Consider the following 57,671-nt stretch of genomic DNA (forward strand, 5'->3'; position numbering starts at 1 on the left):
CGAAAAGAGTGAGAACCAGTAACGGAACGAGCGAAATGAACGCTTGGTAGGCGATACTACCAGCCATGAACGTCACGTTCTCTTCACGTATCCGCCGCCAGACAACTCGAACAAACATGATAGATTCTCGAAAACGGTCCATTACGGCCAGTTACGGTCTGGAAATCGTTAGGAATTTGGATCGCGTTGGACCACGGTACCGCCAACGAGCATATGCGAAACCGTTTTTGTTCATGATCAAGCGCATGCTCGGCACTGCCGTGCGTGTACGGATCTGGTGGCTGGAGTTCCGTGAAATGATCCTCAAGGCCACCGTCCACAACCTCTGCCGGAGCGTCCGGGAGCCCGAACCTGAGACAGGAGATATCGGGCCCTCGCTCCGTGAATCCGCTCGTACCGGCGAGCGATATGATGAAATTCTTGATACCAAGGGGAATAGCCCCACTAGATGAATGGTCTCGAACTAACGCTCCGCCTACTCAGCGGTGTTTTACTCATCCTCGCGAACGGATTCTTCGTCGCAATCGAGTTCGCGCTCACTCGCGTGCGACAGTATCCCAAATCCGAGTTCGACGTCCCGGGACTCGAGCGAGCCTGGGAGATGACACAGGACCTCGAAATATATCTCACGAGCTGTCAGGTCGGCATCTCTGCGACGAGTATCGCCGTCGGCATCGTCGCGGAACCTGCCTTGGCTTCGTTGATCGATCCAGTGTTCGAGAATACGCTGCTCACGTCGATTGGAGCGGGTGGCATCCTCGCGTTCGTCATCATCAATCTGGTCCACCTGACCCACGGTGAACAGACACCCACGTATCTCGGGGTCGAGCGGACGAAGTTCGTCGCTCGGTACGGCGCGACACCGCTTTACTGGTTTGCCAAACTGCTCTACCCGGTCATCGTGCTCGGAGACAGCGTCGCCAAATGGACACTCGGGTTGTTCGGTGTCGAAATGACCGGTGCCTGGCTAGAAACCGAAACCGACCGGGTCGAATCGCGGGCGGACCTCCGTCACCGCCTCGGGACCTTGCTCGACCGAGGGAACCTTTCTGAGGAACGGCAAGAAGAAATCCTGAACGCCTTCACTGTCGGCGAACGGCCCGTCAGCGACATCATGACCGATCGTGAGGACAGTATTTTTCTCTCGACAGCCGTCTCCGCCCAGGAAAATTTCGATCGAATCGGAACAAGTCCGCATACGCGATTTCCCTTGATTGGTGACGATCCAGCAGATTATCGAGGGGTTGTCTACGTCCCTGCAGTTGTCGATCAGATCGACGAACTCCGGCGTGGCGAGGTCACGTTCGAGGATATCGCCGCTCCACCGATGACGCTTCGAGCAGACACGCTCATCAGCGATGCCGTCGACCAGTTTCAGGACGAACACCAGGAACTCGCGCTCGTGTATGATGAGGACGAGGAGAACGTCGTGGGACTGATCACCGCAACGGACGCTCTCGAAGCAGTGATGGGTGAGATCGAAGACCCGCTCGACATCAAACTCCAGGAACGAAAGAGCGTCCCCCAGTGAACTGGCCGTACGAGTCCAATGTCGGCGGAATCTCCACGACCTCCTCTTCGGGGTGTCAGAGAACTAGTCACAAATGGTCCGTCAACCGTCGATTGATGAGTTTGGTGGGCTGTTCGGCTCACGCATAGTACCCGAAAGAACTGCTATCTATCAATAACGCCGTGATGGATACAACGCGCGTATTTACCACTGAACTCGATTTAGACAGAAACTGAACTGAGTGGGACAGATAGTGGTAGGACTGGTCATCATCCCGTTAGCCGACGGTTCCCGAGTCACGTCCGTCCATCGTCCTCAGTCGCCGCCACTCACCGAGCGACGATGACGGGAACGGGCGAGTTACTGAACACTTTCTGGGCGACGTTCCCGATGACCAGTCGATCGACCAACGAGCCGCCGTGGCTTCCGATTACGACCGCATCGAAGTCGTCGGCTCTATTCACGATCGCCCGAGCCGGATGTCCCAGCTGAACCTCGGTGGTGATTTCGACATCATACTTGGCGGCGAGGTCCTGAGCGTCATTGAACACCTCCTTGGCGCGCTCCTCGGCGGCCTCTTCAATGTCCTCCTCAAGAGCAAGTGACGTGGCTTCGCTCCCCCACGGTGACGGTCCGCCCACGACGTGCAAGACAGTAATGTCCGCGCCGGGATGATTCTCAAGGACGTACTCAAGCGCTCGCTGGGCCATCTCCGAGTCATCCATCGGAACGAGAATCCGTGAGATCATACAGTAACTACCGTCAGGGCGTGCATAAAATGGTGGTTCGCTCGTCCCAGGATAAGCGACGTATTACCACCAGCTGCTGAACGCACGCTCTACATCTTGCACGCGGGGAGTGACCTGTCAGTGGTCCATAAGTTGAAACCGCCAGATTCTGAACTTATCAGTCCACGGTTGACGGATCACTAGGAGTTGCTTTGGACCCGTGGGCCGGCAACAGAACAGCGTACACCTGACGAAGACGGTGCTGTATCTCAGTGTAGCTTCAACCCTCTCCTTGCGAGTGCTTCCCCTCATCAATCGGGCGGTAGTACCAACCTCTGACAGAAACAGGATGCAAGACTTAGAGCGTGAGGGCGCGTTAAAAATATTGATTCCGAATTGAGGTATGAGAATTAAATCCTCTGCCGCCGAATATCAGGGGTAAATCTCCCTCTCACCCCTTCTTATAGTGTCCTCAGAGAGTGAGTTCAGCAGTTGTTCAACAGGGCAGTCTCGGTGAGGAGATATACGGGACTGATTCGATACTCACAACAGTCAGCTCGCTTTGAAGTCGTTTTAAATAATTTTAGTAGATGGAACGAGAGGGCCCCATATGGACACACGACAATTGATCAACCCTAGCTCCCATCTCCACCGATGGTAAATGTCGCGCTCTCGCTGGCGCAAGTCGTCCTTGCGCTGGCTCTGGTGGTGTTGAACGGCTTTTTTGTCGCTGCAGAGTTCGCCTTCGTACGGATACGAGGGACATCGGTCGAACAACTTGCTGAGGAGGGGCGCCCCGGTGCGGGGACACTCCAAGAAGTGATGGTGAGCCTTGACGATTATCTCGCGACGACGCAACTCGGCATCACCATCGCCTCACTGGGGCTGGGGTGGGTCGGCGAACCAGCCGTAGCGGCGCTCATCGAACCCGTACTGGAACCGATTCTCCCGGGGGGTCTCATCCATCTCGTCGCTTTCGCAATCGGCTTCAGTATCATCACGTTCCTCCACGTCGTCTTCGGTGAACTCGCGCCGAAGACGCTCGCAATCGCCCAGACCGAGCGACTCTCCCTGTTCCTCGCCCCGCCGATGAAAGTCTTCTATTACATCCTCTATCCGGGAATTGTCGTCTTCAACGGGGCTGCCAACGCATTTACGCGAGCACTCGGCGTGCCCCCCGCTTCCGAAACGGACGAGACGCTCGGCGAGCGGGAGCTCCTTCGGGTACTGACTCGATCCGGTGAGGAAGGAGACATCGACGTTGCAGAGGTGAAGATGATCGAGCGGGTCTTCGACCTCGACGACGTCGTGGTGCGGGAGGTCATGGTTCCACGACCGGACGTGGTGAGCGTTCCCGCCGATGCCGCGCTCTCGGACCTCCAGTCGATCATCCTCGAGGCTGGTCATACCCGCTATCCAGTTCTTGGTGCCGACGACGACCAGGTGATCGGATTCGTGGACGTCAAGGACGTGTTACGAGCTGAGGTGGAGGGCGGTGACGCCGAGATAGTCGGCGACATCGCCCGCGAAATCGTCATCGCTCCCGAGACGATGGCGCTGAGCGATCTCCTGAGACAGTTCAGGGAAGATCAACAGCAAATGGTCGCAGTTATCGACGAGTGGGGGGCATTCGAGGGGATTGCAACGGTTGAAGACGTTGTCGAGGCGCTCGTTGGAGACCTCCGGGACGAGTTTGATATGGACGAGCGTGAACCTTCGATTCGCCGGCGTGACGATGAGGGGTACGACATTGACGGGGGCGTCCCGCTATCGAAAATCAACGACATGATCGAGGGGGATTTCACAAGTGAAGAGGTCGAAACGATCGGTGGACTGGTACTCGAGCAACTCAACCGTGCGCCGGAACGTGGCGATCGCGTTGAGGTCGCCGGGCACGTCGTTGAGGTGACGAGCGTTGAGGGGACCCGAATTTCGACGGTCCGGGTCCACAAACGTGAAGAGGATGATTCAGTGGTAGACTGATCTGGATTATGGTAGCCGGTCGGAGGTCCAGAGACCCTCGATCGGCAGAGATCTGAGATTCGCACGAAAGCGAATCGATGGACGACTGCGATACCAGACACGCGCGTTGTATCATTCAGCGGCTTCAGGAAGATGATCTGAATTTGTTATTTTGATTGCTGGGTGATTTACTCGCAAGTCAACGGTTAAAGCTACACTTATCCCTGCTTTACTCCTCGCTCGTTGGCGCGCACTGCGGTGCTCTGTGAGCACGAGGGCTCACGCCTTAGTTTAGCGATATATGTACAGGAGTTCGATAGTCATGAGCTATTTCCCAGAACCGCTACTCCCCGCGTCCAACCGTGATGACGGGAACTGGTGCAGAGCGGACAGTCTTCTCGGCGACGCTCCCGAGCAGTATTCGATCAGTCCCGCGTCTCCCCGTCGTTCCCATCGCGACGACGTCGATGTCGTTCGATTCCACACAGTCGAGGATTTCTTCGACAGGTTCTCCGTGTTCGATGTGCCGTACGGTATTGGACACGCCGTGTGTCTCTGCCTCCGAGAGAAGATCATCGACGGCATCGATTGCAGCTTGTTCATTTTCCCCTTCCGATGCGGCCGATCGAACGTCCAGACCGAGGGCGGTGTCGTCCACGACGGACAGACCGTGAACGGTTGCATCGAGAGCCGCCGCAAGCGAGAGGCCGTGATCTGCAGCAGTAGTCGCTCCGGCACTACCATCTGTTGGAATGAGGATGTTCTCGTAGGGAAAAACCAGTTGCTCGTCCGGTTGCATCCGGGCCGTGAGAACCGGAACGGAAGATAGGCGAACGACCTTCTCGGAGACACTCCCGACGAAATATCGGGAGACGCCCGTCCTCCCTTGGGATGGCATCACGATCAGGTCGTGGTCGTACCGCTCGGCGTACTCGGCGATCGTCGGCGCCGGATTCCCCTGGATGACGTCAGCATCGTGGGTTACATCAAGCGTGCGCAGTGTTTTCTTAGCATCCTCAACGATGTCCTCGCCCCGTTCGACGAGTGCGTCGACCACCTGGTTTTCGACGACGGTGACACTGTCACGTGTGGTATCAGCGACGAAGAGGACGTGGATAGTGGCGTCGGCCCAGTGCGCGATTTCGGCAGCGTGATGAAGTACTGCCGCAGCTCCATCACTCCCATCGAACGGAAGAAGGATGTCTTCGTACATACTATGAACAGGTACGAGAACCACTCCCAAATGGTTTGCCGCCCGGTTCCACGAGGTGTCGAGAATAGATGAGTGCCCTGCCACGTCGGCGTCTTCTCAAGAGTGCCGGCGTCGGTCTTGGGAGCTTTCTGCTGTTTGGAATAGTGACGGGGTTGATCCCGAATCCCATATACGTTCGAATGGTCTCCCGAACACCGGCCGATTACCTATTTCTCGTTGCGACGTCGGTATTTGCTGCGGTATTCGTCTACCAGCGGTCGTTAGCTGACGAGCCACTCGGAGACCGACTCGCGGCTGGTGGTGTTGTCGGGGGATTCCTGGCCTTCGGCTGCCCCATCTGTAATGCAGTCTTACTGGTACTATTCAGTTCTTCAGCACTGATGACCTATTTCGATCCGTTGCGTCCGCTACTGGGACTGGTGATGCTCCTGGTTTTTGTCGGACTTCTCTACTACCAACGACGACGCTGTGAGGTTTGTTGATCCGCTTCACAATACGTACCACTCACGATAGTACCCGATTGGCGCGGGCGCGTTCACGCGCTCTCCGTCGCCGACGGCTCTGTGCTGTGGTCCCACCACGTAGATGCTGATGCCGGTGGCCGAACCTTCACAGAGCCGGCCGCTGTCTACGACGAGACGCTCTATCTCGGGTCACAGTCGGGCAATACCGGCGTGGTTGCACTGGACGCCACGACGGGTGACACACGCTGGACCAAATCCACGCCTGCCGTGACCGCCGGCCCAGTGGCACATCCAGAGGGAGTCGTTGTACAGAGTCACCAACTCGTTACGGCGTTCGGTCTCGACGGCACGCGTCGGTGGTCGTTCAGCGTCCGTGAAGAGACTGCCAGACCGATCGCAGTCGATGATTGATACGCATCTACCGACACCGGCAGGAGTTGGCAATCAAACACCTAGTTAGGGTGATTCTGCATTCGGTTCGCGATCTTCTTCGGCAAGCAACTTCTCGCGGGCCGAATTGACGTTCGAGCGGACGGCGTCCTCGGTGACGCCTCTAATATCGGCCCACTGGGCGACGGTGTAGCGCTCGGCCTCCTCGACGACAGTCCAGTCGACAGCCTCGTGAAGCGAGCAATCGCCGGCGACCAGCTCGGCGATCCGCTCGAGGAAGTCCTTCTCCTCCCAGGCAAGGGCGACTTCGTCGAATCGATGGTTATCCCGATTGTAGACCCCGAACATCTGGACGGCACCGTCGCGCTCCAGGTCGGCCCGAACGTGAGCCGGGAGGGACTCCAGCGCTTCCTGTGGTAGGGGATACGCGGAGACATCGTGGAGTGAGGCGACATCGAACGGGGTCAGGCCACGGTGTGAGACATCACCGAATTTCATCAAGTACCCCGTCTCCGAGGCGAGCTGCGTCCGTCCTTCAAGCAGGTGCTCGGCCAACGCTGGATAGTCGTCTCGGTCGACCGAGCCGGTCTTGAAGATCGTCACGAAGTCACGGTCGCCGCCACTGGGGGGATGTGCTGCCATCAGTCGTCAGCCTCCGTTGTACGACCCAGATTCGTCTTCACGGATTATGAGTCTGCCTCCGGGGCACCGTGTCCTCAGCGTCTGTGTCCCGGAGCGTTGCGGCGCGGTCGGCGAGCATCCGGAGTACCCAGAGCCGGCGCTGATGCTGGTTCTCGTAGCCCACGTACTCTCGGACCGTCTCGACGTCGTGCATACAGGCAACGCCGCCCCGGATGAGCCGTTGGTTGCCCGTCTCGAGGAGCGTCGCAGGAGGGAGCGCCTCCAGGATCGATTGGGAGGGACGTTCGGACATGCGTGGCTACTGGTCCGTTGCTTCGAAGTGGTTACCCCACAGGTGGAATCCGAATACAGAATGTGGGGTAACCCGATCGACTTGAGCTGCCGTGGATCGGAATCCCATCGATACTCACTCCTCGACAGTATCCGACGCCCGACTGTCGGACCGGTCACCGAACCGTGGAACCGTCGACGCGTCGCGACCGTTGAGCGTCTGCTGGCCGGGGGTCGAGGAAGCGAATAGCGGCTCCTGTTCACCGGCGTCCACACTGCCGGCGCTCGTTTGCGGCCGGTCGTCGACGAAGCTCCCGCTCGTGGGGACATCGATTCGGGTCGATCGCTGATGGCCGACCTCGATGCCGTGATCGGTGAGCGCGGTTTTGACTGCACCCGTCTCGACCCCCAATCCCTCCGTCCCGAAGACTGCCTGGCGGTGGACCGAAAGACCGAGGCGTGAATGGTCGTCTGTTGGTTCGTGATCTGACTGTTGCGAATCGTCGGTGGGCATGAGGTGCTGAGGGAACTGGCGGTACAGAATCGCCAGCTTCCCCGCCCCATTTGAGGTGTTAAATTTCGTCTGTCAGTAGTGATCTTGTGGAGTCGTTCTCCCATTTCGACTCGTCTCAGTCCAACGGTCACAAGTCGGCCCTCGCGAACGCGCCTCCCCGCGGACCGTCCCCCTCGATGTACTGCCCCTCAAGGTGAACCTCCAGCGCGTCCGGTCGTCCACCGACGAAGCGCCCGGTCACGGTGAACGGGGTGACCCACGGTCCCCGCCCGTCGTCGTTGTCACTGGTTCGGCACGCATCGTTGGGAGCGGCTTCGACGTACACCTCGGCCGTGCGGTCGTCGACGAGGACGTGAGCGAGCGCGAATCCGTCACAGTCCCACTCGAGGTGGCCTCGTCCGTCGACGGTGAATCGGTCGTCGTCGACGCTAATCGAGAGCTCGTCGGGCACTGTCCCGAGGAAATCCCGAGTTCGGTCCGTACCAATCGAGAGAGTCACCTCCGTCAATCCCAGCCCATCGACAGGATCGTCGACCCAGGGGTGATCGTTGGTCGGAGGGCTGTCGACGGGACCATCGATAACCTCGTCGCTGCGTTCTGACGGCTCTCGGCTGGTCTCATCCTGCTCCGCATCACCGGAGGTCGTCGCTGGCTCTGCCGTGTCGGTCGTGCGTCCCGAATTCGAGTCATCGGCATCGCTCCCCTCCCTGTCACCAGCGCTGACAGCCGGGGCATCGCCGTCCGGATCTGGCTGCCCGAGAATACTGGCACAGCCCGCCAGCGATACCGCCGCGGCTGACGAAACCGCCGCAAGAACGCCTCGCCGCTGCCATCCTCGTCGCTCGGAACGACTCAGGTGCTGGTTCGGGTGGTTTGGACGGAGCCGACGACGTGAGGACATATATCGTCTATTTCCTCTTCAGAGTCGCTCTACTAAGTAATTTCAGAGGGTGCGCGAACCGCAACTGTGCGCGCCACGTTGGCGAATCACGGCCATTCATCGTCCGGGAGTTGCGGCGTGTGGGTGCTCGCTACGGTTGGGCTGACGAACCGGCGAGCACGATACGGGATATCGAGGCCGTCGGTCACCGGCAGAAAGATCGACTCCTGAGCACCGAGGACGATCGACGCGAGCAGCTCGTGTTTACACATCACCCGCCACGGAGCGCCGGTCTTGAACGGGCACGAACAGACCAACCCATCGGACCATGGAAGCAACGGATATCGGCTTCCACTCGCGTACTCACCGACGAGCAACGGAGCCGGCAGGTCGAGCCCGTACTCGCTCGAAAGCGCTCCTTCCTCGGCTTTCCCACTGGAGAGATCCTGCTCGCGAACGACATATCGGGACGGGAGGTTTCGCTCTCGGGCGTATGTCTCGGGATCGTGATCGTGATCAAGGACGATCACCCCGACGAATCCGTTGTACTCGAGGAGATCGTGGTCCTCTGGCATCTCGCCGGAACCGTCGTCGATGAGCGTGCCGTATGAGGAACGCTTCAGCACCGAACAGAGGTTGAGGCGGGGAATCAATGTCCGGTACCACGTCTCCCGGCGGTCGCGCTCCGACCGGAGAGCAGCCTCCGGATCCGCAGCTGAGCGAGCTTGCCGAAGGCGATGGGCGAGAAACGCCGGAGCATCGACGAGTACATCCTCGTCGTCATAGCTCTCGTAGTACCGCACCTCTTCGGTGAGACGGCGCTGGCAGGTTCCCTCGGCATACTGCATCCCGAGTGGCTTCGCTCGCCCTGCACGATGCCAGGGGTCGGACTCAGCCGCGTCGCACTCTCGAGAATCGGAGTTCGTCAGGAGCTGATCGTACCGAATTGCCCCACCTGCCATGAAATCGAGGCGAATACGATGTTCGACCGGCTCGATGGCCGGCGGGTCTGTTTCGACATTGTAGTCGTAGGCTGCATCGATATCGGCTAGCGATCCCGGCGACAGTCCCAGCGACGGTAGCATCGACGAGGAGGCGTGGATGTGTCTTCGTGGCATCTGAATCAATCACTGTTTCTGGATTCTGTCCACATCCTGTTCGGACTGATAAAGCTGTGAGAGGCTCAGATATGTACTCAGAATCCGACGAGGAGACTGGCGAACTGATCGAGCCGGTCGTCGAGTCGCTCTCCGTCGTACACCGTGGTCTCGCGCTCATAATAGTCGGCGAGTTCCGAAGCGTCGGTCGAGAGACGTCCCGGCTGGGTATCGGTGGCGATGGTGAGCGAGCAGACGGGGGCATGGGCGGCTCGAATCTGATCGATGACGTCGTCGACGCTACTCGGCTCGCCGTCGGTCACGGCAACGATGAGGGGATCGTCGCGGTGACCCTCGACGAGTTGGCGTGCAAGTCCGAGAGCGTCCGCCAGCGGCGTTCCCCCACCGCAGTCCGTGTCGAGTAGTCCCGCTTGGACGTGGCGGGTCTCGACAGAGAAGGGTTTCACGAGCCGAGCGTGACCGTCGACGAAATCGACGATCGCCACCTCGATCCCGAGCCCCTCTGCGGCGACGGCGAACCGCGCCACCGCCTTCGTCGCGACCTCGATCTTCGGGGGCTCGCCGTTTCGCATCGAGCCCGAGCGGTCGAGAACCAGCACCAGTGCGTAGCGTTTCTCGCGGCCCGGTGTGTCGACCTTGCAGACCCGAGGGTCGCCGATCAGAAGTCGGTGGCCCGCGGTGGTGTCGTATCCACCGGCAGTCAATCCCCGCCGGATCCCACGATGCCGGTCGAGCCGGAGCTGTTTCTCAAGCGTGCCAGCAACTCGGGCAGCGCCGTCTTCTATGTCGGCCCACATCCCCGGTGGTGCATTGTCATCAGCGATGGGAACGAGCTCTAGTTCGTCGAGCTGGCCCGGGCCTCCAGAGCTCCCGCCGGCCGCCTGGTCGTCGTCTGAACTACCCCGATCGAGCCGGTGACTGAGGTCCTCCAGCTCACGCTCCAGCGCGTCGGTGTCGATGCCCTCCCGGTCTGCCTCGTCGTGAGCCGCAGTCCGGTCTGCGGTGAGTGCTTCCTCGTAGGTGTCTGTCTCGTCAGCAGGATCTCGATCGAGGACCTCAGCGTGTGCCGGCTCGGGAACGGCTGTGGGTTCCGATCCGTCCTCAGAGGGGGTACTCGGAGTTGGGGCCCCGCCTTCGGCTTGCTCGTGGCCGTAGTCGCGCTCATCGTGAGAGTCAGTCGCCCCTCCAGATGAGCGGTCGTTACGAGGAGTGCCGCCGGCGTCGAAGTCCCCGATGGTCGACTGTTGTGCGGTATCAGAGCTGTCATCCACCTCGTCACCGCTGGAGGGACGTTCACCGTACGAGGACTCGGGTTCTGTGTCCGGGCACTCGATGGAGCGAGCGAGTGCCCGAGCTCTGGGGTCGAGAGGCTTCGAGGTCTGCGACGGCTGGTCTCCATCGCTGCCCACCGATTGGGATGAACCATCAGAGTCTGAGCCGGGGGGATCGCCAGTATGGGTGTTCGGATCTTCAAGGCCAGGTGTCTCGTCGAGGTTTTCGTCGAGCGGATCCGGCGTGATTGTAGGCTGATCAAGGACATCCTGGAACGGATCGTCCGTTGCGCTCCGTTCGAACTGCGGGCGCTCGTCGCCCTCTCCGTCAGTCCCCTCGTCGCTCGAAGGGTCGGGTTCGGTCTCAGGACCAGCTGCTTCCGAGCTGCCTGAGTCCGGCGATGAGACGGAGTCCGCAGCGGTCTCTTGAGTATCGCCCTCCATTGGCGACTCGGCGGATGCTTCGGAACGGTCCTCGAGGAGCGGGAGGATCGCCGACTGCCAGGTCTCGACGACGAGCCGAGCTCGCCGTACAGATGCGGTCTTATCGTGGCTGTGGGTGACGTCGTCGCGTTCGGCGCTCCGGATCGCGAGGGCATCCCGCGCTAACCGCTGGAGTGCCTCCCGAACAGCATCGAAGCCCGTGGCATCCGCCTCCGACGCGAAGACGATCCGCTCGTCGTTCTCATCAAGGAGTACCTCCGTGATGCCCGTCGGATAGATCGCCCATTCGTAGAGCGCGCTCGTCACTGCGTCCCAGAAGGAGAACCGAACCTGCTCACCGTCGGGAATATCGTCGGGTACTTGCGAATGTATTCGACGGGTGAGTTCGAGTCGAATCTCGGCGTTGTCACTGAAGTTCGCCCCTTCAACGGCCTCCTGTTCGATGGCCCCATCCTCAATGATGTTGACGAGATCGTGGACCTGCTGGCGATAGTCGGGATCGATCTCGGTTTCGAGGAGTTCTGCGATGGGTCCGATAGCCGTCTTGAGGATATGGAGCAGTTCGTGAAAGGCGAGCCCGAACTGGTGGGCGTGATCGGCGGTCAGTTGATCGTTCACCGGGATTCGGTCTGGCGGTGCTGGTTTTGTCGTAACGAGGACGAGGAACTCGGCCTCCACGATGTCGAGCAACTGTGCGGCCTGCTGTCGTTCAAACTTGGTCGCGTCGCTGCTCACGAGCGCGTCGATGTCCGCTGGGAGGACCGCCGCGGTCTCGACAGCTGGAGTAAGAACGACTTCGATCTCGACACCGGAAGGTAAATGCGCACAAACGAACGCTCGAAGCCGATCGGTCCGGCTAGCCGAGGTGCGAACATGGGGGGGCGATATCGGGGATGAACCGCTCTACTTGATGTATTGTATTGGCCGGATGAGTCTCAGACATACGAATGCACGAGGGACCGTAGTCCCTCGATCACTTCGGGGGGATAAAATCTCTCGGAGATTAGTCACATCTCGTAGCGGTGAGGAAACCCAAAAGCAAGGGAATGATCTACATGCATCGCAGAATTCAAGTATTACACTCTATACGGAGTAGATTCCAAAAATTCAATTACAACGATTTGTTCTGGCTGGACTTACCAACGTCCGTTATGAGACGGATGCAGATTCTCGCGATATTATCGAGTACCTACGTTGTATCTACGCATGAATTGACCTCTGTTGCCCGGGAAAGCGAAGTCAAGTACCACTGCGTCAATCAATTGTGCTCCCGGGGTGAATCTCAAGCTTTGCATTCTCGTCCGCCAGCCACTCATAGCAAACGCAGAGGAGTATCCCGATATTTCTCCCTCCGCCGCTATGGTCTGTCATATCAATATCGAGATCCAAGCCTGGGTGGACAATCGAGACAGTGTGTTCCCACTGATTCGGTTGAAACTCCGAATCGAGCCTGTCAAACTTATCTTCACCCGATATGAAGTGCTGGTTTGTACTTCCGCCATTTCTCGTCTCAATGCGGTCAAGAAGTTCAGTTGTACGGAGGTATCGCACTGTCCGCAGTACCTGCTCTTGGACATCTCGTATTTCACTGAGGCTTGTACCCGGTTCGTCACCACTTTTGCAGTGATAGAACGTGACTGTCTGATTCTGGAGGTCGAATTCAATAATGTCGGCGATTTCCCCAGAATTCTGATCGTAAAACAGTATTTGTTCGTCGGAATTTTCTGCTTGGTCACAAAGATGTTGGGCTAGAACTTCATGAACACTCTCAAGCGATCCATTATTCCAGAAGTTACTAGCTGGTTGTTCTCTCAGTGTATCAGATGTATACCAGGACGGAACCTCATTACCTCTGGCCTCTGGAAATTGGGACCAGTCTATCGGTGACTCCGCAAGATGGTCTTGCGGATTGAACTTTGTCAGGTCTGTGGCCAACTCCAGTTTATATCCGCCAGCAATCGCCCCTCCCTCACTGTTATAAAAGTATGGTGGATATTGTTTCAGAAAATCTGGGGCAGTGAGAAATTCCGGCACCGCCTCTCCTTCACTCATTGAAATCTCCCACTCTTCGATCTCCCCTGACCAGTCATCTGATTCCACACTGTACTGAGCGTCTATCTCAATTTCCTCATCAATAAGAAGTATGACTACCGAAAGGACCTGTTGGTCAGAGCCTTCAAATGCTCCGATTTCGAGTCTAACTCCCTCTTCTGCAACAACGGGTGCTTCTTCGTTCCTGAATTCTAGGATTTTATCTGCTAACCTCGGATGGAACGTAGCTGCGATCGGTTTCTCCGCGAATTCGTCAATGGATGTTCTGCTTTCGAGGACTTCTAGATTCTGTACCCCCCTACCGGACGAGTTTGTGAGTCCCCCAACCAGTACGTCACACCAGTCGAAGAATTCGTCTAAGTAGTCGCGCTTATTTGACCAGATTCTGGATTTTTCTCCGCTAATCCCCCTGTTATTCGGATTATCTTGTTTCCCCTTGAAAGTTGCATAGACATGACCCCTGGAAAACGTCCGGCTGTCCGATGGCCGGATTGCTCCTTGCACGTCGGATCCGTAGTAGGTCTTGTATTGAGGGGTGCCGCCAGAAGGAACCGAAGCGTTTGCGAGGCCCGTCGCTCGGTATTTTATTCTCGATAGATCCTGCATTACTCCTGAAAGCTGCTGGTTGTCGAGCTGGCTGGGTGCTTCTTGGCCAGCCGTCAAGGCCTTGCGAATCTGGTTGGCTTGCCTCCTGTTTGAGGAGTATTCGAAAAGGAGGTCGTGATCCTCCGGAGCATAGTACAGATGAAGGTCATACCTTGGTGTCTCCAGAGGCAGTTCCCCAGCCCATCCAGGAGATTCCAGCGTCTGAGTGATGTAGCCGGCTTTCTCCTGATTTCCAGTGTACCCGAGCCTGGAAACTGAGAAGCCTACTTCAGACTCGACCTGCGCAGTTAGATCGACCGTTGTACCTGCAATCGAGTATACATCAACCACGAAGCTTGGCTTTAGCTTTGTCTCATCAGGGATGGCAATCCCACTTCCAGCCGACCCACCCGCCTGTGGGAGGTCAGTATCGATGTGTTCCTCAAAGAGATTCGGCACGAGGTTTTCCCACGCATTATTCTCGTAGTATAGTTGACGGATGGATTGACTGATCTCAGGTCCTGACAGCGACTCTTTCGAGACTAGCACATGCGAGCGATTATCGCCGGCTGAAGACTCCCTCGCCAGTCTTCCCAGTAATTGAACTGTGACAGGGAAACTTCTGGGAACGTAATGCAGGACGGCTAACTGTAGATCTCTCAGATCAATTCCTTCAGAGAGCTTATTGACAACGACGACCCCGTCAAGTTCACCTTTCCTGAGTTTCCTCAATGCCTCGCTGTTATGTGACTCATTTTTATCGGAATGAACAGCATCCACAGACAGCCCTGCGTTTTGATAGGCTCCTTGCAGATCGTTTGCGGAGTTGATATCCTCTGCCCGGATCAACATAGTCGCTGACTCATTCTCTCCGCTTAGTTCGATGAATTTCTCTACTGCAGAGCTTACAAGTTGATCATCGACCCTATCTGAGGTTTCGATGTCTCCACTTTCACTGCTGGAGTCAACCGCGGTGAACTCCACACGCTGGTAAATTCCGTCTGCGATGGCGCGATCAATCGGATAGTGGTAAATGATGTTCCCCGGCAGAGATAATCGATCTCGCCGGAAGGGCGTGGCCGTGAATAGGACTCTCGCAGTGTCGTCAAACTGAGTGATGATTTGGTGCCAGCTGGGTGCTCCAGAGTGGTGTGCTTCATCAACCAGGACCAGATCGAACTTGTCTGTGGGGGGGAGAACTATGTCTTCATTGAACACCTTGCTTATCGTATTCGGAAGTGCGACAACAACATCTCCATCGTAATAGTAGTTCCAGCACGATTTTTCGTAGTCGGCGGCCTCTTGCTTAGAGTTGCTGAGGTCAATATCAGTAACTTCCCTGTCAACTGTTTTAACATCCGGAAATTGTGTTGACCTATCTTCCTCGTTTTCCGGAAGATCAACTACGCCTGCTGCCTGTAAGCCTTTGAGTGATCGGAATTTCTCTGCTGTCTGCTTTCGACTGAAATCCGACGGGGCAATTATCAGTACTCTCTCTGCGCCAAGATCAAAAGCCGTCAGCATCATAAGCGCGGTTTTCCCTGCACCAGTTGGTAGGGATACAATCGCGGGACTCGTCTGGTTAGTTGTCAGGTGACTCTTTAGGGCCCAGTGAGCTCCCTGCTGGCAGATTCGATAGCCTGGGTCTTCGTCAGATATCCCAGGACCCGCCGGAAAATTTATCACGCTCTGCATTTCCGAGAAATACCCTGCCATATCCTATCACAGAATGAATTGCTCAATAACAAAATAGTTGTGAGGGTGATTTTGGACGAGCTCACTTCATCACTCAGGTCATACTTAGCCTCTGGATGGGCTCAGAGACAGTCATTGAGCGTCTCGTAGGTATCGTCGGGATACTGATTCGGCTCGGCGACTGCCCACACCTCGTTCTTGACCGCTGCCTTCGGAGAAGCGCCGTCCTCGATGTGCTCGCAGAGAATCGTCAGATTTCGCGTCGAGAGCGTCGGCCAGTTCTCGTTCTGCCGGGTCTGGTGGGCGAACTGGACGATCTTCCGGAGCGTCCCCCGGTCCACAACCTCGTGACTGGCGTTCACCTGTGCATCCAGCGTCGCGACCTCCTCGTCGACGTCCTGGATGTAGGGCTGTTCGAGTGCCCGGAATCGACCACGTGTAGCCGAATTCATCGGCTCGGAATCCCGGTACTCACGGGTCGGCGGATTCATCGTGATCACGATTCGTGCCGATGGATGGGGCTCAACCAACTCACCATGCGCTTTCACGAGGAGTTTTCCTTCGTTGAGCAGGCGATGAAGCGACATCGCCGCTCCAGCTCGCATCACTGGGAACTCGTTGAGCACCAGCACCGACCCGTTCAGTAGCGCTTGCTTGGCCGGCCCGTTCCGAGGCGCGATCAGCCCGTCCTCGGTGGGGGTGAGCGGTCCGAACAGGTCCTCCGTGTGGGTTGCCTCGTCACAGTCAACCGAGACGTAGCCACAGTTCGTCCGGTGACACAGGTACTTGACGAGGTAGTTCTTCCCGGAGCCCCGTGGGCCAACCAGACGGACCGGAACCAGCCCACGGGCCAGTTTCTTCGCGAGCAGTTCGTCCAGTGGAAGCTGGAGACGCGGCTCCATCGGAATCGCCGGCGGAACCACTTCCCCCGACGCATCGACCGGCAGGGCATCGTCACCTGCCTCGGGATGGGTCGCAGCCTTCGGGACATCGGGATGGTCAGGATCGTCGAGGACGTGCAACCCGGTTGGCACCGGGTCCTGTTCGTTCCGACCGATATCGGAGACGTACTGGGCCTCGACAGCGTCCGGCTCGAGCCCCTCGGATCGATAGCAGGGTTCGCCGACAGGCTCGGTGGCGGCAGTGATGTCGACCACCTGGGCCGTCCCTCGACCCGTCGTCTCATCCACGCGTCGACCGTATCGGACGTCGGCACTCCGGGCGAGCCATACGCCGACTGGGATGTGCCGGGGTGCCGCCTGGATGATCGCCTCGGCGCGACTCTCAGTTAGCGTCCCGGTTAACCCGGCGATATCACCGACGTCGGCGTCCGCGAGATCGGTGAACGTCGCGTAGCCGGCGTCACGGAGCGCAGTCGCGATACTTTCGGTGACGACCTCGAGAGCCTGAAAATCGGCAGTACCCGTCGCGTCAGCAGGACCGCCGAAGGCCTCGGTGATCACAGTCGGCTCCGGTCCCTGTGGCGAGACCCCAACAATAGTCGTACTCCCACCGGACCCCCGGTCGAGAGTGAAAACCCCCTCGGTAGCACCAGCATCGATGAGGTCGGCGGCTTCCTGGTCGCCGATGTCGGCGTAGTCGCTGACCCGGAAGGTGACCCGTTCGAGCGGGACACTCCCCCCCTCACGCTTGAGCAGGCGATGGACAAGGTGCGACAGGACCACGAGCGGTTCGGGGCGATCGACAGCTGGGTCTGAATCGGATGCAGACATGAATATGAGACGGAACCCACGTGGGAATCCCGTCACCCGATTGTGGGCTGGTAAATTCAGCAGTCAGGATGCGTCGCGGAGATCGTCGAGCCGACGCTGGACACGGTTGTGGAGCCGCTGTGCGCCACCGTCTGAGAGATCGACCTCAGTGTCGACCTCGATGCCGGGAACGTCGACGATGTCCTCCAGCGCATCGCTGAGGGTCTGTTGATCGTCAGCGAGGACACGCTCGTCCGGCTCCTCAACCTGCTGGTCGTGTTCTTTCAGGGCCAACTGAATCATCATGGCCGGTTTGCGGAGGAGTTCACCGGCCACTTCGATGTACTCCTGATACGTATCTGACGCCAGCGAACCCTCGTACGAATCGAGGAGTGCGATCAGCAGCGACAGCTGAATATTGTACACCGTCGGTCGGGACGGCGGCGAGGCGAGAGTCGTCGCCCGGTCGGCAGCGGCTTCGGCGTAGGTGGCTGCGACGCCCCAGTACTGATAGCACGTAGCCGCGTCGAACGGGAGTACCTCGAAGTCGTAGGCGATAGCCCGGGTGCGGCGAATCGCTTGGTCCACCTCGACGAGTCGGTCTGCGACGTCGTCGTAGATCGTCTTCCACCACTCGTTGATCGGTACCCGGTCGTTCGCCCGCTCGTGAGTGGCGTCGGTCGCCCGCCCGTAGTGCCGGCGCGTGTAGCGCTTCCCCGTATCGGGAACGACGGCTCCAGTTTCGGGGAAATATAGGATGGGCTTCGCCCACAGCGTCTGCGTCCCGCGGAAGTCGTACCCGGTCTCGAACCCGCCGTACATGACCAAATCGGCCTCGTCCGAGTCGGCAACGCTCGTCACGCCGTCGGTATCGTCATCGAACTCCGTGTCATCACTCCCGGAGACGACGTGTTCGAGGCCTGGACAGACGACGAACATCTTGAGGAGGCCTCCCCAGTCCCGATAGCTCGCCCAGCCGAACACCTCAGTCTCACCGCGCTGCTGGAGCGCACCGATGATGGGGAGATACGCCTCCTGTGGGTTGATAATCGAATATCGGTCCGAGGCGATCTGCCAGCGGAACGTGACGTCGTAGCCGAGGGCACACAGCGCCTTCCGACGCTCGTCGACGATGTCTTGGTGGTCACGAATTCGAACCAGTGGGTCCGACGACGCCCTCGTCGCAAGCTCGTCGAGCGAGCAACCCGAAGCGTCCTCGAGTTCGTCGACATCCAATCCGTGAACGTCACGGATCGCCTCGGTATCGACGGTTCCGTCCACGCCCACGAACTCGTTGGTCGCCCAGAGCTCTCCGGAACTCGCTTGCGGAAGCGTCGCGATGACGTCCTTCAGCGACCGGGGATCGGGATCGAGACACCGAGCTTCCGATGAAACCGCATCGGGATAGTCGCCCTGGTCAGCAGGAGTGAGGCCAGCAAAGGAGAGAGTCGTCTCACGGGCGAGCAGGTCTGTGACCGGAACCGTCGCTGTCATCGAGCGTGGCGCGTCATCAGCGGTGGCTGGGTCTGGTTGCGTTGGTGTGGACATGATGAACGAAGGCGAACGCCGCTCTCGTTGGATGGAGAACGTAGCTAGTCCGTCCCTCAGCCGATTCGGGTCGCTAAATCACAGGGGGCGTGCAGTTCATGACTTTCCAGAAGCGGCGATCGAAGGGTCATCCTCGGCTGTTTCCTCGTTCCTGTCATCCTCGTCGGTGTCCTCAATCACGAGCGTCTCCTGTTCGTCGTCGTATCGGGGAATGTACTCTTCTCCCCCGAACCACCGGACGAGCGTCGGTCGGAGATTCCGAATCGTCGTCGCCGTCGATTCCCCGACGTGGTCGACCGTCGTGAGCGAAGTCGCATAACAAGCCCAGGCGGCGAACTCGCCCATCGTCTCGAACTCCTCTCCAAGCGCTTGTTTGGCAGCCGACGAAGTGAGCCGTCCATGTGTCGAGAGCCACTGCTTGGAGAACGGCTCGGCCGCCGGGTCACGCTCGCCACGTCGGATCGCCTGGAGTCTGACCAGATTGCCGCGGACGTTTCCCTTCTTCCAGAGTACCTCGTCATACCGGCGGACCAGCGCGAGTTCCTCGGCGTAGGTGATCGTGTCCAAGTCGATGGTCTCGATCTCGACGTCCGCAGGCTTTGGAGCGGTATTCTCCGGATAATCTCTGTGCATGTACTGCTCTCGATAGCCCGACTCGCGGAGGTCCTGGAGACGAACCAACCATTCATCGCCCGTGAGTTCCCGGCGAACGAAGTTCTCTGCGAAGAGGTGGTAGTCGTCGACAGCGACTTCGAGTCCGAGTGTCGGCGCGAGGAGCGCGATGGCGAGCTGGCAGGCACGTTCAGGAGCTGCGTCCGGTCCCCAATCGAAACCACCGGGCGACACTGGATGGACTGAGAGGTGCTTGTCGAGGAGATCGTCGCCGGCGTAGACGAGACAGCCCCCGAGGGTTCGCTCGCCTCGGTACCGCCGAGCGCGATTCGTCGACCGTGAGTAGCTGGTTTTCATACGCGATGGATGCCGAGGGGGGGGTCATGTCTCGATCCGTGGGGCGAGCATCCGGATCATCGATCCGTCCCCGTCGCCGATGTCGTACGAGAGCATCGCCGGAAACTTGGTGCCGAAGTCGATCGTCACCGCAGTTCCGGCGGGGATCGTCCGCACGATTTTCTTCATGTAGTCCAGGCTGAACAGCGAGGACGCCTCTGCGAGAGTAACAGCCTCCCAGTCGTCGGCATCAATCCGGAAGTCGACGCTGTCCGTGTCCCCCTCGGCATCGATCCGGAACACTTCCTCCTCGGGATCCATTCGGAAGCCGACGTGGTCAGCAACCAGATCGGCCGCTTTTACCCCCTGGCGGAGCGTGTCACGGTCGACGGTGACGCTCGCTGGTAGCTCCAGCTCGGGAAGCGTCGGTTCCGACCGAATCGTCGCCGGATCCAGACAGGCCATCTGGAACTCGAGGCTAGTGACGGCCACGACCAGCTTCCGGCTCTCAGTGTCGAGGTGAAGTTGGACGAGAGCGCCTTTGTTTGCGAGCGAAACCGGATCCCAGAGTCGGTCGAGATCGACTCCGATGACGCCGGGAGTCGCGTCGTAGGACTCGAACGCGCTCGCCGAGAGATTGAGGTCATCCATCGCGACGTTCGCGGGGCCGACCGCCCGGACGCGGATGCCCGTCTCGTCGATTTTCACGCGGGCCTCATCGACGGTCGCCCTGAGTGCCCGCAGGATATCCTTCAGCGGTTCCGACTGAATCGCCGCCCGGAACGTCGACGGCGGACCGGTGGCGTCAGGCGTGTCAGACTCACCTTCTCCGGACGACGATGCCGTCTCATCATCCGGCGATTGGTCAGGTGTCGGACCCTCTTGCGGACTGGTCGACGACGGATCGACAGATGAATCGTCGAGTTCGTCGCTATCTGCGCTCTCTGGGGGTGTTTCTGTACTCATGGCTGGTGGTAAGAGCAGCAACTAGGAGTGAGAGGTAAGAGTCGATTGGAGCGGTACCGTGTCGACTCCGACTCTCCCTCACCCCCTTCGGGACGGTAAATTCGCGAATACGCCAAGGTAAGCAAGAAGCCGCACTGCGACTGATTTGAAGACCGATTATGAACTACCTCGAAACATGACCCGGGGAACACTGCGGGACACCTACGTCGCTGCGCTCCAGCACGATCTAGTAGACCTGCCCGATCAAGCAGCCTTGGTCGGAGTAGTTAGATCGCCAATGCCCTGGTTCGCTCCGGCTGTCGACGAGAACCACCCCGCACTGGGCCCGCCACAAACCTTGCTCGAGCAGATCAAACGACGGGCCGAGGAACTCGAGGCGGACGGACTCGACGATGCAGAGGCACACAACACGGCGTGGGACGATGTCGACTTCGAACAGCGGTATCGTGAGCACCTGAACACGGACGACGAGGCACAAACGGCCTTCAAGGCCCTCCACACCCGGTTGCTGGATGGTGAGGATCTCGTGCTCGTCTGTTACGAGAACACCGAGACGAAACGCTGCCATCGAACCATCCTCCGCGAGGAACTCGCCGATGCACTCTGAGCCGACTTTACGACCCGCCCCCCATGAGTAGACGTGTAACGGCCAGTGGTCTTACGGAGAGTAAACCGGGGGGAGCCAGTCACACTGCGAACAGAACGCTTCGTACACGCCGAGCGTCTCCTCCAACGCCCACGACCCATCCGACCGGAAGGTGACTCCAGCCCGGACGATGGCGTGAACGATCGAGTGGCCACATTCAGGACAAGGATCCCCCAGTTGCCATCCGGCGGCGGCCAGATCAAGCATCATCTCCGTACCTCCCTCGTGACGGGAGTCTCCAGCAGTCATGGGGACCTCCGTTCTGTATCGGTCCGGGCATTGGACCCACACGTGGGCCACGCGGGCAGGTCGAGCTCCTGGAGGTCCTGCCAGACGTGCTGGAGACTGACATCGGAGATTCGAGCGGCCGCCGCGAGCTCAGCCTGAGTAACTGCCCCGTAGCCATCCAGTTCTCGCGCTGTGAAGTATAGACAGCCAGCGGCGACGCCGGCGGGCTTGCGTCCGTTCGCGAGGCTGGCAACGGCCTCTGAGTCACTGAGGTGAGCCGCTCGCTCTCGGACTTCCTCCGAGGCGTCGACGGCACTGGCCAGCCGCGGGAGAAAGTCAGCGGGCAACGCCGGGGGAATCCGAAGCGACAGCTCCCGATTGAGTACCCCATACGCCAGTCGGATCTTCCCACAGTCAACCCGAGCCGCCTCGGCGATTTCGTCGAGAAAACGGGGCAGTTGGCGGCGGCGACACGCCGCGTACACGGATGCGCTCGCCATCGATTCGAGGGACCGACCGCGAATTAGGTCCGCCGACTGTGCCTCGCGATACAGCTGCCCCGCCTCAGCCTGGATGCTCTCGCCCACGCCCAGCGCCCCACCGATCCGACGGATCTCACCGAGCCCGTGCGCGAGGTTCTGGTCGGCTTTGCTCTCGAAGCGGGCCCGTCGGTCCCAGCGGCGGAGTCGACGCAGGCGGGCCTGGGTCGCAGCCGGGAGTTCACGACCGTGGCCGTCTCGGAACCGACCGATTTCGGCAGAGATCCCCCGATCATGACGCATCGGGGTCACCGGCCCGCCGACCCGGCGCCGCTCTGCTTCGTCGTAGGGCGTCCACTCCGGGCCGTGGTCCAGGCCGGCATCCTCCACGAGCAGACCGCAGTCAGGACAGTACGTCTCGGTGTCGTCGCTGACGAGCTGCACACCATCACATTCTGGACAGCAGCCAGACGCGTTCGCCGGCGTTTCGTCGGCGGCGTCGACGTGATGACGGGAATCGGTACACTGGTCGGTCGAAACAGTCGCGTAGCTGGTCGAATTGAGGGACATCTGGGAAACGGCCCGATGAGGGCCAAAGGTTGATCGTCAGTCAGTTAGTCGCGGGGCTGGTCGGCGAGATCTGGTGGTAACGGTGGGTCGAACGTGTCGTGGAAAGCGAGACAGACCCGGTCCTGCCAGGCCGCGTATTCGTCGGGCGACGTCTGCTCGAATCGTTTCACTCCGAGTCCGGACTCACGGGCGAAGGCCTCGAGATCGATCGCCTCGATACTCGTGATGGCCCCCGCCGATGGCGTCGGTGCGGCTGCTGCGGGTAACGGTCGCTCGATCCAGCCGTCGAAACAGCCGTCGGTCGAGCTGATCACTACAACGCCGTCGGTCGCACCGACGAACAGCTGCGTGGTGATCCGGGCGAGGTTTCGGTACAATCGCGGTGGAATCACGAGCACCAACTGGTCGGTATCGATAGTCTCGATCCGACCGTACTCGATGACGCGTCCGTCGCTTTGCCAGCGCTGGCGATCATCGAGCCAGCCACCGGTCTGGAGTTGGCCAACAGCGGCCTCCAGACACGCGAGGGTCTGGTACCCGATATAGCCAGTTACCGTCGCGTAGAAGCTCACGAGGCCCTCCAGGAGCACTCCCGAGTGCCGCGGCTCACGCTTCCCTCGAACGAGCCCGGTCGGCTGGCTGAACTGCGACTCGTCGAGAACCAATTAGTAGTGGACATCGGCAGGCACCACCCAGAGCAAGTCGCGATCACGGTCCGCGATGTACCGATCGACCGCCGCTCGAGAGCGGAGGCCGGCGCCGTGTTCGTCGTAGACCCAGACCGACGGCCCAGCGAACTGTCCAAGCCGGTAGCAGTCATACCGGGCAAAGTCGACATCGTCCATCACCTCGGCTGAGTCGAGCCTGTCGAGTTTCTCACGAAGGGTCGCGACGGTTTCGACGAACCACGTCGTCTGTGCCTCGACCGCGTCGTCCAGCAGTTGTTCACCGGTCACTGACGACAGCCGATGAGCGGAATCGAGCCCACCGTAGCGAGGGTGGTCACGATACCTGGCGGTCGATTCATCTAGCGTTTTGTAGTAATCGAAGGCAGTACTCGCACCCTCACCGATCCCAATCAGCCGGTCAAGCGCGAATCGGGCGACGCCGACCGCCTCGGTCGGGTCAGGTGCAGGGACGAGTACACGGATGAGCATGTGCATGATCGCCGTTCCTCGCCCCCTTCGGGGTGGATAAATCGGGAATCAGAAATCTCAGAGGAGATCCTCGATGAATCGAAAGGCGTTCACAAACGTGATGGCATCTCCATAGCCGTCGCTCGCAAGCGCGGTCTCGATTCCCTCACCGGCGGCGATATCAGGTGTATAAACGTAGACGCTGGTGACCGACCCGTGGGCGAGCAGCTGCGCCGCGAGGCCCCCGAGGGCGGCATCGGCCCGCTCGATCTCGTCTTCGGGGCGGTCATCGGCGTTCGCGATGTATCGCTGGACGCTATCCATCGTCCTCGATACCAGCGGGACCGTGTAGTCCAGCGGCTCGGCGACCGCGACCCAGCCTTCTTCGATGGCGGTGTCGACCCGGGTCGATTCGTGATCGGGAACGTCGACGGTCAACTCGTCGTAGACGCGCTCGGGGAGCAGGAAGGTGATGTCGTTACGCTTGGCGAACGTTCGAACCCGACGGTACCGTTCGTTTTCGGGGCCGCCGAGTGCGACCAGAAAGCCGGTGTCAGCGATGTGGGCAGCGCTCACGCGTCCTCGCCGGCGTCGCCAGCATCCGTCTCGAGATCTTCGGCTGCAACGACGTCCTCGAGCGACGCTCCGGCGGGCTCGACGTCGACATGGTCGTGGACGACCGGACGGAGCGCCCCGAGGATAACCTCCGCCTCCAGCGGCGAGATGTCCAGATCTCGCGCCATCAGCTGATGTGTGACCTCGCCGCGCTCGCGAGCGACGGCGTAGGTGAGCGCCGTCGCGAGGCCGGCGATCCCGTGCCGATCGGTGTAGGCGTCGATGTCCTCGTTTCCGTCGCGCCGGCCAACGGCGTCGACCAGCATCGGCGTGACCGTGTAGGTGCGCTCGCCGCGATCAGTAGAGAGCGAGAGTTCGATGTCAACGGCCTCGTACTCGCGGGGTTGCTCGTCGGAGATCGCAGCGAGAACGCCCGCCTCCTGGAGTCGGTTGACATAGCTGTAGGCCGTCCCCTGCGGGAGGTCGAGAGCGTCCATTGCTTCCCGAACCGTCGCAGGGCCCTCGCGATGGACATAAGCGTACAGGCGAGCCAGCTGGGGCTCCTCGAGGAGGTCAGCAACCGACAGGAGGTCCCGAACGACATCGCCGTCCCGGGCTGTGCGTGACATGAGTTCCGTTCTGATTACAGATTATGGATAAGCTGTAAAGTATTTTGGGGACGCGAGCGGCTCGGCGGGTTCAATAATCGATAGAAATCTAGTGTGGGGTCGATGTGGGGGATTCCTCGAAAACATGCGAACAGAGGCTTCTAGCGGCGATACACCTATGCGTCGCTGGGAGGAGTTGGAAGTGAGGCTGGATAGAGCCTCACAGTGGAATTAGGGAATTCCAATGAATAGTAGCAACAACCGCGATAAAAACCTATCGGCGACGATAGAGGCGACGACACAGGAAGACCCCAATGGGACCGCAGACTCGCGGACCGACGCCCGCCGCTCACCCTACTTTCGGGACTACCGGAAGGAACAGGAGCGCCGCCGCTCGACTGACGCGACCGGGACGACCACGCTGGTCACCAGACTGGCAGGGTTGCTCTGGGCCATCGTCGATCAAGCGACTGCAGACAGCTCTGCTCGTGACACTGACGTCGCGACGGAGCAGGATGCAGATCCAGCGCGCTTCATGGAGCGGACGGCCTCGAAGACTGACTTCGGAACGCGAGCGGAACCCGTCGACGGACTGTACGGCTACACTCCCGACGGTGACCCTGTCGTTCCCGAGCGAGGTCAGCTAATGAGAGCTCGGACCAACGCGAACGGTCAGCCCGCAGACGCGCTCTTAGAGCCCGATGCTGCCAGCGACCTCGCGACCTGGACGCCCGGCAACGCCAGCTCGAACTTCGTCGATCCGACCGGCGAACAGATCGTTGGCGTCGCCAGTGGGCTCGACGAATCCGCGACCCGGACGACTGCACCGGAGACGACCGCTCCCGCGACTGTCGACGACCTGCAGGCGTACGACCGACCGGAGGACATCGAGGACGACGATACCACGACCGGCATCGAGACCGCCGATCTGGAGGTCCTGACGCCCGGTGGTGAGTACGTCCGTCTCGGTGACCTGCTCGCTGAACCCGAGCAGTTCGCCGGCACGTCACTGGAATCCATCGAGCGCTCGCTCGCACTGGAAGCCGAGAAGCAGCGCGTCACGGACGGTATCTGCCGCCCGGGCGAACTCAGCGACGAGATCGAACTGGTCGGACACGCGAAGTGGCTGAACAACCGGTTCGACGAACTCGCCGCGCAGCGCCCGACGACGACGGAGATCGCCGCAGCTCGCGCTGAAGCTACCACACAGGCCCGCGAAGAGCGTCTGCGTCCACTCCTCGAGTTGGACTCGGACACGCACGACGAGGTCTGTAAGATGGCGAATCGGCTCCTGAGTGAAGACTTCGAAAAGGTCCACGAAGTGCGCAAACAACCGCTCACCCTCGCAATCGCGCTTGCAGAGCGTGTCTCCCGAGATGTCGAGCCAGCGAGTGCACTCCTCAGACAGGCCGAAGCCGAGGCGAACGATCCCCGGAACATCCAGACGATCGGTAACGTCCGATACATGTCGACCCGCCAGACGAAGGGCCGATTCTCGACGCAGGGTCGCGTGGCGATCCTCTTCGAGAACACGCATCCCGGAATCAAGCAGGCCGGCGTGCTCCAGGACGACACCGGATCCATCCGCTTTGCGATCTGGAAGAAATCCGAATGGGACGAGACCCGCCCCACGCCCGACCCGACCGACGTTAGCGGCCGCACGCTCATCCGATCCCACCGGTTCCCAGAACTGACGGTCGGAGATCTCGTGCGCGCTGAAAACGTCGTGAAAGGTTGGTACGGGGACGAGGCAACCTTCGAGACCCGCCGGGACAGCGAACTCACGATCCTGGAGCGAGCTGCCGACGACTCGAAGGACGACACGGCCACGTCCGAGACTGCGACGACCCACGAACGACGACCCAGACAACCTCGGCGGACTGGTCCGAAGACGACTGGCACACCTGTCCCGAAGAACCCGATCGCCTACTGGCGAGGGAGCGAACGATGGGTGTTCCCGATCACGGACTGGACCCCCGACTGGTGGCTGGCGCAGGAGAATGTCGAGACTGTCGAACAGGATCGGTCTGAAGTGTCAATGACGACTGGTAGGAAGGTGACCCCCGAACAGTAGCGACCTGTAGCACAGCGAGTCTCCATCCGAGACTCAGAACCCTAGAACCCCCTCTTTCCGACGCAATCCGACACCAGTGAGCCAACAGATCGCAGAGTTACCCCACAGAGTGAGTCACCAACGAGTTCGTGGGGTAACGATTCTGGTAACGAAGCCTTCGCAAGCAGCAGAGACAGTTACTCGGAGGGTACGTGAGGGAGGATTTCCTGAATGAAGACGAGTAGACTGTCTCGCTCGTCTGTTGGCGTAATCCGGACTACCTCGTAGACATCCTCGTCGTAATTGAGCAGCCAGAGTAGATAATGAGTCCGAGAGTGCCGTTTCCATTCCTCACCTGCTTTTCTCCCAGCTCCACCATCTTCGTCGGCGGTTACAATGAGGTTGACTCTGAACGGTTTTCCTGTGTCATCAGGAACCGGTTCCTGATCATACTCGAACTCGACCGATTTGACTCGGTGACGTTCGACTGCATCCGGAAAGAGATCGCGGTTCTCCAAGTAGAACTCGTAGGTGTCAAGATTGTACGAGGGATCCGTTGCGGTGAGCCAGTTAACGGGAATACGGTGGATATAGCGTTGCGTGTTGAACGTAGTCGATTCAATATCGACAGGCTCTGTGAAATGGTGTCCTCTTGTCTGGTTAGAAGCCAGGTCATCACGGTATCCCTCCATCATACAAGATGACAAAGGAAGTAACCAGATAGCGTTGACGGGCAGCTACCACTGTCCAGAAATCTCGTTGGGGCTCAATCGACCACCGATTTCTAAGCCCTATATACGATACCGAGCCAGACCGGCCCGATGAGGCGGACGACAACGCCGGTCGACCGGCAGTCAGCAGCGCGGGGCAGACGATGAGCCGCTCCGAACAGTACTGCGTAACGCTGTCGGTCCCGTGGCTCGTGCGAGGCGCCCACGCGGTACAGGATGCCATCAATATTGCCGTCAGTGAGGTCGGAACACGGGTGAGCGAGGCAGATTCACCAAACGTTCATCAGTGCGATATCAGCATCCAGATGCTCTCCTGTACAGCCTGTGGGACGCCGATGGAGGCGGTGCTCGTCGTCGCCGAGACAGCGCTCGTTGGGCTCACGCTCGAGTGTACCGTCTCAGCGCGATCACCTGAAGACGCCGAACGGACGGCCCGGCGTGAACTCGGAACGGCGTTTGACGGGACGCCGCTCGTCCCAATCGGGACTGTCAGGGCAGCTCCCCGTTCGGACGCGGAGTGATGTTTACGACGGCCTTGTTGAAACCCTCCCTTGGCGGTGCGTTTTATCTCTCGTGCAGAATACTAGGAGAGCTAGCTACGCACCAATCGACTTGCAAGCCATACATACCAGCTAGTCTCTTGGAGAAAATTAAGTATCAGCGATCCTTCCCCAAACTTGAATCCTGTCTTCATAAGGCCAGAAAAGCCTTCGAAGGCGCTGCATCGTGTGTGACATTAGCTCTTCAGCAGCGATTTGTCCTTCTGTCCGTTTTACGGTCCACATCAACTGAGGAAAGACGGTCTGGTAGGAGGCCTCACCGATAATTGAGCTCTTTCTCCACGCTCTCAATACCGCCTCCAGTGCATCTTCTTGAGATATATCCATAATAGCTTCCGCGAGACGCTCAAACCCGGGACCACCGATATACCAGCTTATTAGATCATGCTCAGCGATTATTTTCACGAGGGAGTCAACACCTTCCCCTGCTCCCTCTCGATCTGCCAGAACATGAGCCAACGGTACAGCAGCCAGCCCTTCATGCCAATAATATCTTTCTTGTAGTAATTTCACAGCATTGTATAATTCGTCGGTAGTTAGATCTCGGAAGTCTTCCTCGGAGAGAGGATTCTCTTCTGAACAATCAGAGAGTAATCGGTGGAGTTCTTCTTGTTCGGCAGGAATCTCCTCTTGGTCAGACTCTCCTATATCAGATTCCTCGTCCACCTCTTTTCGGGTGTTTTCCGGGATACTAACATCGTAGATCTCTGCAAGCTCTTCAACTGTTTCTGCTAAATCAGCACTCACTCCTTCGTCTACATACTCGCCTTCGTTCATTAGGACAAGTGACTTGCCAACCAAGTCTTCCCAGCCGTTGTCTGCTGCAATCTTAGCAGTCCTGCCAAAGTACCTGACCTTCTTATCTGTGTATTCGCTAGTAAGTACCTGCGCTCGTTGTGCGTCGATATAGGCTCTTAACTCGCCATGTGTTATTTCAGATGGATTGTCTAAACGCCAATTTCGGAGTTTCTTGAGCGTGAGTTGGTTAGACGCGCCTTCGAAAGCTGAGTCAAGACTAATAAGGTCCTCATCCAAGAGATCAATTAAAAACATACCCTCGTAATGTAGAGTTTCCTTTCCATCAGTCAACTCATGGAGAAGCCGCGCCCAGTTGATCAACTGGATTGCAGTACCCATGTGCCGTTCCCAGTCGTGGCTAACCACATCACGGAACCCTTTCCAGACATCGTTCAGGAAGACATCCTTTCGATAGCCATAACGGAAACAACGTTCTATCGCGCTGTCAAAATAGCGATCAGCGTATTCAGGATATCCTGCTTCTGCTGCGTTGTACGCTAAATCAATCAGAGCTCTCGTTGGTGGTTCTTCATCTGGAGGCCGTTTGAGAACCTTCTCAAATTGTTCGTCAAGTGCCTCAGGCAGCATCTCGTCTGGATACGTGCCAACAAGCTCCCAAGAGATCGTAGGTAACAGGTTCTCGGTCTCACCATGAGTCTCGTTAGCTAGTTCATGAACTCGCTGCACCTGATCTGTGGATCCCTCCTCAATCACGCCCTCAAATTCTGTAACAGCGGCTTCAACAGATGTCCTATAACTCCAGTGTTCACCAGGTGGAATCGGTTCGTCCGCCAGTGTTCGATCATTGAACCGCTCTTCAAGGAAATCAAGAGTTGCATCAACCCATCGGCCTGCCTCGTCAGGAGATTCTCGCGTCGTTGCAGCTCCAACTAGGGCAATAAATTGGTGTACCTTTGGATGTTCAGCAGAGATATCTGCCATCGAGGAGAACACCTCTTCCGGGGACTGGCCACAACTCGCGAGAATCGCCCCGAGATAGTATGCGTCACTGAACCTCGACCCGCTCTCCGTCGGACTTCTCTCAGGCTCTGCCAGCCGCTGATTTTCGGCTATCTGCACGATTTCATCCTGTGGACCGCCACACAGAAGCAGCGTATTGAGGCCAGCAATCGACACATCCGAAAGGGGAGGAGCGTTTTCACGAAGCTCTTCTCTCCACAAGTCGGGGAGCCGATGGCCTATTTCTCCGCAGGCCTCCAAAGCCACCTCGCTATCTTCAAATAGCCAATCTGGAGGATGAGCCTGATAATCAATCAAATCTGGATGGTGACGGACAGCTGCAAGGATTTCTCGAGGAAAATGTTCCCCCGTATCGGCACGGCGAATTTCCTGCGCAACGTCCCAAAACTCGTCCGGGTGCAATAGAATCGCTCCTAGTTCAAAATAAGCTTCTGGGTCCCAACTCGGTTGTTCGGCCTCTCGATAATCATTCTCCCACTGCCTCATCCATTCGCGTTCAATCTCGTCTTCCCATTCCTGAGCAACCGTCTGCATTGCCGAAAGTGCTTCTTCTGTACCGCCGTCGTATTCCCGGATTTGATCGACTAGCCGGATAGCCGCATCACGGTCACCTCGTGCTGTGTAGAAGGCCAAGCGATCTCTGTCATCGGCGTATATATCTAGCATATCTCGGGTGACTCCACCCAAGATTGTACAGTCAAACGCCTTCGTATAGTCCCCCTCAAGTAATGATGCGTCGAAGGCCAGATTGATTGCTCGTAGTACTTGATCTACGTGAGCACCATTCTCCCACCATTGCAGCACCTGATCAAGGGACAGCAGATCTTTGAGGGCCTCACGTCCGGGGCCGTTCTCTGCGTGGTATGTAAGACTGTCTAACCTATTGGGGGTCTTTTCACACCGCTCAACCAGATGATTGAAGATTCGTTCGTGCCCCTCTTCTATTTCATCTGGATCGATTTGGTCTAAAGCAAAGGATCTGAAGCTATCGTGGAAGACTCTTAGGCGTTTGTCATCAAATTGGTCTATTATGTGAGACAGAGGCATCTCATCAATAGAAAGCTCTTTGCGAGTCCAAGGAAGGTCAATCAATTCATCAATAATATCATCATCAAGCCCTGTCGGATTAAGCGCAATTAGAGTCGCTACGTCTCGTTCGTGTGGGTGCAGTGGCTCCCAGACTGTTTCATAATATTCCTCAAGTTCACCATCTACGTCAGACGCCTCGTCCAAGGCCGATCGAAGTTCTTCATGAACTTCGCCCCCAGATGTTGTCGCTTTTCTGAGGAGATGGGAGAGGATAACCGGAAGACCACCTGATACCGATTCTACACGTTCCACTAGCTCATCTGTTGTTGAGACGTCGTTCTCTTGGAGGTAACGCTCAATTTCGCCTTTGTCCCACTCGGGAACGGCAATATGTTCGCTTACTCTTAGGTCCCGGTGGAGTTCGGTGGAGAGCGGACGACTTACCATTACTAGGGTTAAGGGATCAGGGAATTCAAGCGCGGCTAGTTCCTCAAGTACAGTATCCTCAATTTCACCACCGTGAGCAGTGTCGCCGAATGATCGCAAGGCATGGTCAAGACCGTCAATTATGATGAGTGGTTGCTGATCTTCGCGAACGGCCCAGTTCGCGACGCTTTCAATATACTCTTGAAGATCATCAGTTCCCGTCCAAACAGGATCCGCCACTCCGTCAGCAAATGCCTCCTGAAACGTGTTATGAAGCTGTGCAGCCAGTTGATGCCGAAACCAAGCCGGATCGTTTCTTTTTCTTTCTATGTGTTCAGCATCGTCCGGTACATACAGGAAGAACCACAAAGCCCGCTTATCCGTCGTATTCGACCATTTCCTATGTAATAACTCGATCCCAGTCGATTTGCCGCTTCCAGGCCCTCCCTCAATCAATAAACGGCTAATGTCCTCGCCGATATTTTCTAAATTCTGAACCCACTCAGGTTCGATATATCCCTCTTGAATGGGGAATTCTTGAGACAAATCTGGAGTCGGAATATATCCTAATCGTCTCACAATGTCTTCCCGCGTAAGCCGAGTAATCGACGAGTGATTGCGAGCCCATCTCGCTAAGTCAATTGCATCTGTTACAAGCTTCCTAGAGCCACTAATTTCTGGATGTTCTAGCTCATCAAAAATTGGTGTGACATTCTTTTCAATTAGCCGCACAAGATCGGTATCGCGAATATTTTTCGCAAGTTCCTCGTCATCAGCTGTATCAATGCCGGGAACACCTGTGATGTATTCAATCTCAGTTCCCGAGGACACTGCTCCGGCACTATTTGCTAAATGCTTGGCGGGAAATCGGAGGTTGCCAAAAAAAGACACTTCCCCATCATCTTCGAAATCAATGTCCGCACCAAGTTCTCCGAGATGGGACGTTAGAATGACGAATCGCGACCCTTCTCCCGCTGCAATTCTATCCTGTGCCGAGTTTACGAAGTCGTCTAAATAAAATTTTGAGGAAGCGTTTTCCAAGTCGCTCGAAGTGAGTCGTTGCCCAGGCCGGTTTCTCACCTGGAAACAGATCTGGTCTCTTTCTTGCTCAAGGATAAGATCATCAAATTTGTCCCCCGACTGGAACGCATCCTCAATAGCTACTGCTTCCGATTCTTCGAAAAGTACTGAAAGGATTGCAACGCCGGCTATCGCATCTTGAAATGTATACCCTCTGGCTGCCGGGGCCAGTCCAGTCGCCATCTACCTATCTCTTTTCGCACCTAACAATAAAACACGGGCTCTGAGACATCATTCAATAGAACGCGTTTTTGCTCACTACTGGATTGACCCTCTGTATTCTGCAGGAGGGTTCTATCAGCTATTGAGGATTTCAGTAGATCTGTCCCAGCCTCAGACAGAGGTGCCGAATCGTTCAGGCGGCGTCGTCCGGGTCGACAGCTGAAACTGCCGCTTCGATTGTGCTCACGTCCTCGCCGTAGGCTTCTATTGCCTCCTCGCCAAACTGCGCGTCGCCGGTCTCGAATGCCCTGAGGCGCTCGCGCGTCTGGCTGGCCGTCTCGGCGACCCACGCGTCTCGGGTCGCCTCGTCGACCTCGGTGATCGACTCCGGTTCGATGGCCACGTTCGTCCGGTCGCCTCGCTCGTAGGTCCGCAGCTTTCCGACGACCGCGACGTACGCCGGCGGCTCCGCTGCTCGCAGCACTCCCATCGCCTCGGGCTGATATTGCCCGGCGTAGACGTACACGGGCGAGTCGGCAGCGAACACCTTGCCCTGCCAGTACTCGGCGTCGGAGCCGACGTCGGCGGTCTCTGCAAGGGTTCCGACAACGAACACGCGGTTGACGCCCACGCCGGTCGGGGCCAGGCCGTAGACGGGCGCCCGCTCCTCGTCGGACTCCTGGAACGTCTCGGTCGTCCCGTTGAGTTCCTCGGCGAACAGCCGGCGTGCCGGCTGGCGGGCCGTGAGCGCCGGTTCGACCGCGTCGGCGTCGAACCCGTCCGGGGCGTCGGTCGTCTCTTCGGCGTCGTTCACGAGGAAGTACGTACCCACGACGTTCCCGGTCAGCCGGTACCGCCGTCCGAGCAGCTGCGCGCTGATCTCATCGGCGACCACGTCCGTCGAGAGTGCGTCCATCGCCATGTCGGTCGTGTCGCTCAGCGAGATGCCAGTCACCGCCTCGGTGGCAGTGGCATCGAAGAGCGCGCTCAGCGAGCGCTCACCGTAGTCGATGATCGCCTTGATGCGGAGGTCGAACTCACCGTCGCGCTGGCCGTGCTCCGCACACCGGCCGTTGCGGAGGACGCGCGTGCAGTCGTCGGCCCCACATCGCTTGATCAGCCCCGAACCCTCCTGGATATCGACGATGTTTCCGACGACCGCAACGCTCCCGTCGCTTGCCGCCACGACATCGTCAGAGGGGCTGATCGCCGTCGCGGAGTTACAGCTCACCGAGAACCGACCCTGGTATTCGTCGGTGACCACGCTCTCGAAGCGGTAGGCCTCGCCCTCCTCCAGTTCGGGGAGGTCAGCACTCGCCCACTTGACGAACTTGAGTCGACCGGACTCGTCGCCGAGCAGCCCGACCTGAGCGATCTTCTCGCTCCGGGGCTCCCAGAGTTCGACGACCTCGGCGACGACGTCGATCCACTGGTCGGCCTCGTCGACGTCGGCGAGAATCGTTCGGGAGAACCCGCGAGAGCGCCCACCGTAGCCGGCCAGCCGGGCGATGTCATCCGAGAGGTCGGCTCGCTCGAGGTCGGCGTCGGCACACGCCTTGCGGACGAGGGTCCGGACGGCCTCGTCCGCCGGCACGCGGTACGCACACAGTCGCTCCAACTGAGCGGCCACGTCCTCGGAATCGAGGGCGAACGCAGGTTCAGCTCGGCTCTCGTCGAAAGCGACGAACGCGTCGGTGATGGTCTGTACACGGTCCTGCAGGTCGGGAGTGGTTGCACTGGACATTGCGGAACTCCGAGGATTCACGAACGGGACTCACTGCCGAAGCCGGTCGTCGTCAGCACGACCGACTCGTCGCCCGCTCTCGCGATCTCCTCACCCCCTTCGGGAGGATAAATACAGACGGAAGGGCTGGAACGGCCACGGCTGCGGTCTCGGTACAACCGGGGACATCAGGAAAACCACCGACGGAGCCGACGAGACAACCCGGTAGATGACTCCGTCTCCGGTTCGGAGGAGTCCGCATCGATCTCACGGGTGTCCTCGTCGTTGTCGGGGGGAGTCGGCTCGTGGTCGTCGTCCCCCTGACCGTTCGAGGATATGGTAGAGATCCCCTCAACGTCGTGTCCGATAGGGCGCTCGTTCCAGAACGAGGAGTCGTCCTGCCACCCGTTTCCTGCGGCAGTATCGACTATTCCGTCATCTCTCGGGCGAACACTATCGTCGGGCTGGTCGATCCCGAGGACGGCTCGATACTGTCGAAGCCGGGCTTCGAGTTCCGCGATGCGCTCGCGTTTGGCGTCGAGTTCACGCTGCTGGCGCTGTACCTGTGCGGCCAGCCGGCGGGCGTCCTCGACCGCCCCGGCGTCGATCGGTGGCGACTCGCTGGGCTGATCCGGCCCAGAGGAGTGAGAGGTGCTGGACTCGTCGGGTGACCGATGTCTGTCGTCGGATCCGGACGAGGTGGACGGTGACGGTGGCGTGTAGTAGTCGTCGACGGTCAGGAGTGTCCGGGCGAGACAGACCGCGCCGTAGGTCGCCCCATTAGCGAAGTGAACCTTGTCCCACTTCCCTCGCATGAGCCCCGAGTCGCGGAACAGACGGTCCATCCGGTCGGGATCGCCGCCGGTCCAGAACGCCAGGTAGAAGCACAGGCCCATATCGGCCTCCGACTGCGAGGGATATCGGCTGTCCCGCCCGCTCCAGAGCTCCGAGCGGCCGTCGTAGAGCGCCTCGATGACATCACCACTCTTCGAGTCCATCGCGCGCTCCAGTACCGTCTCGTCGTCGAGATCCACGCCTGGGCCCGCGATGTCGTCCATCGAGGTCGGCAGTGGTGAGGGAAGCGCCGACGGGCTCAGTCCGTGCAGGGCGGCCTCGAGACCCGGGTCCTCAATATCCGGGTAGTCCAGTCCGTAGCGGGCGTACAGTCCCGAGTTCGTTCCGAGTGCCGTAGCTGTCTCCGAGGCCCCTGTCTTGTCGGTTTCCTCCCCAGCTGCCGGCTCGCCGACCTGGTTTCCGCGCTCGTCAGCGGACGAGTCGGAACGAGGAGCCCCCTCGGCAGCCACCTCGAGATCGACCGGCGCCGTCTCCGCGTCGGGGGGTGACTGGACGTACTCGTAGTGGACACCGAGCAGCGCATCTTGGCGTCGCTCGAGGGACGTTCGTGTCCCCTCGATGTGGTCGCTCGTGACGGTGAAAAAGCGAGCCTCGTCGTACATCTCGACGTCACCACGCCGATTTCGTCCCGGCGGGAGTTCACCCTCGACGAGGACGTGAACACCACGCCCCGAGGGCGAGACTTCGGTGTAGGAGTCCAGCCGGTCGACGATATCCTGGGCCCACGATGCGAGTTCGCCCGTCGTGGAATCCCGGCAGTCATCCAGATCCACACCGACGATGGGCGTCGCGGGCGCGAACACGAAGCCGATCCCATCGGTCCGGACGCGGTCGCTCTCGTGAAACGCGAGGGCGCTCTCAAGGTCGCGCCAGTGGCCGGACTCTGTCGCGCTGGCGTTCGGCGTGCCGTTGGTGTGGTAGGGCTTGATGGGAACTTTCGTCGCCTTCCCGTCACGTTCTGTCTCTTGCCAGCAGATCCACTGCTCGAGGTCGGCCAACCTCTCAGGAATCAGACTGACGTCGATATCGCTACTCATGATGCTCGTCTCTGGTGGGTGAATCTGTGCCGGTCACGCCCGATTCGAGGCGTCGATAAATCGCCGTGCATCGCTGTGCGCCGGGCCGGGCGGTGGGTTCGTGTCCGTGCGCTCGAAATCGCAAGCCCGTGCGCCCCCGGTGCGGACGTGCGAGTTCTCCCCTCCCAAACTCTAGTATAGGTATCGAACCGACTGGCCCAGCACGGATGGAGCGCGGCCGAGAGCAGCTATCGAGCGCACCGTGCGCCCAACAACTAACCCAGATCGTCACCGGTCGACCTCCCCGTCCGTCCGGTCAACCATTCGGACGAGATTCCGCCCCCCGACGAACCGCCACTCCCGGGAATCCTCGAATGCCTGCTCGGAGAGACGTGCATAGTTCTCGATATCTCGATGTGGCACTGTCTGAAGCCGTCCAGCATCGACCAGAACTCTGATAATTTCGTGCGCAACGTCGGTGTGAGGCACCACCCACATCTTCCGGACGCCGTCGAAGCTCGCGAGGTCGTCGTAGTGTTTGACCATCAGGTCGGGACGGATGTTCGTCACCACCTCGGCGATAACCGCCAGCGTCCGCCCGTCACCGTCGCCCGGGAGGAACGCAGCGACATCGAAGATCATCCCGCCGGCCATCGGCTCATAGTACGTCTCGACCAGCAAGCCCTGATTTCGGAGGTGCCGAGCGGTGTACTCGACGTAGACCTTGTGGACGGTCTTCTCGAACGGGTCACCGTCGTTGCGGCCCGAATAGATCGTCCGATCGACCGCGTCCTGCCCTGCCGGAGTGACATAGTAGTACTTCCGCGTGTTGACCGACTGGAGTTCGAGATAGCCCATCTCGACGAGTCGGTCCTCGTCGATCTCGCCGTCGACACCGTTCCGGATCGTCGTCATCGACTGGGTGAGGTCGTATCCCTCCAGTTCCCCGTTGATCCCTGCGATGACGTCTCGGAGGAATTGTTGCTCTGCAGGAGTCAGCGAGTATGATTCTCCATTGGTCGGGGGACTCTCCGAGGACGCATCCGCAGCAGCACGGCCATCGTCTGTCGGGGGACCTGCAGCGGAGTCATCGGAAATCCCGGCAGTCGAATCGGATGCAGCCGGAAATGGACCGCGTGGGGCGCTCCCGGTTCCAAGAACGGTGCCGAACTCGTTCGAGGCACCACCGACCTGACCATCCGCTCGACCCTCGTTGGAGGAGTCATCACGGCGGTCCGCAGAGTCGTCTCCGGATATCGTCGAATCGACTTCTGAATCCCGCTCGGTCGTATTCGAGGACCTCTCACGATCTGAATGAGAGGAGTTGGTCGTCGGCGGGATCGTCGACGAATCCGACGGAGATTCCGAACGTATAGCCTCACTGTTCAACGGTCCCGTTCCGTATCGCGCGGCTCGCTGTGCGGCGTCCGGCGGGCTGTTCACGCCCGGCACGAGACAGTAGCTGAATCTAGTTCGCGACCACTGGAGTTCATCCGCCTCCTGGTAGGTCATGCCCGCGTCGGGGCTGTATGTCCCGGCGTCGACCGGTTCCTCGCCATCTCTGTGTCCCGACGGGATCGGGAGCGGCTTGAGCGTCACCAGCTCTGGCGTGTCGGTCATGAATCCGGTGTCGGGGAGTTGGGCCAGCCACTCACCTCGGGGGAGGGAGGCGATCCGGTTCGACAGCTCGATCGCGTCGAGTTCCTCGTGGAACAGCGTCGTCGCGAGCTCGTCGTCGATGGCGAGCTTCCCGATCAGCTTGGTGTTGATATTCCGGAGGATCTCCTTGTAGGCCCGCGTATCCAGTGCGTCGCGTTTCACCTGTTCGGGGAAGTGAACGATCAGTTCGAACGCGAGGGCGAACTCGCGAGCATCGGGAATCATCTCATCGCGAACCAGGCTTGCCTGCATGATCGGCGCCGCCTCATCGATGATCAGGTTCACACAGTATCCCTCGTCGGGGGCGGGAACACCCCGGTTCCAGCGCTCGCGAAGTCGAACCCACGACCAGAGGTAGTCCAGCATCAACACGGTGAAGACGTTGCTCGAGGCCGGACGGAACTCGCCCGTATCGACGAGGATGACCTTCGACGAGTCCAGTAGCCGATCCAGGTCGAGCAGCATCTGCTCGTCGGCGTACTGGCGAGTGTCGCCGTCCCACTCGGGGACGAAATTGAGCATCCGCCAGATGAAGTCCCGTTCTTTGAGCTTGGTGATCCGGTTCAGCACCGCATCGATAGAGGTAGCAAAGCGACGTTCGTCCCCGCTGAAGTGCCGCCTGAGCGTGGCGTGAAGCTCGGGGTCGCTCACGTCCGGAATGACCTGTTCGGTCTGCATCCGCGTGGCCGCCCCGAGCAGGTCGCTGATCGCGAAGGCCTCGTTCCCGTACACCGGGTCGAAGAGAGCGACGATGAGGTTCGAGAGGATCTCCTGAGCGACGAACGCCTGGTTGTGCTGTTCCTCGCCGAGGACGTACTCGAGAAGTTCGTTGTAGCGGTCGACCTTCTCCTGGACCGCCGCCTCGCGGCTCATCCCGGCCGCCACCTGCGGTCGGATGTCGAAGAACGGGAAGGCTGGAAGCTCGCCGTTCGGACCCGGCACCGGGAGATGGATCACGTCGTCGAGATCGCCGAACCGACGGAAGTGCGCTCGCTTGTACTCGGTCGCCATACTGCCGCCCTTCTTGTCGAAAATGAAGATCGGCCCGTCGAGCTCCTCGTAGGCACTCAACCCGTCGTTGACCATTGCGGTCGTCTTCCCGCTCCCCGTCGTCGACGCTCGGAGAACGTGATGGGTGAGCTGCTCGGCAGTCAGACTGATCGGAATGTTCGGCCGGTCCGGCGTGGCGGTCTCGGCCTCCCCGATACACATTCCGGTGTCGAACTTCGCGAGCAGTTCCTCGTCCGTCGCGGTGAGCGGTGAGCGGGCGTCAGGGGAACCACCGGACGCGCCGCGACTGGCCTTCGGTAATGCCCCCGTATTCGGGACAGTCACGAAGTTGGCGAGTTCGTCAGGACTGGTGACGATGATGGGATTGGTGTTCCCGAAGCGCTCGCGGATACCCGTCCGCCCGAGGCGTGCCTCACAGAGGTCCTCGAACTCACGGGTCACCGCATCGACGGCTGCCCCCTCGACGCCGTAGTAGGGCCCGCTGAGAGCAGTGAATGCGCCCGTCACACCGTTGATCACGCTGGGCTCACCGCCGGCCCGCAGCGAAAGGTCGAACGTGACAGTGGGCTGTTTGAGGTCGATCTGTCCCATCCGGCTGTGCCGGGTCGATGGGCCGTCACCACCGCCCGAGAGAGTCCCGCCGATCTGCTCGGGGGTATCGGGCCGGTGTCGCTGTCGACGTTCCTCTTCGGAGGTGCCAAACAGCATCGCGCCCGCTTCCTGCTTGAACGCGCTCCACATCCCCGTCGTGCCCATCTTCAGGTTCCGCTTGTGGGTCTCCGCCTCTTTCGTCCAGTCGCGCCGGGGAGTGAACACCGCCTGAAACAGGAACGGCTCGTCCGTCTCGGTGGCCTGTTCGAGCAGGACGCTCAGAGGCGAACGGAACGCCTCCTCGATGTCGACGGACACTTCGCTGAACTGCGAGAGCAACGTCATCCAGTCGTTGTTCTTGGTCTCGACGCCGCCCCAGCGAACCATCGCCGGAGGGGTCGGATCATCGCCGTCATCGGGACCGGGGACTGGCGCATCTGGGTCACTCGCGCCGTCCAAGAGTCCAGGGTCGAATCCCTCCAGATTCGCGAGCTCATCTAGTCCCTCGAACGACTCGAGATCGGCGAGGGTGGCCCGGTCTGGCTCGGCGTCGTCGACGAACACCGCGCTGGTCGCGAAGGGGACGATTTCGAAGCGGAAGCGTTCGGGATACATCGCCCGGACGTTCGCTGCGAGGTGTTCGACCGCCTCGACTTCGTAGGGACGGACGCCGAGATAGAAATCGAATCGCTGTGTGGCTTCGGGTTTGTGAATCAGGAACTCGAAGGAGTGGTGTGTACTCACGAACGAGAGGCGTCGCTCGACGTGGAAGGGGAGTGTACGGCCACTTCCCGCTCGATAGAGCCCGTAGAGCCCCTTGATGACGTGGTCGGGGGTGACCTGCTCGCGGGCCGGCGTGATTTTGATGTACGGCCGAGGACCGTCACCGTCCGATTCGCTTTCGGAAGTGCTACTGCCGCCTACTTCGGACAGCTCCTCGGGAGAGGGCGGCTCATCGGAGTTGATCCCTCCGAGGTCCTCCTGTGTGTCCGATTCGGTCGAGTCCGCTGTCGAGTCTGTTTCGCTGGAGGAACCGTCACCGAATCGGGTCGCAAGCGCTCGCTGGATGTCTGTCTCGTCGATGCTCGGAAACCGAGGATTGCGGGTTGAATCATCACCGCCCTGGCGGTTACTGGTCGGGCGATCGGTCATCTCTCCCGGTCTCCCGTGAACGAAGAGCGTGCCGACCAGCACTCGTGGGGAGCTGAGCGACGACTGGGCGGGCGATGCGACTGCTGGACGTGAATCGAGTACATGGTCTGGAAGGAGGGGCCCCTACCGAAGCGTGGTTCGCGCCGGGGAACCCGGTACTCACTGCTGACGTCGATAGCGGGCGACCGGGCGGCTCTCGAGCACGAATAATACATCGATGACGGGGTGTCGAATGGCGATCGGTGAGCGGTTCAGCGGGAAGCGATGAGGGGGCCGCGCGGGATCGATCACCCGGCGATGAACTCGAGCAGGGAGACGATTGCTCCGAGCCCGAAGTACGCGACCACCATCGCACCACCGCCCATCGTGAGTTTCATCCCGGTCTCGGATCGCTGGGAGTTCCGGCGGGCGGTGAGCCAGACGATGAGTCCGAGCACCAGCACGGTCAGCCCGGCGTACTGGAGCGTCGTGTAGACGACGTCGTACAGGTTGGTGAGAATCGTTTCCCAGCCGGTCACCGCGCCACCGCTCCCGCCCGTGGGACCGCTCGCCTGGGCGGCGGCAGGTCCGACGAACACCACCAGCGACAGGAAGGCGGTGATGAAGACGGTCTCGAAATCGAGGACACGGCGGAGCCGACGGAGCCGGCGGCGGTACATGTCGAGGTCGGAGTGGGTCTTTGTGCTCGTCATTGCACACCGGGCGTTCGACGGGTGCCGTAATGTTTGTTTCAAGAATGCGCATTTCGCAATCTTACGCCTCGCGCACGGTTGCGTCGGACGCACAGGTGCGCGGATCTCGGGGATAGGTGCGGGGAATGTGGGATCGAGGGAAACAGTTATGCTTGTTAGCCTCTCGCATAGAGGTGAGTAGTAGTTGCGACCCCGATTTGTAGCCCAGAGAGCGACCGCCATGACACAACCAGACCCATCTGGAAGGATGAACAGCCCCAGGGAGGATCTGCGATGAGCCGATACTCCATTCCCGTGAGAGAGAGTACGCGCGACCGCCTCCGGGCGTTCAGGAATCGGAATCCGCTCGACCGGAAGACCTACGACGAGGCCGTGAACGAACTCCTCGACCAAGTCGAGTTCGCGACCGCCGAGGAGCTCAACGCCGAGTACAGACCCGTCGAGCGGGGTCGGATCTAGCCGATATCCGACCACGAGATTCCCACTGCTGGTGATCAGATCGAGTTGAATCCAGTTCCGACGTTTAGAGACGAACTGGGGCGGTCAAATCCCAAAGACACCAGCGACAACTGTGAACAGGAGCCCTCCCATCGAAACGCCGATCATCACGAGCCCCCACGTAATTCCATGGTAGCCGCGGGTCCATGTCCGTCCTCGAGGCGTCCCCGCTGCCCAAAGCGCGGCACCCAGTGAAAAGCACGCGAGGCCGAGGTACGACAGCATTCCCGAGGCAGCCTGAGCGATCGGAAGCAATCCAGCGCTGCCGGCCGATCCGTAGGGCCAGCCAGGCGGGAGAAATGCGGAGCCACCCATCACGAACGCGACGAGGTCGTAGAACGCGGAGAGGCCGATGATCGCGACCAACGCTGCAGCCGAGCCGGTGATCATCCCACGATATCGAACCGCCCTGCGGGAGTTCGCCTTCGCGGTGAAATAGCCGATGAGCCCGACAACCAGCAGGGTGAGTGAGAGGTACCGGGCCGTCAGCTCGGCAACAGTGAACAATCTGAACGCGGGGTCGATGAGGTCGGCAACCGACGGCATCTAGGCGAAGAAAGCGGACTGAACGCAAGTACCCTCACAGAGTGCGCGATGCGCACAGTTGCGGCGTGAGACAACCGATGGATACGATCTATAGGGATTAGCAATAAAATCAGTATATCCAATTCGTGTGGTCTCTGCTCGCTGTCAGAAACACTGTGCGAGATACAGCGCGCGAATCGGTCAGGTGACAGTCCTGGCCTCAGTGTTACGTACAGTGGCTGTAGTCATCACTCTGTTCGCGCAGTCTGGCCTGGGAACCGCTGACTGGCTACCTCACCGGGTTCGCCACGGGGAGCAGCCCCGAGGAGATTATCCGGCGAAGGAGGACGACGACACCGTTCTCCAGGCCGTTAGCGAAGACCGCCTGCTCGTGTGATTCATCGGGATCGGCGTCCGGGTAGAAGGAACTGACCAGTAACGTCGTGCGGTCAACCAACAGCAGGCGGCTGATGGCAATCTCGTCGTCGCTCGCAGACCCCAAGAGCCAGTCCAGTTCGGTTTCGAACACCTTCACGGATGGCATCTCGGTATCGAGCTTGGCGATAATCGCGTCCGTTTCGCCACCGATGATCACGTCGACACCGCGGTCGACTGCGTCGTGGAGCCGCTCGTACAGCGCCTCCGTCAGGAGTTCCTCCTCGACGACCAGCAGGACGATCTCAGATTCGGCATCCTCCAGCAGCGTGTGTGTCCGGGACTCGATGCCATCGTGACCGGACAGCGTCCATACCTCCTGCATTCGGTCGCTGTCGTCGACCTCCGGTTGGAGATCGAGCGCTTCGAGGTGTGACTGGAGGGTGTCGATCTGCGTGTCGTACTGCTGACGCAAGGTCGCGGTTGCCTCCTCGATGCTGACCGCGCGAAACTGTTGGGGGCTGGAGTGCTGTACTTCGACCAGCCCCTTTGATTCCAGCACTCTGACGGCGTCGTACACCCGGGTCCGCGGAACCTCCGAGATCTCGCTGATTTCCTTGGCGGTCCCCCTTGAGAGTTGGGTCAATGCCAGGAAACTCCGTGCCTCGTACTCCTTCAGCCCGAGGTCCTGCAACAGACTCACCGTCTCGGCTTTACGTTGCTCAGCGGTCATTATGTTGTCCTATCATAGCCGACTGGTTGAGAGGGCTAATTCACGCTCGGTCGGGATTTGGGTGACTGACTCTCCACACCTCGAGCAGGCGTCCATCTCCTCGCTGATGTACGTCGTCTCACAGGCAGGGCACGAAAACAGGGCCGTGGTGGCTTCGTCCTCGGAGTCGTCACGAGAGGGCGGTGTCTCGGCCTGTGTGGGCCCACTGAGTCGGGAGAGCCACGTGTGGAGACGCCGGCTCATTGGGTTATGACCACCCCGCGGGCAGTTTGTCTTCGTGGTCGGCCATCAACCGGAGAAACGGCGCGATATCGTCGAAGTTCGGTCCCTGCCGAATCGTATGGGTGTCCTTGTCCCACTCGATATAGCCTGCCTCGGCAAATTTGGGTAGGTGCACATGATACAGGGTCGTGCGCATCTCGGTGAGGGTGGCGTCGCCGACGGCGTCCGGGTCGCAGTCGGTATGCCAAGCGGCAACCCGAGTGGCGAGGCGGTCGAAGGAGACTGGAGTCGCCTGCTCGTCGAGGTCGTCCAGAACGTACCGACGAATGGGATCTGCCAATGTATGGAAAGTATTGGTTTCCACCTCGGTTGATTCGGCCATACCGTGGCAAGGACGGGCTAACGAATAAGCTCTTTTACCCATATAATCAGCATATTTGTAAAATTCAACTCAAACCAGTTATCTGTGGATATATTGAAATCCGAATGTGAACTCAGAGCCTATGGACGCGGATAGATTTGAAAATTTCAAGCGAATTCCGATTATCCTTGATCGGTGACAGACCCGTCGTCGATGTCGTCGTCCTGGCGCGCGTCGGGGTCCGGCCGCGGATAGAAGTGGTCCCATGACTGGACCCGTGTCTCGGAGATGATCTCAGAACTGTTGATAGTCAGGCCCAAGTCCGCTAGTTCGTTGCGGATCTCTTCGATTTCTCCGACCGTGTCGGCGACAACCTCGACGTGGACATTGCGTTCGCCCCCGAGCAAATCGCGGGTGGTCACCACACCGCGAATGTCGAGGATCTGTTCGGCCAGCGAGTCCAGTTTGTTCGGATTGACCGTGCAGACGAACATGACGTGGAGTGGGTAGCCCGCTTCCTCGTAATTGATCTCGGGGTAGTAGCCCCGGATCACGCCCTTGTCTTCGAGTTTGTCGAGTCGATTCCGGACTGTCGTTGAGGTCACATCCACCTTCTCGGCGATCTCCGTATCGGTCTGGCGGGCGTTGAGTTGGAGTTGGTGCAGGATGCTCCGGTCCACGTCGTCGATTTGAATGCCGTCCATACCGTGTCCTTGGACGGGGCGACTGAAAAGTCCGCACGGGTCCTTCACTAGCATAGATTGAAGCAGTTCGTCCGATATCTCCGCACACTTGCCTAACAGCTGATTCGTCGTTGACGTGCTGGGATGAAGGATGGCTCTCTGCTGACTGCATCCTCTATATCGGTCACGCCGATTTCGATACATCTGCTATCAGTCACATCCGAAAGTCCGAAGACTCGCACTAATACCAATAAGGTCAATCACTACAGAGCTACGATCGATGTGTGATTTTCGTGGGAATGGTCCCCCAGACCCCGAGAACGACTATATCGGAGTCAACCAATCTGGGAATGAAAGGTGCTCCGATCAGGACGGGCACCGACCGTACTATGTACAAGGATGGACACCGCGGAATCGCGCTCCTGTTGATGCTCCCGTTGACGGGGCTGTTCGGGATCATTGGATTCGCCATGACGGTGGTCGCGGTAGCGGTCTGTCGCCTGCCCGATCTCGACTACGACCATGATTGGCTCCCCCACCGCGGGCCGACGCACACCGTCTGGTTCGCGCTAGGCGTCGGCGCAGTCGCCTGCGCCGGACTCTACGTCGGCCTGCTGGCGGCGCCGGTCGATCTCCCTGCTTGGCCCATTGCGCTACTCGCCGGAACGACGGTGTTCCTCGGGATTATCTCACACCTGCTGGCGGACGCACTGACCGTCGGTCGCGGTGATCACGCAGTCCGACCTTTTCGACCAGTTTCCCCGCTCCCGCTTCGGTTCGGACTGTTCAAAGCTGACTCCAAGGGCTGGAACGCAGGGTTCCTAGTCGGTGGAGTCGTCGGTCAAGTGCTCGCATTGTGCTGGTTTTACGTCCCGGAAATACTCTGAGATTCGCACTACCGTCTGCCTGCTGGGCGCTCCCGCATGAATCGCATCCACAGCAACGCGAAAATCCCGAAGACCAACCACTCCACGAAGATGATGGTGTTCGAGATCGCGGCACTGAGGTAGCCGAGTACTCCTGTCCCCCCACCAACGAACGCCGTCTGTGACACGCCATACCCGTGAGCGTCGAGATAGTAGGCCGGGCGCGAGTCGCGCCAGTGGTCACCGGCGAAATGAGCCCGGACGATCGTCCCCGTCACGTCGACGGTCGCCCGACCATCCGCACCAGTTGTGACGCGGTCTACGGCTGCCCCGTCGAATGTGATGGTACGCCCGGGAAGCGGGAGGCCCGTCGCGCTCGTGAGGAACACCTCGGCTGTCCCTGCGGACTGGTTGACTGTGACCGTGAGCTCCGAGTCCCGATAGCGGGTCACACTCACCGAGGTATCCACGGGGAGTCCCCAGACGTCACTCGCCTCTGCCGTGACGGACTCGCCAGTCACCTGGTCGGTGCTCTTCAGGACGCCGGCGAACTGATCGTAGAGATACGTCGGTTTCGTGTTCTGCGTCGCAACGATCGACCCCGGGAGTGGCGTCGCCGGGACCGATCGATTCCGGACCACGTACGTTCGGTTCCACCAGATGTGCTGATCGGCAGGCTGGTCGGCGATGACGCTCACGTTCGCCGGGCTCATTCGGTAGTGGAGCATCATCGGATATGTCCCCCGATAGGAGTGTGACGCCTCGATTGCGGTGGTGCCACCGCTCGTCCGCTCTTGGACGTGCGTGTTCCGCGAAACCGAATAGAACCGCCACGGAGCGGTCACGTACATCGTCTTCTCTCCGATCTGCACCTCGACGTCTTCCCATGCTGCGGCGCCGGCGGCCAATCCTTGCTCGCCGGTCCAGTTGATCGAGACCACGTCCCGACCGGTGCGGTCGTACACGCGGACGTCCACGGAGAGATCGTCGCTGTTGACCGTCTCGATGGGAACAGAATACTCGAGTTCGACCGTCCGATTGGTGGTCCGGAACGAGTCCCACTCCGAACAGCGAGCGCTGGACACGCCGTAGTGCGTCTCCAGTTCGGTCTCGATGCGGAGCGTCGCCGTGATGTCGTATTCACCCGGCGGAAGGCGACGCGGAGCCGAGCTGGTGAGATTGACCGTTGTCCACATTCCCGGACGAGCGTAGTCCAAGCTGATGTTGCCAGCAGTGACGTTCACCACTTCGGCGTCCGAATCGAGCAGCCGGTAGTCAGCCCACCGGGTGAGCGAGTACGTGTTGTTCCCGATAGTACAGGATCCGCTTTCGCTGTAGTCCGACGGCACATCGATTCGATAGTCCCACGGAACGTAGGTGTAGAGTTGCCAGCTGGGAGTGACGTACCGGCCGTCGTGCCACACCCCGGGGATGACGTCGACGTTCCCCACGTAGGCATCTCTGACCAGTTGGTGTGAGCCGGGGCGCCACTGGAGGCCGACACTCGCACCGTCCGTCGTCGGGAACACGTCGCTCCCGTTGCGCGTCGGGACCGAGGACGTACTTCGAGCGGCTCCCGGACTGGGAGCCAGTGCGGAGTGCTGGAGGAGGCCCTCAACGATCTGGATCTTCCGGTCGATGACCGTGCTGTAGTACGACGAGAGGACGAGCGCCTCGTCCGGGTTGGTGACGGTGAGGTTGCCGTCGACGCGCTCGACCTCGGCATTGTACACCGGATTCCACCAGCCGTTCGGGTGGCGAACCTCGACCGTATAGCGACCGTCGGTACTCGTCGCTCGCGAGGGATCGGCCGAGTACAGCGGGAGAATCCGGAACTCGGTGTTCCACCAGTCTTCTAGTCGCGTCCAGCGGTCGCGATAGGGGACCTGGACGAAGCCGTGCAGGCCACTCTGGTACATATCGGACTCGTTCGCGATGACAAGGGCATCCCGCGACTGGATGTTCGAGTCCCACAACTGGACCGGCTGGGTGACGACCGTCCTGTTGACGGCCGTAATGCTCCCGTTGTCGGCGTACTCGTAGACGCCGACCGTCTGTGAACCGCGTCCCGGATCGGGATCGTTGCTCGCGAGCACGCGGAAGGTGTCGTCGTAGTGCTTCTCGACACCGGGCTCGGGATCGGGGATGACGAGCGCCCCCGCGGCGGCCCCGATGACGGCGCTCGAGACGATGATGAGCACCATCCCGACCACGACCACCGGGAGGGTGATCAGCCGGCCTCGGATCGTGACGGCGACCCGAATCCGGTCGCGGAGACGCCGCCACAGCGAAGGTGTCGCCGACGGAGGGGAGTCACGCATTCGATCACCGTGTCTATCCGAGGACATACTGCAGGAGGTCGACGAACGTCCCGAATGCGGTCCCGACGACGAACAGGCCACCCCCGGAGAACGCCATCCGTCGTCCCCATGCCCGTCGATATCCGCTGTGACTCCCCAGCCACGCCATCAACCCGAGAACCAGCAGGACGAGGCCGGCCAGTGAGAATACGGTCTCCGTCCACGCCGGAAAATCCAGCATCGAGCCGAAATCAACCGCGGCGAGGACGAACGCGGAGAACACGTGCTGTAGCTCGTTCGCGGAACTCACGATTGCCGAATCCGGCGGCCCGATCGGTCCGAACACAATACTCAGCGTGGAGCCAGACCCGCTGGGCGGAATCCACCTCCCAATCGGGACGGTGAGTGGTCCTGCGACCGGGAGGAGTAGATCCTGGGTGGTCGCGACGAGTCGAGCAGCGAACGCGGGAATGGTGAGGAGCAGGGGGAACGGTGACATGATACTGCTGTCTGGAGCGACGGCCGAACGGCTCAAAAGTTCGCTTAGAATGCGGAATTCGCAGGGTTGCGTCCGACGCAACGGTGCGCTGGACGCAGTGTTACGCGTTACGCATTCTTGAAATAAACAAATGCTCGTCCCACCGACCACTGGGATGTGATGCAACCACAGTCCATCCTCCGAACGGACATCGTGCTGGTGGCACCGTTCGGAACTGTACTCTCGGTGACGCCCGACTTCGATCTGTCCCGTCCGACCGTCGTTCTCGACGAGTGTGCCAGCTGAATCCGGTGAGTGGAATGCCTGAAATCGAGATTCAATTCAGAAGCGAGGCGGAGTACCGTCGACTCCGGGCGATTCGGGACAAATACGGTGTCCAGTGGCGCGGGATGCTGATCCAGGGCGCCAAGCGTCTCGAGGGGCGAGAACTCAGGTTCGCGCTCGCACCGGATAACCAGGCTCGCGAACGCCGACAGTCCGAGCCGGACGTCGCCGACCGCGGTGATCGATCCGTCGAACCGCCCACCGATAGCGAGCCGCATGAATCATCCAGACCGGACACGGCCACTACCGACCGCCGGCTCGATCCACGCCTGTTTGACGCGAATGGAACGCTCCGGACAGCCGAGGCCGAGTCGAACCCCGGGGACGGCGGCGCTGTCGAGCTCGGCGGAGAGAGGGTCGAGCGATGACCTCTACCCGCATCGTCATCAAGGACGACCGACAGTTCGAGCGGCTCGAAGCCGTTCGCGAGCGCCACGGTGTGAACTGGCGGGGGATGCTGATCAAGGGGGCCGAGCAGCTGGAAGCCGGTGGAGTCCTCCCGTCAGGAGAGGCCTGCCCCGAGGAGGGCGAGTAGATGCCTGACCCCGTCCCGGTCGCGAGCAACCTGCTGGAGTCGAAATTTCTCGGCTTCTCAGTGAAGCGCCTCGCCGAGTCGCTCGCCATCCCGCTCGCCCCGTGTGCTGTTCTCTACACCATCGGCTTTCCACTGCTGTTCACCTTCCCGCTGTTCACTCTCGGGATCGGCATTGGCGGACTGATCTTCCTGAAGACACCGCCCGGCCAGCGCCCCCTGCGGTACGCGCACGCCGTCTTCCAGTACAAAACCGGCTCGAACGTCTACGTCTGGCGGCACCCGGACCCCGAGGACGGTGATCTCGGTGCCGGCGTCACGCAGGACGAGTGGATTACGACGCCACCGATGAGAACCGCCGACCGGACAGTAGATATCGAGGGCGTCGACCTCGCCTACCCGGGTGGGTTCGAACGCACTCGGCCGGATATCGACGGATCGACCGCGGAGGACAGACCGTGACCCCTGTAAGCGGGGGAGAGGGTGGCGGCTCGACGCTCGATTTGCTCGGTTTCGAGAACGTTCGTGACGGTGGGGTCATCGAGACGCCGACGGCGTACACGATGTTGATCGAAGTCGAGCCTCGGGAGTGGCTCACGCTCTCGGAAGAACGGCGGAACAGCCTGTACGTCTCGTACATGACGTTCCTTCGCGGCCTGCAGTTCCCGACGCAGTTCCTGACGCTGACCACCCGGTTCAACGGCGACCAGTACATCGAGAAGTTCGTCGGGGTGGACGCTCCAGGCGCACCGACTGGAGAGCCGACATCGGCCGTCGACGCTCGGGATGACACGGACGAACCGGCCACCGATGGCGGGACACCGGTCGGGTCGGCTAGCGACCGGGTGACCGACTCACCGCTCCTCGAGTACGGTCGGATCGCCCACGCCGAATGGCTGGACCGGACGATCGCGCTTGCAAACGTTCGCGACCGGCGATTCTTCGTCGCCGTCGCGGTCAGGAAGGGCGAAGATGAGGAAGTCGGACGATTCGACTTCATCGCCGACGCGCTTCCCTTCTGGGATCGCTCGACAGCCGTCGACGACGAAGCGCCGTACCTCGACGAGGTGTGGGCTCGTGTCCAGCGTGTTGCCTCGCAGTTGCCCCGCACGCAGGTCGAGACGACCATCCTCGACGACCGCGCCGACGTGCTCGATATCCTCTATCAGGTCTACCGAGGCCAAGAGGCGCCGATCGCGTTCGAACACGGCGTCTTCACGCGGCCGGACGAAACGACGTTGACCGACCCGGCGACTGGCCAACCGCTCGACCTCACGACGGCCTTCGGAGAGGCCGACCGGGAGGCTAAGCTGACCGATCTGGATTCTGAGCCCGAGCCGCGTCCCGAGTCGACGGGTGACCTGCCGTATGGCGGCCGCGTCCAAGAGGACTACATCGACCAGGTCGACAACTCCCGGCTCCTGGCGTGGTACGCCCGGACCATCGCGCCAATCGGACGCGGAAAGCACTACCACTCGCCGTTGTCGGTGTATGCCGGTGTGACGCTGTTCGCGATGGCGATGCTGTTCGCGATCGCGTCCCTCGGTGCGTTTCTCGGAAGTGGTCAGGTCGGAGAGATTCCGTACTTGCTCGTCCGAGAGGCGTCCTTCGGGCTCGCAGCCGGGAGCCTGCCGACGTTCCTGCTGAGTCTGGTCGTTCTGCTTCCCTCGGGCCGCCGATCGACGGCGATCGGCCTCGCCGGCGTCGGCGTGACAGCCGTCGCTGTCGGCCTGTTCGAGCGGGCGTATCCAGCGCAGTGGACCAGCACACCGACTGGGACCACAGCCCTCGTCGTCGAGGTGTACGCCGCCGGGCTGTTCCTGCTCGTCGTGGGCGTCGCGCTCGCGCTCCGGGCCCGTCGTAGCGCTCTCAATGAGATCGACGGCGATGTCGGTAACGCAGCTTCCACGGCCGTCGACGAGGACCACGGTGGAACGGGGTCGCCGGAGGGAACCGATGTCTGAGCCCCTCACTCAGGAGTTGTACCGGCGACCGACCACTCCGACCGCACACAGAGAGATTAGCAGATGATCAAACGACTCACCCAGGCATTCAGTAACGAGACGGCAGACGAGTCGGCCGAACGTCGGCCGATCGACGACCTCTCGGGCGACGAAACGCGCCACGCACTCGACTACCTCGCGCTGCTCGACCGCGAGACCACCACCGAGAACATCGAGTGGGCGGCCTACCAGCTGCAGGCAGAGGACGTCGACCTCGCCACTCCGATGGAGACGCTGAAAGAGCGCGGCGAGCTCGACAAGCGGCTCATCGCTCCCCGAGTCGTCCAGGACTACCCGAAGTTCCAGGTGCGCGACGACCGCATCTCGCAGATCCTCACGGTCACCTCCTTCCCACGGAAGGTCGGTCTCGGCTGGCTGGTGCCGCTGACGCTCGCCGACGTCGACCTCCGACTTTCGCTTCACGTCAAACCGCGGGCCGCGAAGGATGTCCGCCGACAGCTCCAGAAGCGGTACACCCAGGCCGTGACCTCGCTGTCGGTCAAACAAAAGCGCGGGCGGACCGACACCTACCAAGACGAACTCGAACGGCAGGACCTCGAACGGCTCCTGCGGAACACCATCCGCGGGACGACCAAGCTCTACGACGTTGCGATCTACCTCGAACTGGTCGCCGACACGCAGGAGGACCTCGACGAGATGCTCGACCGGGTGGAGGCGATCCTCGCTGAACAGGACGTCGACCTCAGCCCGGTGAAACACCAGCAACTAGAGGCCGTTGGATCGGTCGCCCCGCTCGCGAGCGACACCATCGACAACACGCACCCGATCCAGCTCGAGGCGCTGGGGACGTTCTTCAACCTCGTCGAGCCGTCAATCTACGATCCCGAGGGCGTCCTGTTCGGGTTCGACGATACGAAGCGGCCTGTGATCCTCGACCGCTACGCGCTGTCGGGCCACTCGATGGCGATTTCGGGAAAGACGGGGTCGGGAAAGAGCTACTTCCGGAAGCTGGAGATCTACCGGCGACTGCTCGCGGACCCGAACGTCCAGTGCATCCTGTTTGACCCGGCTGGTGACGACTACCCGCGGTTCGCACAGTCCCTCGGCGGCGAAGTGATCCGCTTCGGCGGGAACTACACCGTCAATCCGATGGACATCTCGCCGCCGGCGGATGCCGAACAGGAGAACGGCGACGACACCTACGCGCTGACGATTCGGTCGGTCATCGAGATGCTCCACACTCACTTCGACCAGCGTGACGGCATGTCCGCCGGCGAGGAGGGCATTCTCATCCAAGCAGCACACTACGCCTACATCTCGAAGGGGATCATTCTCGGGGAATTCGACACCTACGCGCGGGAGTCGCCTACGCTCGACGATCTCATTCGTGGCGTCAACGTGATCGCTGCCGGCGGCCTTGAGGCCGCCCACGAGGCGGGCGTCATCGACGGGGTCGAACTCGGACAGTTCCAGTCCTATGGGTTGCCGAACGCCGACGAAGCGGAGGTCCGTGACGGATCGGGACCGCTCCACGGAGGCGGTATCTCGATCTCGGATACGATCGTCACCCCGACCGACCATCACCAAGAACTCGCCCGGAACCTCCAGCCGAAGTTTGAATCGTTCAAACCGGGCGGTATCAACCACAATCTGAACGGACAGACGAACCTCGATCTCTCCTCCCGGCTGGTCGTGATGGACATGAGCTCGTTCGCCGACACCGGCGAGATGCCGCTCATCCTCCACGCGATGCTCTCGTGGGCCTACCTCGAGGCAAAGCAGTCACCCTACAAGGTGGATGTCACGTTCGACGAGGCTCACTACCTGCTCGGGCGGCCCGCAGCTCGGGATCTCATCAACCTGTACATCCGCCATGCTCGCCACTACGAGGCCGGATTGACGCTGATGAGCCAGACCGCCCACGAGTTCGTCCGGACGAACGAGCGCCGCGAGGTCTACGAGAACTGTGACGTGAAGTGCCTGTTCTATGCCGAGTCGGTCTCCGAGGAGACGGCCGACTACTACGGATTCTCGACCGATGAAATCCGATTCATCCAGACCGCAGCCCGTGGACAGGACTCGGACTACTCGGAGTGCCTGCTCGCGACCAGCGTCCACGGCCGACGCCGCCTCGAAATCCGAAGCGGCCCGTTCGAGCATACCGTCTTGGACGACAAGCTCGATCCGTGGGACTGGCTCGCCGATGTCGAAGGGATCGACCTCGTCGAGGGTGACGGGACGGTCCCGGATCCGGCGTTCCACGAGGACCTCGAGATGACCGACCTCCCGCACGTGATGAACCGCGATATGGACCTCCAGATGGCGATGGAGACCGATCACGAAGACGCCCACGCTGTCGACCTCGATGTCGTCGAACCCGACACGGATGTCGAGCCTAATTCGGGGTCAGGCGCGGTTACGAACGGGCACACCACGGAGGAACCGTGAGGCAACGGCTGGGCGTCGCGACGGGTCAATTGTGGCCGAAGAGTGTGTCATCCCCAGACGCACCGGAGGGCCGGGTCGATGGCTGACCTCTTGGACCTAGGGTGGCTTCCCGATGCGATCGTCCGCGCCATCTTCGAGTTCATCCGCTCGATCTTGGTCAGTGCGATCAACTTCATGTTCAATTTCGGGCTGAAGCCACTGTTGACCATCGAGCCCTCGATCATTTCCAGCGTCCAAGTCACGACCGCGTGGGACGACGTCTTCCGGCTCTCAATCGCACTGTTACCCATCCTGATCGCTGGGGGACTGATTGCGATGCCGTTCAGTCAGGACCGCGAGACCTCGCTGTGGAACATGGTCGCTCGCGTGGTCGCGGTGATCTTCTTCATCGCGATCTCTCAGCCGCTGTTCGGCTTCCTCATCGAGGCGTCGAACGCGGTGACCAACGCGCTCGCTCCGCCGACGTTCGTCCTCACGTTCAATGCCGACCTCGGCGGGAGTTGGGGTTCGACGCTCGGGCTAGGCGTCGAAGTGATCGCACTCCTCGTCGCGGTCCCCCTGATGTTCATCGCGACGATCATCGCGTCGGTGCTGCTAGTCCTCCGGCAGTTCATCGTCGTCACGGTCGCCGTCGGAGCGCCCTTCTTCGCGGTATTGTGGTACGCGAACTGGGGACCGATGAAGTCGATCAGCAATTTCGCGGCGACGTGGCTCCGGATGGGAGTCTATGCCCTGCTCGTGGGACCGATCATTGCACTCGTGATGCGCGTGTTCAACGTGATCGCGACCGGTGGAGTCTCTGCGAGTGGGGACGTAGCCAGTTTCTACACGTCGGCGGCGCTGGCACTGATTTTCCCGATCGTCTTGTTTGTCGTCATCTGGAAGACGATCGGGTGGGCTGGGCAGCCCCTCGGCGTCGACGCCGCGTTCACGATGACCGTCGCCGCCGCGATCGCCGCCACAGGTGTCGGGGCTGTTGCCGTCGGCGCCGGCGCAGGCTCGGGGGCCGTGAGTAGTGCTTCGAAGTCGAGTTCTGGCGGTACAAGTGGAGGAGGGAGTGGGGGATCGTCAGCCGGATCCTCTGGTGCAACATCCGGCGGCACTGCTGCAGATCCATCTGCGGCCACCGGGAACTCAACGATTGGCGGGACGATGCGTAGTAGTGTATCGGATGCTCTCGGGACTCGAGAGTCGGCAGTGGAGGACGGTGTTGACACTGCACCGGGTATTTTCTCGAAGGACTTGGACTACGCCCGGAACAAGGTCACTAGCGCGCCTAGAGTTGGAGCAGCACTATCTCATGCTGGACGGGCTAGTTCTACAGCTAAGAAATTGGGATCCAAAACGAAGAGAGGTAGCGTAGCTGGTGTTCGGCGAGCAATCGGTACAGAAAGCATCGATAGCCATCGGAAAGCGATTAGTCAGAACCTGGACGCTGCGGACGAAGCGGACACGAACCGGGACTTCCTGACCGAGTCATACCAGAACGGGGAATTCGATGTTACCGAGGCCTCCGATCGTGGAATACTATCTGATACCGAAAAACCTGCGGAGGGAATTTCAACTCTATCTCCGGACGCAGAGGGCAAGGTGACCTACGAGACCGCAGGGGGTGAAGAGACGACGATTAATCTCAACGACAGAGCTCAGGATCTCGGACAACGAGCGGCGACGCTCAGAGAAGATGCATCCAAATCGTCCCGGAGTATCAAGCGAATCAGAGCAGCTCAAACCGTCGCGAAGACCCCCGGACAGGCGGCTATTTCCACTGGTCGTGCTGGCAAGCACGTAGGAAAGACCGGTGTCCAAGCTGGGAAAGCTAGTGGAATCGTCTTCGCTGGAGCGATGACACGGAGTCCCTATGCGGCGTACAACATGGGGCAGCGAGGTGGGAAGCACCTCATCGGACCCGGAGCCAGCGACGAACTCGCCGACTCGGCCAACGAGCCCGATATCGACTGGACGGTCCGACAAGAAGAGGGACCGGGACAGGCTTCGACTCCGCCGTGGGATGATGACACTGGAGGGGGACAGTCGGAGTCCATGTGAATTCATCCTGTCGATCACCTTTTGTCGAAGTCTGTATCGGCCGTCTGGGGCGAGAAGTTATAGTCGAGTACCGGCATGAAAGAAGCATAGACCACTGTGAACGCCCGTCGATGCCGTTCTCAGTAGTCGTACCGACACACGCCGCGGCCCACATGACCCTCGAATCCCAGCGCGCTCCATTCGCGCAGATCGCAACACCCGCCATTCACGGACTGCCTGACACTGGGTATTTGCTCCGATGAGTATCCTCAAGACTGTGTTAGCCGTCATCGCCTTCCTCGGCTTCTTTGCCGTCGTCGAGTACGCGACTTATCGAGTTATGGAGCGAGAACATGAGAAGCGAGGGATTTATCGACTGTTCTTCATGGTCGCTTGGACGATACTGGCGATGGTTCATATGTGGGTGATCACATCCCTCCTTGATTTTCCACCGTCCGCAGTCGTCGCATTAGGAATTGGAATTCTGATAGTCCACATCGCAGGGGGACTCGGGGTCCCGGTCCTTGATTCAGTCGGCACCATGGGACTCTATCCGTTTGCGTTAGTCTACCAGTTGTTTGTAGTACTCCTCCTCCTCGCAGAAGGCATGACGATAGTTGCGTCGTCGATTTCACAGCTAAGCTTCCTCACTGTACTCTTTCCCAGTGACTCGCAGGTTCAATCGGCTCTCGGTCTAGGAATAGCAGCACTCGCCGTTGCAGTGACGTACTATGATCCACGAGGAGAGAATGGATATTACTACGCCACCGGACAGTATTTCCGTCCCTCTGTGGATAGGGAAAGGATCAGCCAGATCAGGAGAGCAGATCAGCCCGAAAATACCAGTGCAGAAGATTCAACCGATATAGACGAACTCTCTACTCTCCAGCATAGGACTACAGAGAGGCAACAACGCTCAGAAGCGTCTCGGGCGCGGGTTGAACTACCCGCCTCTGAAGAATTCGAATACAACTGGACCCGCTCGGACATCGGCTTCGACGACGTCGCCGGTTATTACGAAGTAAAGGAACGACTCGCAGAAGAGGTCCTCCAGCCGGTCCAGGCAGCGGCACGCGGTGACGACCGATACGATCGGTTCGGGATCGAACCGTCGCGAGGAATTCTCTTCTATGGACCCCCGGGAACGGGCAAAACAATGTTCGCCCGGGCTCTTGCTGGTGAACTCAATATCCCGTTCGTTGAGCTAGGCCCGGCGGACGTGACCAGCAAGTGGATTAACGAGGGTCCTCAGCGGGTCCGCCAGCTCTTCGAAGAAGCCGAGTCAATCGGTCCCTGCGTCATCTTCTTCGACGAGGCCGAACACCTGTTTGGCGGTCGCGATGTCGGCGCTGGGGGCGCGCACGCCGAGGATAGAAAGATCACCAGTGAGCTGCTTGTCCATCTCACCGCCGACGATCGAACGGCCATCGTCGTCGGCGCAACGAACCGTCCGGAAGACATCGACCCCGCGATTCTTCGCCCTGGCCGACTCGCGACGCACGTCAAGATCGGACTTCCTGAAGAGGAGAGCCGTCACGCGATCTTCCAGTCGAAATTGAGGGGAGTTCCACACGACCTCACCGGGGACCAGCTGGCACAGCTCGCGAGTCACACTGCCGGTCTCAGCGGTGCTGATATCGAGGAACTGGTCACAGATGCC

Annotated in this window: 47 protein-coding genes and 1 pseudogene (1 of these 48 running past the window's edge); 18 read left to right on the top strand and 30 right to left on the bottom strand. The window is 59.9% G+C overall.

Annotation, left to right across the window (positions count from 1 at the left end; all coding sequences use genetic code 11):
* Positions 1 to 188: 188 nt before the first annotated feature.
* Together RBH22_RS14420 and RBH22_RS14425 are read left to right on the top strand one after the other, a co-directional pair.
* A pseudogene (locus tag RBH22_RS14420) lies at positions 189 to 347 on the top strand (IS5/IS1182 family transposase); the annotation flags it as partial.
* 101 nt (positions 348 to 448) lie between these two features.
* The gene (locus tag RBH22_RS14425) at positions 449 to 1,531 is read left to right on the top strand and encodes a hemolysin family protein (RefSeq protein WP_306677931.1); all 1,083 of its coding nucleotides are present in this window, start codon (positions 449 to 451) and stop codon (positions 1,529 to 1,531) included.
* A 308-nt stretch (positions 1,532 to 1,839) separates the two neighbouring features.
* On the opposite strand, the gene RBH22_RS14430 is transcribed toward RBH22_RS14425, so the two are convergent.
* Entirely contained in the window at positions 1,840 to 2,259 is a 420-nt protein-coding gene (locus RBH22_RS14430) for a universal stress protein (protein WP_306677932.1), read from the bottom strand.
* Between the two features lie 633 nt (positions 2,260 to 2,892).
* Here RBH22_RS14430 and RBH22_RS14435 point away from each other — a divergent pair.
* Positions 2,893 to 4,221 carry a hemolysin family protein gene (locus RBH22_RS14435; RefSeq protein WP_306677933.1) on the top strand — a complete coding sequence of 443 codons (1,329 nt, stop codon included), beginning with the start codon at positions 2,893 to 2,895 and terminating at the stop codon, positions 4,219 to 4,221.
* Between the two features lie 322 nt (positions 4,222 to 4,543).
* On the opposite strand, the gene RBH22_RS14440 is transcribed toward RBH22_RS14435, so the two are convergent.
* Entirely contained in the window at positions 4,544 to 5,413 is an 870-nt protein-coding gene (locus RBH22_RS14440) for a universal stress protein (protein ID WP_306677934.1), read from the bottom strand.
* Between the two features lie 68 nt (positions 5,414 to 5,481).
* Here RBH22_RS14440 and RBH22_RS14445 point away from each other — a divergent pair, with 68 nt between their 5' ends.
* Both RBH22_RS14445 and RBH22_RS14450 read left to right on the top strand, forming a co-directional pair.
* On the top strand, positions 5,482 to 5,895 hold the full coding sequence (locus tag RBH22_RS14445) for a hypothetical protein (protein ID WP_306677935.1): 414 nt from the start codon (positions 5,482 to 5,484) through the stop codon (positions 5,893 to 5,895).
* Between the two features lie 27 nt (positions 5,896 to 5,922).
* A complete protein-coding gene (locus RBH22_RS14450; RefSeq protein ID WP_306678021.1) occupies positions 5,923 to 6,288 on the top strand; it encodes a PQQ-binding-like beta-propeller repeat protein in 366 nt (121 codons plus the stop codon).
* A gap of 45 nt (positions 6,289 to 6,333) precedes the next feature.
* On the opposite strand, the gene RBH22_RS14455 is transcribed toward RBH22_RS14450, so the two are convergent.
* The 11 genes from RBH22_RS14455 to RBH22_RS14505 form a co-directional block, all read right to left on the bottom strand.
* A complete protein-coding gene (locus RBH22_RS14455) occupies positions 6,334 to 6,909 on the bottom strand; it encodes a hypothetical protein (RefSeq protein WP_306677936.1) in 576 nt (191 codons plus the stop codon).
* Between the two features lie 37 nt (positions 6,910 to 6,946).
* On the bottom strand, positions 6,947 to 7,201 hold the full coding sequence (locus tag RBH22_RS14460) for a hypothetical protein (RefSeq protein ID WP_306677937.1): 255 nt from the start codon (positions 7,199 to 7,201) through the stop codon (positions 6,947 to 6,949).
* A 114-nt stretch (positions 7,202 to 7,315) separates the two neighbouring features.
* Positions 7,316 to 7,693 carry a hypothetical protein gene (locus tag RBH22_RS14465; protein ID WP_306677938.1) on the bottom strand — a complete coding sequence of 126 codons (378 nt, stop codon included), beginning with the start codon at positions 7,691 to 7,693 and terminating at the stop codon, positions 7,316 to 7,318.
* A 127-nt stretch (positions 7,694 to 7,820) separates the two neighbouring features.
* Positions 7,821 to 8,594 (bottom strand): hypothetical protein, encoded by a 774-nt coding sequence (locus tag RBH22_RS14470; RefSeq protein WP_306677939.1) that lies wholly within the window; start codon positions 8,592 to 8,594, stop codon positions 7,821 to 7,823.
* A gap of 86 nt (positions 8,595 to 8,680) precedes the next feature.
* Positions 8,681 to 9,691 carry a hypothetical protein gene (locus RBH22_RS14475; protein ID WP_306677940.1) on the bottom strand — a complete coding sequence of 337 codons (1,011 nt, stop codon included), beginning with the start codon at positions 9,689 to 9,691 and terminating at the stop codon, positions 8,681 to 8,683.
* A 77-nt stretch (positions 9,692 to 9,768) separates the two neighbouring features.
* Positions 9,769 to 12,141, bottom strand: a complete 2,373-nt coding sequence (locus RBH22_RS14480; RefSeq protein ID WP_306677941.1) for a vWA domain-containing protein — start codon at positions 12,139 to 12,141, stop codon at positions 9,769 to 9,771.
* Positions 12,142 to 12,660: 519 nt separating this feature from the next.
* Positions 12,661 to 15,759 (bottom strand): DEAD/DEAH box helicase, encoded by a 3,099-nt coding sequence (locus RBH22_RS14485; protein WP_306677942.1) that lies wholly within the window; start codon positions 15,757 to 15,759, stop codon positions 12,661 to 12,663.
* Positions 15,760 to 15,860: 101 nt separating this feature from the next.
* A complete protein-coding gene (locus RBH22_RS14490) occupies positions 15,861 to 17,471 on the bottom strand; it encodes an AAA family ATPase (protein ID WP_306677943.1) in 1,611 nt (536 codons plus the stop codon).
* 63 nt (positions 17,472 to 17,534) lie between these two features.
* Positions 17,535 to 18,944, bottom strand: a complete 1,410-nt coding sequence (locus RBH22_RS14495) for a hypothetical protein (protein WP_306677944.1) — start codon at positions 18,942 to 18,944, stop codon at positions 17,535 to 17,537.
* Between the two features lie 150 nt (positions 18,945 to 19,094).
* Positions 19,095 to 19,967, bottom strand: coding sequence for a DUF6166 domain-containing protein (locus RBH22_RS14500; RefSeq protein WP_306677945.1), 873 nt, complete (start codon positions 19,965 to 19,967; stop codon positions 19,095 to 19,097).
* 24 nt (positions 19,968 to 19,991) lie between these two features.
* The gene (locus tag RBH22_RS14505; protein ID WP_306677946.1) at positions 19,992 to 20,912 is read right to left on the bottom strand and encodes a DNA polymerase sliding clamp; all 921 of its coding nucleotides are present in this window, start codon (positions 20,910 to 20,912) and stop codon (positions 19,992 to 19,994) included.
* Positions 20,913 to 21,189: 277 nt separating this feature from the next.
* Between RBH22_RS14505 and RBH22_RS14510 the strand changes: the two genes are divergently transcribed.
* Entirely contained in the window at positions 21,190 to 21,519 is a 330-nt protein-coding gene (locus RBH22_RS14510; protein ID WP_306677947.1) for a DUF488 family protein, read from the top strand.
* A 284-nt stretch (positions 21,520 to 21,803) separates the two neighbouring features.
* On the opposite strand, the gene RBH22_RS14515 is transcribed toward RBH22_RS14510, so the two are convergent.
* The 5 genes from RBH22_RS14515 to RBH22_RS14535 are packed head-to-tail and all read right to left on the bottom strand — an operon-like array spanning position 21,804 to position 25,155.
* The gene (locus RBH22_RS14515) at positions 21,804 to 22,835 is read right to left on the bottom strand and encodes a transcription initiation factor IIB family protein (RefSeq protein ID WP_306677948.1); all 1,032 of its coding nucleotides are present in this window, start codon (positions 22,833 to 22,835) and stop codon (positions 21,804 to 21,806) included.
* Between the two features lie 44 nt (positions 22,836 to 22,879).
* The gene (locus RBH22_RS14520; protein WP_306677949.1) at positions 22,880 to 23,500 is read right to left on the bottom strand and encodes a hypothetical protein; all 621 of its coding nucleotides are present in this window, start codon (positions 23,498 to 23,500) and stop codon (positions 22,880 to 22,882) included.
* A complete protein-coding gene (locus tag RBH22_RS14525; protein WP_306677950.1) occupies positions 23,501 to 23,998 on the bottom strand; it encodes a hypothetical protein in 498 nt (165 codons plus the stop codon).
* A gap of 51 nt (positions 23,999 to 24,049) precedes the next feature.
* Complete coding sequence (locus RBH22_RS14530; protein ID WP_306677951.1) at positions 24,050 to 24,547, bottom strand: hypothetical protein; 498 nt, start codon at positions 24,545 to 24,547, stop codon at positions 24,050 to 24,052.
* On the bottom strand, positions 24,544 to 25,155 hold the full coding sequence (locus RBH22_RS14535) for a helix-turn-helix domain-containing protein (protein WP_306677952.1): 612 nt from the start codon (positions 25,153 to 25,155) through the stop codon (positions 24,544 to 24,546). Before RBH22_RS14535 ends, RBH22_RS14530 begins: the two co-directional genes overlap by 4 nt.
* Positions 25,156 to 25,378: 223 nt before the next feature.
* Between RBH22_RS14535 and RBH22_RS14540 the strand changes: the two genes are divergently transcribed.
* Positions 25,379 to 27,208 carry a hypothetical protein gene (locus RBH22_RS14540; protein WP_306677953.1) on the top strand — a complete coding sequence of 610 codons (1,830 nt, stop codon included), beginning with the start codon at positions 25,379 to 25,381 and terminating at the stop codon, positions 27,206 to 27,208.
* A gap of 176 nt (positions 27,209 to 27,384) precedes the next feature.
* On the opposite strand, the gene RBH22_RS14545 is transcribed toward RBH22_RS14540, so the two are convergent.
* On the bottom strand, positions 27,385 to 27,882 hold the full coding sequence (locus RBH22_RS14545) for a hypothetical protein (protein WP_306677954.1): 498 nt from the start codon (positions 27,880 to 27,882) through the stop codon (positions 27,385 to 27,387).
* Positions 27,883 to 28,061: 179 nt separating this feature from the next.
* On the opposite strand from RBH22_RS14545, the gene RBH22_RS14550 reads away from it, so the two are divergent.
* On the top strand, positions 28,062 to 28,439 hold the full coding sequence (locus RBH22_RS14550; protein ID WP_306677956.1) for a DUF555 domain-containing protein: 378 nt from the start codon (positions 28,062 to 28,064) through the stop codon (positions 28,437 to 28,439).
* A 129-nt stretch (positions 28,440 to 28,568) separates the two neighbouring features.
* Here RBH22_RS14550 and RBH22_RS14555 read toward each other — a convergent pair whose 3' ends face one another.
* From RBH22_RS14555 to RBH22_RS14575, 5 genes are all read right to left on the bottom strand, one after another.
* A complete protein-coding gene (locus RBH22_RS14555; RefSeq protein WP_306677957.1) occupies positions 28,569 to 32,975 on the bottom strand; it encodes an NACHT domain-containing protein in 4,407 nt (1,468 codons plus the stop codon).
* Positions 32,976 to 33,147: 172 nt separating this feature from the next.
* Positions 33,148 to 34,698: a hypothetical protein gene (locus RBH22_RS14560; RefSeq protein ID WP_306677958.1), complete on the bottom strand. Its 1,551-nt coding sequence runs from the start codon at positions 34,696 to 34,698 to the stop codon at positions 33,148 to 33,150.
* A gap of 167 nt (positions 34,699 to 34,865) precedes the next feature.
* A complete protein-coding gene (locus RBH22_RS14565) occupies positions 34,866 to 36,569 on the bottom strand; it encodes a hypothetical protein (protein WP_306677959.1) in 1,704 nt (567 codons plus the stop codon).
* Positions 36,570 to 36,836: 267 nt separating this feature from the next.
* Positions 36,837 to 40,961 (bottom strand): hypothetical protein, encoded by a 4,125-nt coding sequence (locus RBH22_RS14570; RefSeq protein ID WP_306677960.1) that lies wholly within the window; start codon positions 40,959 to 40,961, stop codon positions 36,837 to 36,839.
* A 287-nt stretch (positions 40,962 to 41,248) separates the two neighbouring features.
* Positions 41,249 to 41,653: a hypothetical protein gene (locus RBH22_RS14575; RefSeq protein ID WP_144262399.1), complete on the bottom strand. Its 405-nt coding sequence runs from the start codon at positions 41,651 to 41,653 to the stop codon at positions 41,249 to 41,251.
* A 273-nt stretch (positions 41,654 to 41,926) separates the two neighbouring features.
* Between RBH22_RS14575 and RBH22_RS14580 the strand changes: the two genes are divergently transcribed.
* Complete coding sequence (locus RBH22_RS14580; protein ID WP_306677961.1) at positions 41,927 to 42,112, top strand: hypothetical protein; 186 nt, start codon at positions 41,927 to 41,929, stop codon at positions 42,110 to 42,112.
* An 84-nt stretch (positions 42,113 to 42,196) separates the two neighbouring features.
* Here RBH22_RS14580 and RBH22_RS14585 read toward each other — a convergent pair whose 3' ends face one another.
* The 4 genes from RBH22_RS14585 to RBH22_RS14600 all read right to left on the bottom strand — a co-directional run bounded on the left by RBH22_RS14585 (position 42,197) and on the right by RBH22_RS14600 (position 45,071).
* Complete coding sequence (locus tag RBH22_RS14585; RefSeq protein ID WP_306677963.1) at positions 42,197 to 42,697, bottom strand: hypothetical protein; 501 nt, start codon at positions 42,695 to 42,697, stop codon at positions 42,197 to 42,199.
* Positions 42,698 to 42,965: 268 nt separating this feature from the next.
* Positions 42,966 to 43,784, bottom strand: coding sequence for a helix-turn-helix domain-containing protein (locus RBH22_RS14590; RefSeq protein WP_306677964.1), 819 nt, complete (start codon positions 43,782 to 43,784; stop codon positions 42,966 to 42,968).
* A gap of 247 nt (positions 43,785 to 44,031) precedes the next feature.
* Positions 44,032 to 44,388 carry a hypothetical protein gene (locus RBH22_RS14595; protein WP_306677965.1) on the bottom strand — a complete coding sequence of 119 codons (357 nt, stop codon included), beginning with the start codon at positions 44,386 to 44,388 and terminating at the stop codon, positions 44,032 to 44,034.
* Between the two features lie 161 nt (positions 44,389 to 44,549).
* Entirely contained in the window at positions 44,550 to 45,071 is a 522-nt protein-coding gene (locus RBH22_RS14600) for an Lrp/AsnC family transcriptional regulator (protein WP_306677966.1), read from the bottom strand.
* A gap of 368 nt (positions 45,072 to 45,439) precedes the next feature.
* On the opposite strand from RBH22_RS14600, the gene RBH22_RS14605 reads away from it, so the two are divergent.
* On the top strand, positions 45,440 to 45,937 hold the full coding sequence (locus RBH22_RS14605) for a metal-dependent hydrolase (protein ID WP_306677967.1): 498 nt from the start codon (positions 45,440 to 45,442) through the stop codon (positions 45,935 to 45,937).
* Positions 45,938 to 45,945: 8 nt separating this feature from the next.
* Here the strand turns inward: RBH22_RS14605 and RBH22_RS14610 are convergent, their stop codons facing one another.
* Together RBH22_RS14610 and RBH22_RS14615 are read right to left on the bottom strand one after the other, a co-directional pair.
* Complete coding sequence (locus RBH22_RS14610; RefSeq protein WP_306677968.1) at positions 45,946 to 48,264, bottom strand: Ig-like domain-containing protein; 2,319 nt, start codon at positions 48,262 to 48,264, stop codon at positions 45,946 to 45,948.
* Entirely contained in the window at positions 48,251 to 48,715 is a 465-nt protein-coding gene (locus RBH22_RS14615) for a hypothetical protein (protein ID WP_306677969.1), read from the bottom strand. The genes RBH22_RS14610 and RBH22_RS14615 overlap by 14 nt, the downstream gene beginning before the upstream one ends.
* Before the next feature lie 159 nt (positions 48,716 to 48,874).
* Between RBH22_RS14615 and RBH22_RS14620 the strand changes: the two genes are divergently transcribed.
* The 8 genes from RBH22_RS14620 to RBH22_RS14655 all read left to right on the top strand — a co-directional run.
* On the top strand, positions 48,875 to 49,000 hold the full coding sequence (locus RBH22_RS14620; protein WP_306677970.1) for a hypothetical protein: 126 nt from the start codon (positions 48,875 to 48,877) through the stop codon (positions 48,998 to 49,000).
* Positions 49,001 to 49,005: 5 nt separating this feature from the next.
* Positions 49,006 to 49,407 (top strand): hypothetical protein, encoded by a 402-nt coding sequence (locus tag RBH22_RS14625; RefSeq protein WP_306677971.1) that lies wholly within the window; start codon positions 49,006 to 49,008, stop codon positions 49,405 to 49,407.
* Positions 49,404 to 49,574, top strand: a complete 171-nt coding sequence (locus tag RBH22_RS14630; protein ID WP_306677972.1) for a hypothetical protein — start codon at positions 49,404 to 49,406, stop codon at positions 49,572 to 49,574. Before RBH22_RS14625 ends, RBH22_RS14630 begins: the two co-directional genes overlap by 4 nt.
* The gene (locus RBH22_RS14635) at positions 49,575 to 50,033 is read left to right on the top strand and encodes a hypothetical protein (protein ID WP_306677973.1); all 459 of its coding nucleotides are present in this window, start codon (positions 49,575 to 49,577) and stop codon (positions 50,031 to 50,033) included. It begins immediately after the preceding gene.
* On the top strand, positions 50,030 to 51,535 hold the full coding sequence (locus RBH22_RS14640; protein WP_306677974.1) for a hypothetical protein: 1,506 nt from the start codon (positions 50,030 to 50,032) through the stop codon (positions 51,533 to 51,535). The genes RBH22_RS14635 and RBH22_RS14640 overlap by 4 nt, the downstream gene beginning before the upstream one ends.
* A gap of 63 nt (positions 51,536 to 51,598) precedes the next feature.
* Positions 51,599 to 53,983 carry a DUF87 domain-containing protein gene (locus RBH22_RS14645; protein WP_306677975.1) on the top strand — a complete coding sequence of 795 codons (2,385 nt, stop codon included), beginning with the start codon at positions 51,599 to 51,601 and terminating at the stop codon, positions 53,981 to 53,983.
* Positions 53,984 to 54,061: 78 nt separating this feature from the next.
* Positions 54,062 to 56,032 carry a hypothetical protein gene (locus tag RBH22_RS14650; RefSeq protein WP_306677976.1) on the top strand — a complete coding sequence of 657 codons (1,971 nt, stop codon included), beginning with the start codon at positions 54,062 to 54,064 and terminating at the stop codon, positions 56,030 to 56,032.
* Positions 56,033 to 56,270: 238 nt separating this feature from the next.
* On the top strand, positions 56,271 to 57,671 hold the 5' portion of the coding sequence (locus RBH22_RS14655; protein WP_306677977.1) for an AAA family ATPase. The gene runs 186 nt beyond the window's last position; only the first 1,401 of its 1,587 coding nucleotides appear in the window; its start codon is at positions 56,271 to 56,273; the stop codon falls past the right edge of the window.

This window comes from Halobellus sp. H-GB7 (assembly GCF_030848585.1).
In the GTDB taxonomy this organism is placed as follows: Archaea; Halobacteriota; Halobacteria; order Halobacteriales; family Haloferacaceae; genus Haloquadratum; species Haloquadratum inordinatus.

Bases quoted from the DNA above. Each gene is read 5' to 3' on its own strand.
- RBH22_RS14425 (WP_306677931.1), top strand. From the start codon at position 449: ATGAATGGTCTCGAACTAACGCTCCGCCTACTCAGCGGTGTTTTACTC.
- RBH22_RS14430 (WP_306677932.1), bottom strand. From the start codon at position 2,259: ATGATCTCACGGATTCTCGTTCCGATGGATGACTCGGAGATGGCCCAG.
- RBH22_RS14435 (WP_306677933.1), top strand. From the start codon at position 2,893: ATGGTAAATGTCGCGCTCTCGCTGGCGCAAGTCGTCCTTGCGCTGGCT.
- RBH22_RS14440 (WP_306677934.1), bottom strand. From the start codon at position 5,413: ATGTACGAAGACATCCTTCTTCCGTTCGATGGGAGTGATGGAGCTGCG.
- RBH22_RS14445 (WP_306677935.1), top strand. From the start codon at position 5,482: ATGAGTGCCCTGCCACGTCGGCGTCTTCTCAAGAGTGCCGGCGTCGGT.
- RBH22_RS14455 (WP_306677936.1), bottom strand. From the start codon at position 6,909: ATGGCAGCACATCCCCCCAGTGGCGGCGACCGTGACTTCGTGACGATC.
- RBH22_RS14460 (WP_306677937.1), bottom strand. From the start codon at position 7,201: ATGTCCGAACGTCCCTCCCAATCGATCCTGGAGGCGCTCCCTCCTGCG.
- RBH22_RS14465 (WP_306677938.1), bottom strand. From the start codon at position 7,693: ATGCCCACCGACGATTCGCAACAGTCAGATCACGAACCAACAGACGAC.
- RBH22_RS14470 (WP_306677939.1), bottom strand. From the start codon at position 8,594: ATGTCCTCACGTCGTCGGCTCCGTCCAAACCACCCGAACCAGCACCTG.
- RBH22_RS14475 (WP_306677940.1), bottom strand. From the start codon at position 9,691: ATGCCACGAAGACACATCCACGCCTCCTCGTCGATGCTACCGTCGCTG.
- RBH22_RS14485 (WP_306677942.1), bottom strand. From the start codon at position 15,759: ATGGCAGGGTATTTCTCGGAAATGCAGAGCGTGATAAATTTTCCGGCG.
- RBH22_RS14490 (WP_306677943.1), bottom strand. From the start codon at position 17,471: ATGTCTGCATCCGATTCAGACCCAGCTGTCGATCGCCCCGAACCGCTC.
- RBH22_RS14495 (WP_306677944.1), bottom strand. From the start codon at position 18,944: ATGACAGCGACGGTTCCGGTCACAGACCTGCTCGCCCGTGAGACGACT.
- RBH22_RS14500 (WP_306677945.1), bottom strand. From the start codon at position 19,967: ATGAAAACCAGCTACTCACGGTCGACGAATCGCGCTCGGCGGTACCGA.
- RBH22_RS14505 (WP_306677946.1), bottom strand. From the start codon at position 20,912: ATGAGTACAGAAACACCCCCAGAGAGCGCAGATAGCGACGAACTCGAC.
- RBH22_RS14510 (WP_306677947.1), top strand. From the start codon at position 21,190: ATGCCCTGGTTCGCTCCGGCTGTCGACGAGAACCACCCCGCACTGGGC.
- RBH22_RS14515 (WP_306677948.1), bottom strand. From the start codon at position 22,835: ATGTCCCTCAATTCGACCAGCTACGCGACTGTTTCGACCGACCAGTGT.
- RBH22_RS14525 (WP_306677950.1), bottom strand. From the start codon at position 23,998: ATGCACATGCTCATCCGTGTACTCGTCCCTGCACCTGACCCGACCGAG.
- RBH22_RS14535 (WP_306677952.1), bottom strand. From the start codon at position 25,155: ATGTCACGCACAGCCCGGGACGGCGATGTCGTTCGGGACCTCCTGTCG.
- RBH22_RS14540 (WP_306677953.1), top strand. From the start codon at position 25,379: ATGAATAGTAGCAACAACCGCGATAAAAACCTATCGGCGACGATAGAG.
- RBH22_RS14545 (WP_306677954.1), bottom strand. From the start codon at position 27,882: ATGATGGAGGGATACCGTGATGACCTGGCTTCTAACCAGACAAGAGGA.
- RBH22_RS14550 (WP_306677956.1), top strand. From the start codon at position 28,062: ATGAGCCGCTCCGAACAGTACTGCGTAACGCTGTCGGTCCCGTGGCTC.
- RBH22_RS14555 (WP_306677957.1), bottom strand. From the start codon at position 32,975: ATGGCGACTGGACTGGCCCCGGCAGCCAGAGGGTATACATTTCAAGAT.
- RBH22_RS14560 (WP_306677958.1), bottom strand. From the start codon at position 34,698: ATGTCCAGTGCAACCACTCCCGACCTGCAGGACCGTGTACAGACCATC.
- RBH22_RS14565 (WP_306677959.1), bottom strand. From the start codon at position 36,569: ATGAGTAGCGATATCGACGTCAGTCTGATTCCTGAGAGGTTGGCCGAC.
- RBH22_RS14570 (WP_306677960.1), bottom strand. From the start codon at position 40,961: ATGACCGATCGCCCGACCAGTAACCGCCAGGGCGGTGATGATTCAACC.
- RBH22_RS14575 (WP_144262399.1), bottom strand. From the start codon at position 41,653: ATGACGAGCACAAAGACCCACTCCGACCTCGACATGTACCGCCGCCGG.
- RBH22_RS14580 (WP_306677961.1), top strand. From the start codon at position 41,927: ATGAGCCGATACTCCATTCCCGTGAGAGAGAGTACGCGCGACCGCCTC.
- RBH22_RS14585 (WP_306677963.1), bottom strand. From the start codon at position 42,697: ATGCCGTCGGTTGCCGACCTCATCGACCCCGCGTTCAGATTGTTCACT.
- RBH22_RS14590 (WP_306677964.1), bottom strand. From the start codon at position 43,784: ATGACCGCTGAGCAACGTAAAGCCGAGACGGTGAGTCTGTTGCAGGAC.
- RBH22_RS14595 (WP_306677965.1), bottom strand. From the start codon at position 44,388: ATGGCCGAATCAACCGAGGTGGAAACCAATACTTTCCATACATTGGCA.
- RBH22_RS14600 (WP_306677966.1), bottom strand. From the start codon at position 45,071: ATGGACGGCATTCAAATCGACGACGTGGACCGGAGCATCCTGCACCAA.
- RBH22_RS14605 (WP_306677967.1), top strand. From the start codon at position 45,440: ATGTACAAGGATGGACACCGCGGAATCGCGCTCCTGTTGATGCTCCCG.
- RBH22_RS14610 (WP_306677968.1), bottom strand. From the start codon at position 48,264: ATGTCCTCGGATAGACACGGTGATCGAATGCGTGACTCCCCTCCGTCG.
- RBH22_RS14615 (WP_306677969.1), bottom strand. From the start codon at position 48,715: ATGTCACCGTTCCCCCTGCTCCTCACCATTCCCGCGTTCGCTGCTCGA.
- RBH22_RS14620 (WP_306677970.1), top strand. From the start codon at position 48,875: ATGCAACCACAGTCCATCCTCCGAACGGACATCGTGCTGGTGGCACCG.
- RBH22_RS14630 (WP_306677972.1), top strand. From the start codon at position 49,404: ATGACCTCTACCCGCATCGTCATCAAGGACGACCGACAGTTCGAGCGG.
- RBH22_RS14635 (WP_306677973.1), top strand. From the start codon at position 49,575: ATGCCTGACCCCGTCCCGGTCGCGAGCAACCTGCTGGAGTCGAAATTT.
- RBH22_RS14645 (WP_306677975.1), top strand. From the start codon at position 51,599: ATGATCAAACGACTCACCCAGGCATTCAGTAACGAGACGGCAGACGAG.
- RBH22_RS14650 (WP_306677976.1), top strand. From the start codon at position 54,062: ATGGCTGACCTCTTGGACCTAGGGTGGCTTCCCGATGCGATCGTCCGC.